Origin of the sequence: Micromonospora sp. LOL_015 (assembly GCF_048060275.1) — a bacterium.
Lineage (GTDB): Bacteria > Actinomycetota > Actinomycetes > Mycobacteriales > Micromonosporaceae > Micromonospora_E.
The window spans coordinates 1-57,671 of the sequence record NZ_JBHMIO010000013.1; the positions used below are offsets into that span (position 1 = coordinate 1).

Annotated in this window: 40 protein-coding genes, 2 pseudogenes and 1 riboswitch (1 of these 43 running past the window's edge); of the genes and pseudogenes, 18 read left to right on the forward strand and 24 right to left on the reverse strand. The window is 72.0% G+C overall.

Going from position 1 to position 57,671, the window contains the following annotated elements; genetic code table 11:
• Together ACFHWU_RS13335 and glgB are read left to right on the forward strand one after the other, a co-directional pair.
• On the forward strand, positions 1 to 838 hold an 838-nt coding region (locus ACFHWU_RS13335; protein WP_416555207.1), incomplete at its 5' end, for a glycosyltransferase family 4 protein.
• Positions 835 to 2,781 (forward strand): 1,4-alpha-glucan branching protein GlgB, encoded by a 1,947-nt coding sequence (gene glgB, locus ACFHWU_RS13340; RefSeq protein WP_416555205.1) that lies wholly within the window; start codon positions 835 to 837, stop codon positions 2,779 to 2,781. The genes ACFHWU_RS13335 and glgB, both read left to right, overlap by 4 nt.
• Positions 2,782 to 2,839: 58 nt before the next feature.
• On the opposite strand, the gene ACFHWU_RS13345 is transcribed toward glgB, so the two are convergent.
• The 5 genes from ACFHWU_RS13345 to ACFHWU_RS13365 form a co-directional block, all read right to left on the reverse strand.
• Positions 2,840 to 4,123: a citrate synthase gene (locus ACFHWU_RS13345; protein ID WP_416555203.1), complete on the reverse strand. Its 1,284-nt coding sequence runs from the start codon at positions 4,121 to 4,123 to the stop codon at positions 2,840 to 2,842.
• A gap of 163 nt (positions 4,124 to 4,286) precedes the next feature.
• Positions 4,287 to 6,449 (reverse strand): sulfatase-like hydrolase/transferase, encoded by a 2,163-nt coding sequence (locus tag ACFHWU_RS13350; protein WP_416590679.1) that lies wholly within the window; start codon positions 6,447 to 6,449, stop codon positions 4,287 to 4,289.
• Positions 6,442 to 7,884 carry a methyltransferase gene (locus tag ACFHWU_RS13355; RefSeq protein ID WP_416555199.1) on the reverse strand — a complete coding sequence of 481 codons (1,443 nt, stop codon included), beginning with the start codon at positions 7,882 to 7,884 and terminating at the stop codon, positions 6,442 to 6,444. The genes ACFHWU_RS13350 and ACFHWU_RS13355 overlap by 8 nt, the downstream gene beginning before the upstream one ends.
• A gap of 14 nt (positions 7,885 to 7,898) precedes the next feature.
• Positions 7,899 to 8,057, reverse strand: a complete 159-nt coding sequence (locus ACFHWU_RS13360; RefSeq protein WP_158632100.1) for a hypothetical protein — start codon at positions 8,055 to 8,057, stop codon at positions 7,899 to 7,901.
• A 357-nt stretch (positions 8,058 to 8,414) separates the two neighbouring features.
• Positions 8,415 to 10,724, reverse strand: coding sequence for a HelD family protein (locus tag ACFHWU_RS13365; RefSeq protein ID WP_416555222.1), 2,310 nt, complete (start codon positions 10,722 to 10,724; stop codon positions 8,415 to 8,417).
• A 405-nt stretch (positions 10,725 to 11,129) separates the two neighbouring features.
• On the opposite strand from ACFHWU_RS13365, the pseudogene ACFHWU_RS13370 reads away from it, so the two are divergent.
• Positions 11,130 to 11,528 (forward strand): annotated as a pseudogene (locus ACFHWU_RS13370) (OsmC family protein); the annotation flags it as partial.
• Positions 11,529 to 11,638: 110 nt separating this feature from the next.
• Here the strand turns inward: ACFHWU_RS13370 and ACFHWU_RS13375 are convergent.
• The 4 genes from ACFHWU_RS13375 to ACFHWU_RS13390 form a co-directional block, all read right to left on the reverse strand.
• Entirely contained in the window at positions 11,639 to 14,059 is a 2,421-nt protein-coding gene (locus tag ACFHWU_RS13375; RefSeq protein WP_416590680.1) for a putative bifunctional diguanylate cyclase/phosphodiesterase, read from the reverse strand.
• Positions 14,060 to 14,471: 412 nt separating this feature from the next.
• Positions 14,472 to 15,509 carry a cobalamin B12-binding domain-containing protein gene (locus tag ACFHWU_RS13380; RefSeq protein WP_416555195.1) on the reverse strand — a complete coding sequence of 346 codons (1,038 nt, stop codon included), beginning with the start codon at positions 15,507 to 15,509 and terminating at the stop codon, positions 14,472 to 14,474.
• The gene (locus ACFHWU_RS13385; protein ID WP_416555193.1) at positions 15,509 to 17,296 is read right to left on the reverse strand and encodes a PP2C family protein-serine/threonine phosphatase; all 1,788 of its coding nucleotides are present in this window, start codon (positions 17,294 to 17,296) and stop codon (positions 15,509 to 15,511) included. The genes ACFHWU_RS13380 and ACFHWU_RS13385 overlap by 1 nt, the downstream gene beginning before the upstream one ends.
• 185 nt (positions 17,297 to 17,481) lie before the next feature.
• Complete coding sequence (locus ACFHWU_RS13390; protein ID WP_416555220.1) at positions 17,482 to 18,576, reverse strand: glycosyltransferase family 4 protein; 1,095 nt, start codon at positions 18,574 to 18,576, stop codon at positions 17,482 to 17,484.
• A gap of 398 nt (positions 18,577 to 18,974) precedes the next feature.
• On the opposite strand from ACFHWU_RS13390, the gene ACFHWU_RS13395 reads away from it, so the two are divergent.
• From ACFHWU_RS13395 to ACFHWU_RS13405, 3 genes are read left to right on the forward strand one after another with little or no spacing between them, the layout of a single operon-like run.
• Positions 18,975 to 21,710, forward strand: coding sequence for a LuxR C-terminal-related transcriptional regulator (locus tag ACFHWU_RS13395; RefSeq protein WP_416590681.1), 2,736 nt, complete (start codon positions 18,975 to 18,977; stop codon positions 21,708 to 21,710).
• A gap of 42 nt (positions 21,711 to 21,752) precedes the next feature.
• Positions 21,753 to 22,433: a BON domain-containing protein gene (locus ACFHWU_RS13400; RefSeq protein WP_282230629.1), complete on the forward strand. Its 681-nt coding sequence runs from the start codon at positions 21,753 to 21,755 to the stop codon at positions 22,431 to 22,433.
• Between the two features lie 29 nt (positions 22,434 to 22,462).
• Complete coding sequence (locus ACFHWU_RS13405; protein ID WP_416555189.1) at positions 22,463 to 23,746, forward strand: mechanosensitive ion channel family protein; 1,284 nt, start codon at positions 22,463 to 22,465, stop codon at positions 23,744 to 23,746.
• Positions 23,747 to 23,790: 44 nt separating this feature from the next.
• On the opposite strand, the gene dnaK is transcribed toward ACFHWU_RS13405, so the two are convergent.
• Entirely contained in the window at positions 23,791 to 25,575 is a 1,785-nt protein-coding gene (gene dnaK / locus ACFHWU_RS13410) for a molecular chaperone DnaK (RefSeq protein ID WP_416590682.1), read from the reverse strand.
• A gap of 196 nt (positions 25,576 to 25,771) precedes the next feature.
• Between dnaK and ACFHWU_RS13415 the strand changes: the two genes are divergently transcribed.
• Complete coding sequence (locus ACFHWU_RS13415; protein WP_416555185.1) at positions 25,772 to 25,960, forward strand: DUF2795 domain-containing protein; 189 nt, start codon at positions 25,772 to 25,774, stop codon at positions 25,958 to 25,960.
• A gap of 34 nt (positions 25,961 to 25,994) precedes the next feature.
• Complete coding sequence (locus ACFHWU_RS13420) at positions 25,995 to 26,744, forward strand: methyltransferase domain-containing protein (RefSeq protein WP_416555183.1); 750 nt, start codon at positions 25,995 to 25,997, stop codon at positions 26,742 to 26,744.
• A gap of 411 nt (positions 26,745 to 27,155) precedes the next feature.
• On the opposite strand, the gene ACFHWU_RS13425 is transcribed toward ACFHWU_RS13420, so the two are convergent.
• Both ACFHWU_RS13425 and ACFHWU_RS13430 read right to left on the reverse strand, forming a co-directional pair.
• On the reverse strand, positions 27,156 to 28,640 hold the full coding sequence (locus ACFHWU_RS13425; RefSeq protein WP_416590683.1) for a hypothetical protein: 1,485 nt from the start codon (positions 28,638 to 28,640) through the stop codon (positions 27,156 to 27,158).
• A 27-nt stretch (positions 28,641 to 28,667) separates the two neighbouring features.
• Positions 28,668 to 30,527: a S8 family peptidase gene (locus ACFHWU_RS13430; protein ID WP_416555179.1), complete on the reverse strand. Its 1,860-nt coding sequence runs from the start codon at positions 30,525 to 30,527 to the stop codon at positions 28,668 to 28,670.
• A gap of 239 nt (positions 30,528 to 30,766) precedes the next feature.
• Here ACFHWU_RS13430 and ACFHWU_RS13435 point away from each other — a divergent pair, with 239 nt between their 5' ends.
• Positions 30,767 to 35,353 carry an HAD-IC family P-type ATPase gene (locus tag ACFHWU_RS13435; protein WP_416590684.1) on the forward strand — a complete coding sequence of 1,529 codons (4,587 nt, stop codon included), beginning with the start codon at positions 30,767 to 30,769 and terminating at the stop codon, positions 35,351 to 35,353.
• Here the strand turns inward: ACFHWU_RS13435 and ACFHWU_RS13440 are convergent.
• The 4 genes from ACFHWU_RS13440 to ACFHWU_RS13455 form a co-directional block, all read right to left on the reverse strand.
• Positions 35,337 to 35,909: a hypothetical protein gene (locus tag ACFHWU_RS13440; RefSeq protein ID WP_416555175.1), complete on the reverse strand. Its 573-nt coding sequence runs from the start codon at positions 35,907 to 35,909 to the stop codon at positions 35,337 to 35,339. The two genes, ACFHWU_RS13435 and ACFHWU_RS13440, sit on opposite strands and share 17 nt — an antisense overlap.
• An 81-nt stretch (positions 35,910 to 35,990) precedes the next feature.
• Positions 35,991 to 37,469, reverse strand: a complete 1,479-nt coding sequence (locus tag ACFHWU_RS13445) for an NADH-ubiquinone oxidoreductase-F iron-sulfur binding region domain-containing protein (protein WP_416555173.1) — start codon at positions 37,467 to 37,469, stop codon at positions 35,991 to 35,993.
• A complete protein-coding gene (locus tag ACFHWU_RS13450; RefSeq protein WP_416568295.1) occupies positions 37,466 to 39,052 on the reverse strand; it encodes a hypothetical protein in 1,587 nt (528 codons plus the stop codon). The genes ACFHWU_RS13445 and ACFHWU_RS13450 overlap by 4 nt, the downstream gene beginning before the upstream one ends.
• A gap of 390 nt (positions 39,053 to 39,442) precedes the next feature.
• On the reverse strand, positions 39,443 to 39,733 hold the full coding sequence (locus ACFHWU_RS13455; RefSeq protein WP_416555169.1) for a hypothetical protein: 291 nt from the start codon (positions 39,731 to 39,733) through the stop codon (positions 39,443 to 39,445).
• 766 nt (positions 39,734 to 40,499) lie between these two features.
• On the opposite strand from ACFHWU_RS13455, the gene ACFHWU_RS13460 reads away from it, so the two are divergent.
• The 4 genes from ACFHWU_RS13460 to ACFHWU_RS13475 all read left to right on the forward strand — a co-directional run bounded on the left by ACFHWU_RS13460 (position 40,500) and on the right by ACFHWU_RS13475 (position 43,747).
• Positions 40,500 to 40,907: a pyridoxamine 5'-phosphate oxidase family protein gene (locus ACFHWU_RS13460; RefSeq protein ID WP_282230618.1), complete on the forward strand. Its 408-nt coding sequence runs from the start codon at positions 40,500 to 40,502 to the stop codon at positions 40,905 to 40,907.
• A gap of 76 nt (positions 40,908 to 40,983) precedes the next feature.
• On the forward strand, positions 40,984 to 42,213 hold the full coding sequence (gene cbiE / locus ACFHWU_RS13465) for a precorrin-6y C5,15-methyltransferase (decarboxylating) subunit CbiE (RefSeq protein ID WP_416555167.1): 1,230 nt from the start codon (positions 40,984 to 40,986) through the stop codon (positions 42,211 to 42,213).
• Positions 42,210 to 42,953, forward strand: coding sequence for a precorrin-4 C(11)-methyltransferase (gene cobM, locus ACFHWU_RS13470; RefSeq protein WP_416555165.1), 744 nt, complete (start codon positions 42,210 to 42,212; stop codon positions 42,951 to 42,953). The genes cbiE and cobM overlap by 4 nt, the downstream gene beginning before the upstream one ends.
• The gene (locus ACFHWU_RS13475) at positions 42,950 to 43,747 is read left to right on the forward strand and encodes a cobalt-precorrin-6A reductase (RefSeq protein ID WP_416555163.1); all 798 of its coding nucleotides are present in this window, start codon (positions 42,950 to 42,952) and stop codon (positions 43,745 to 43,747) included. The genes cobM and ACFHWU_RS13475 overlap by 4 nt, the downstream gene beginning before the upstream one ends.
• Here ACFHWU_RS13475 and ACFHWU_RS13480 read toward each other — a convergent pair.
• The 3 genes from ACFHWU_RS13480 to ACFHWU_RS13490 are packed head-to-tail and all read right to left on the reverse strand — an operon-like array spanning position 43,735 to position 47,161.
• On the reverse strand, positions 43,735 to 45,258 hold the full coding sequence (locus tag ACFHWU_RS13480) for a precorrin-2 C(20)-methyltransferase (protein WP_416590685.1): 1,524 nt from the start codon (positions 45,256 to 45,258) through the stop codon (positions 43,735 to 43,737). The two genes, ACFHWU_RS13475 and ACFHWU_RS13480, sit on opposite strands and share 13 nt — an antisense overlap.
• The gene (locus ACFHWU_RS13485; protein WP_278168935.1) at positions 45,255 to 45,893 is read right to left on the reverse strand and encodes a precorrin-8X methylmutase; all 639 of its coding nucleotides are present in this window, start codon (positions 45,891 to 45,893) and stop codon (positions 45,255 to 45,257) included. The genes ACFHWU_RS13480 and ACFHWU_RS13485 overlap by 4 nt, the downstream gene beginning before the upstream one ends.
• Entirely contained in the window at positions 45,890 to 47,161 is a 1,272-nt protein-coding gene (locus ACFHWU_RS13490) for a precorrin-3B synthase (protein WP_416555157.1), read from the reverse strand. The genes ACFHWU_RS13485 and ACFHWU_RS13490 overlap by 4 nt, the downstream gene beginning before the upstream one ends.
• Positions 47,162 to 47,277: 116 nt before the next feature.
• Positions 47,278 to 47,403, forward strand: a riboswitch (cobalamin riboswitch).
• Positions 47,404 to 47,459: 56 nt separating this feature from the next.
• On the opposite strand from ACFHWU_RS13490, the gene cobN reads away from it, so the two are divergent.
• From cobN to ACFHWU_RS13510, 4 genes are all read left to right on the forward strand, one after another.
• On the forward strand, positions 47,460 to 51,080 hold the full coding sequence (cobN, locus tag ACFHWU_RS13495) for a cobaltochelatase subunit CobN (RefSeq protein ID WP_416555155.1): 3,621 nt from the start codon (positions 47,460 to 47,462) through the stop codon (positions 51,078 to 51,080).
• Between the two features lie 60 nt (positions 51,081 to 51,140).
• Complete coding sequence (locus tag ACFHWU_RS13500; RefSeq protein ID WP_416590686.1) at positions 51,141 to 52,112, forward strand: pirin family protein; 972 nt, start codon at positions 51,141 to 51,143, stop codon at positions 52,110 to 52,112.
• Between the two features lie 136 nt (positions 52,113 to 52,248).
• Positions 52,249 to 52,992 (forward strand): lytic polysaccharide monooxygenase, encoded by a 744-nt coding sequence (locus ACFHWU_RS13505; protein WP_416555151.1) that lies wholly within the window; start codon positions 52,249 to 52,251, stop codon positions 52,990 to 52,992.
• Positions 52,993 to 53,014: 22 nt separating this feature from the next.
• Positions 53,015 to 53,338 carry a hypothetical protein gene (locus ACFHWU_RS13510; protein WP_416555149.1) on the forward strand — a complete coding sequence of 108 codons (324 nt, stop codon included), beginning with the start codon at positions 53,015 to 53,017 and terminating at the stop codon, positions 53,336 to 53,338.
• On the opposite strand, the gene ACFHWU_RS13515 is transcribed toward ACFHWU_RS13510, so the two are convergent.
• Together ACFHWU_RS13515 and ACFHWU_RS13520 are read right to left on the reverse strand one after the other, a co-directional pair.
• Positions 53,331 to 53,942 (reverse strand): hypothetical protein, encoded by a 612-nt coding sequence (locus tag ACFHWU_RS13515; protein ID WP_416590687.1) that lies wholly within the window; start codon positions 53,940 to 53,942, stop codon positions 53,331 to 53,333. The genes ACFHWU_RS13510 and ACFHWU_RS13515 overlap by 8 nt on opposite strands.
• A gap of 196 nt (positions 53,943 to 54,138) precedes the next feature.
• Positions 54,139 to 54,357 (reverse strand): DUF2277 family protein, encoded by a 219-nt coding sequence (locus ACFHWU_RS13520; protein WP_416555145.1) that lies wholly within the window; start codon positions 54,355 to 54,357, stop codon positions 54,139 to 54,141.
• Between the two features lie 139 nt (positions 54,358 to 54,496).
• Here ACFHWU_RS13520 and ACFHWU_RS13525 point away from each other — a divergent pair.
• Positions 54,497 to 54,973: pseudogene (locus ACFHWU_RS13525) on the forward strand (TetR/AcrR family transcriptional regulator); the annotation flags it as partial.
• Here ACFHWU_RS13525 and ACFHWU_RS13530 read toward each other — a convergent pair.
• The 3 genes in view from ACFHWU_RS13530 to ACFHWU_RS13540 are tightly spaced (each overlapping or abutting the next) and all read right to left on the reverse strand, a layout consistent with a single transcriptional unit that may run on beyond the window.
• Positions 54,932 to 56,440 (reverse strand): cobyrinate a,c-diamide synthase, encoded by a 1,509-nt coding sequence (locus ACFHWU_RS13530; protein ID WP_416590688.1) that lies wholly within the window; start codon positions 56,438 to 56,440, stop codon positions 54,932 to 54,934. The pseudogene ACFHWU_RS13525 and the gene ACFHWU_RS13530 overlap by 42 nt on opposite strands.
• Positions 56,434 to 57,036, reverse strand: a complete 603-nt coding sequence (gene cobO, locus ACFHWU_RS13535) for a cob(I)yrinic acid a,c-diamide adenosyltransferase (protein WP_416555141.1) — start codon at positions 57,034 to 57,036, stop codon at positions 56,434 to 56,436. The genes ACFHWU_RS13530 and cobO overlap by 7 nt, the downstream gene beginning before the upstream one ends.
• Positions 57,036 to 57,671, reverse strand: the end of a protein-coding gene (locus tag ACFHWU_RS13540) for a VWA domain-containing protein (RefSeq protein ID WP_416555139.1). Its footprint extends 1,332 nt past the window's final position; 636 of the gene's 1,968 nt are visible here — the last part of the coding sequence; the start codon falls outside the window, past its right edge; its stop codon occupies positions 57,036 to 57,038. The genes cobO and ACFHWU_RS13540 overlap by 1 nt, the downstream gene beginning before the upstream one ends.

Here is a 57,671-nt window from a genome sequence, read left to right on the forward strand (position 1 = left end):
CATCGAACACTGGCTCGGCCACGAGTCGTGCCGGGTGATCACCTGCTCCGGCTACATGCGCGACGAGGTGCTGAGCCTGTTCGGGGTGCGCCCGGACCGGGTCGACGTGGTGGCCAACGGGGTGGACGCCCGCCGCTGGCAGGTGCCGACGGACGCGGTCACCGCCGCCCGGGCACGGTTCGCCAGCGACGGGCCGCTGGTGTCGTTCGTCGGCCGGCTGGTCTACGAGAAGGGCGTCCAGCACCTGATCGCCGCGCTGCCCCGGCTACGCCGCCAGCACCCGAACGTCCGGCTGGTGATCGCTGGCGACGGTCCGTACCGCGCCGAGCTGGAGGCCGACATCGACCGGCTCGGGCTACGCGACGCGGTCACGCTGCCCGGCTTCCTCGGCGGCACCGACCTGCCGGCATTGATGGCGGCGTCGGACTGCTTCGCGGTGCCCAGCGTCTACGAGCCGTTCGGCATGGTGGCGTTGGAGGCGGCGGCGGCCGGCGCGCCGGTGGCCGTGTCGGCCACCGGCGGACTCGCCGAGATCGTCGAACCCGGCGTGACCGGAATGACCTTCCGACCCAAGGATCCGGACGGACTGGCCGACGCGGTCGGTACCCTGCTGGCCGACACGACGCTGGCCCGGCGGGTGGCCCGGCAGGCCCGCCGGATGGTCCACGACCAGTACGGCTGGGCGGCGATCGCGCACCGCACCGCAGCGACCTACTCCGCCGCGATCGTCCAGTCCTCGGCGTTCGCCACCGAACGGGCGTCCGCCCGAATGGCGCACGGGAAGGCCACTATCGTCATCCCGGACGGGAACCTCCTCGCCGGCGCGGGGAGCAGATGACCGCTATCCGGGAGGCTGCCCTGACCGAGACGATCGGCGACATCGACCTGCACCTGTTCGCCGAAGGACGCCACGAACAACTGTGGCGGATGCTCGGTGCCCACCCGCTGCCCGGCGGTTGCCGGTTCGCGGTGTGGGCACCGAACGCCCGCCGGGTCCGGGTGATCGGCGACGGCCCCGGCTGGGGCCCGTACGAAGGCCAGGAGTTGGACCGGCTCGGATCCGGTGGTGTGTGGGCCGGCTTCGTGCCGGGCGTCGTCGCCGGGCAGCGGTACAAGTACCGTGTCCAGGGGGCCGACGGCTCCTGGGCGGACCGGGCCGACCCGATGGCGCAGGCCACCGAGGTGCCGCCCCGGACGGCCTCGGTGGTGTACCAGTCCGGGTATGTCTGGCAGGACGCGGACTGGTTGCGCAACCGGCGCGGTGACCAGCACGCCCGGCCGATGTCCGTCTACGAGGTGCACCTCGGCTCGTGGCGACCCGGGCTCAGCTACCGGGAGCTGGCCGACCAACTGGTCTCCTACGTGTCGGATCTGGGCTTCACCCACGTGGAGTTCATGCCGGTGATGGAGCATCCGTTCGGCGGCTCCTGGGGGTACCAGGTGACCGGCTACTACGCGCCGACCGCCCGGTTCGGCACTCCGGACGACTTCCGGCATCTGGTCGACCGACTACACGGCGCCAAGATCGGGGTGCTGCTGGACTGGGTCCCGGCGCACTTCCCCCGCGACGCCTGGGCCCTGGCCCGGTTCGACGGCACCGCGCTGTACGAACACCCGGATCCGCGCCGTGGCGAGCACCCCGACTGGGGCAGCCTGATCTTCGACTACGGCCGACGGGAGGTACGCAACTTCCTCGTCGCCAACGCCCTGTACTGGCTGGAGGAGTTCCACATCGACGGGCTACGGGTCGACGCGGTCGCCTCGATGCTCTACCTGGACTACTCGCGAGGGCCCGGTCAGTGGCTGCCCAACGACTCCGGCGGCAACGCCCACACCGAGGCGATCGAGTTGCTCAAGGAACTCAACGCGACCGCGTACCGGCTCAATCCGGGCGTCGTGATGATCGCTGAGGAGTCCACCTCCTGGCCGGGGGTCACCAAACCCACCGACTGGGGCGGGCTCGGCTTCGGGCTCAAGTGGAACATGGGCTGGATGCACGACACGCTGAGCTACCTGGCCCGCGACCCGGTGCACCGCAGCCACCACCACGACGAGATGACCTGGCCGACGGCGTACGCGCACACTGAGCAGTTCCTGCTGCCGATCAGCCACGACGAGGTGGTGCACGGCAAGGGCTCGCTGACCGCCAAGCTGCCCGGCGACCGGTGGCAGCGGCTGGCCGGACTGCGCGGGCTGCTGGCCTACATGTGGGCGTTCCCCGGCAAGCAGCTGCTGTTCATGGGCAGTGAACTCGCCGACGAGCAGGAATGGAGCGAACAGCGCGGGCTCGACTGGTCGCTGGCCGCCGACCCGGCGGTCGGCGGGGTACGCAACCTGCTCCGGGACCTGAACGCGGTCTACCGGCAGTGCCCGGCGTTGTGGGAGCTGGACGTGACACCGGACGGGTTCGGGTGGATCGACCACACCGACCGGGCGGCCAACGTCGTCTCGTTCCTCCGGCACGCCCGCGACGGTAGCGTCCTGGCCTGCGTGGTCAACTTTTCCGGGGCGCCCCGGCACGGATACCGGATCGGACTGCCGCAGCCCGGCCGCTGGCAGGAGACGATCAACACCGACGCCGAGTGGTACGGCGGGTCGAACGTCGGTAACCTCGGGGCCGTCACGGCGGACGGTGCGCCACTGCACGGTCAGCCGGCGTCCGCCGTCGTGCAGGTCGGGCCCTTCGCCGCGGTCTGGCTGCGCCCGGACCCGGTGAGGCGGACCGGCCACGCTGGTGGCCGACCGGAGCCCGACCACCCGTCCGACCCGCGCACCGACTGACCCGTCAGCCCACTTCGGCGGGGTCGCCTGCGGCCGCAGGCGACCCCGCCGAAGTGGTTCAGCGCTGGTCGACCGGGACGAACTGACGCTCCTGCGGACCGACGTAGAGCTGCCGGGGCCGGCCGATCTTGTTGGTCGGGTCGGCGATCATCTCCCGCCACTGCGCGATCCAACCGGGCAGTCGGCCCAGGGCGAACAGCACGGTGAACATTTTCGGCGGGAAGCCCATCGCCTTGTAGATCAGCCCGGTGTAGAAGTCCACGTTCGGGTAGAGCTTGCGGGAGACGAAGAAGTCGTCGGCGAGCGCGATCTCCTCCAGCTGCATTGCGATGTCCAGCAACGGGTCGGGCTTGTCCAGCCGGCCCAACACGTCCTGCGCCGCCTGCTTGACGATGGCCGCCCGCGGGTCGTAGTTCTTGTAGACCCGATGGCCGAAGCCCATCAGCTTGACCCCGGCCTCCTTGTTCTTCACCCGCCGGACGAAGTTCTGGACGTCGCCGCCGGAAGCGTGAATCTCCTGCAGCATCTCCAGCACCGCCTGGTTGGCACCGCCGTGCAGCGGCCCGAACAACGCGTTGACCCCGGCCGAGACCGAGGCGAACAGGTTGGCGTTGCTGGAGCCGACCAGCCGCACCGTCGACGTGGAGCAGTTCTGCTCGTGATCGGCGTGCAGCACGAACAGCATGTCCAGCACCTGCGCGACGACCGGGTCGGCCTGGTACTCGGTGGCCGGCACACCGAACGTCATCCGCAGGAAGTTCTCCACGTAGCCGAGCGCGTTGTCCGGGTAGAGCAGCGGCTGGCCGATCGACTTCTTGTACGCGTACGAGGCGATGGTCGGCACCTTGGCCATCAGCCGCACGGTGGAGATTTCGACGTGGTCGGTGTCGAACGGATCCAGGCTGTCCTGGTAGAAGGTCGACAGCGCGCTCACTGCGGAGGAGAGCACCGCCATCGGGTGCGCGTCCCGGGGAAAGCCGTCGAAGAACCGGCGCATCTCCTCGTGCAGCAGCGTGTGCAGCCGAATCCGCTCACTGAAAGCAGCCAATTCGTCACTGGTCGGCAGTTCGCCGTAGATGAGCAGGTAGCTGACCTCAAGGAAGGACGCCTTGCCGGCCAGTTGGTCGATGGGGTAGCCCCGATAGCGCAGGATCCCGGCATCGCCGTCGATGTAGGTGATCGCCGACGCGCAGGAGGCGGTGTTGACGTAGCCCGGGTCGAACGTGACGTGACCGGTCTCCTTCAGCAGCGCCCCGACCTCGATCCCGGGCGGACCTTCGATAGCCGGCTGCACCGGCATCGACAGTTGGCCACCGGGATGGTCCAGCTTCACATCCGTCATATGGTCCCTCACTTCGCCGGCAGATCTTCGTCGAGTGCCTCATTTCTTACCGTAATCCTGCGGTGGTGCGCTGCCGCAGCGAGCAGGTGAGGGTGAGGGATGCGTCACCCGATCCGGTGGCCGGTCGCCAACCAAACACCCCAGAAACGGATGAAAGCACTAGTCAGTCGGTACGCCGCCGCAGCTCGGTACCGTCACCGACCACCTCGAAGATTTCCACCCGGTTGTCACCGGGGCGCCACAACGACTCGTCGGTGATCAGTGCGGCGAATCGCCGCCCCTCGGCGTCCGGGGCCATCGCTGGCACCACGGTGGCGATCCGCCCGTTCACCGCCACCGCGAGCGGAGCACCGGTCGTCACCCGGTCGGGCAGTTCGCCGTACGCCAGCGCGGGCAGGTTACCGCTTGCCGGGTCGACGTCGGTGTAGCTGTCGGCGTTGCTGATGGTGGCGCGATCACCGTCGTCAGTGACCGGCAGCTCGGCGACCGCGCGACCGACCAGCTCCGGCACCAGCGGCGCGGGTAACGGCGGACCGGCCTGGCCGGTGGTCAGGGCGGTGAACGTCGCCGGGCCCGGCACCGTCACCGGCTGACCCGGAACGTCCCGGAACTGCTTGTCCGCCCGTTCCCGGGGTGGGCAGCTGCCACATCGGCCGTCGACCTCGAACGGCAGGTCAATGCCCGCGTGCGCCGCGATGGTCGGCAGCAGGTCGACATGCTCCCAGTTACGGTCGTCGACCCGACCGGCCTGCTGGCCCGGCTCCTTGACGAAGGTCGGCACCCACAGCACCTCGGCCGGCGCGGCCCGCACCGCACCCATGCCCCGCCCCTGCTCCCCGAGGGTGAAGCTCACCCCGTGGTCGGCGGTGACGACGAGCAGCGCGTCGTCGTAGCGGCCGCTGGACCGCAGCGCCGCCAGGGTCTGTCCGATCAGTCCGTCGGTGTAGCCGAGCTGGGCCAGGTGCCGCTGGCGGGCCAGCTCCACCCAGCCGGCACCTTCGTTAGGAAAGTCCTCGGGAGCCTCGTAGCGGACACCGGACGGCAGGTAGCTCCACGGCGCGTGCGGCATCAGCAGGTGGAGAAAATGCAGCGTTGGCCCCTCGTCCGGGGTTGCCAGCCCGTCGATGAACGTGGTGAACCGGGCTGGCTGGTTGTCGTCGAGTGCGTCGAAGCGGAACCTGGGGTCGGTCGGGGCGTCGCCACCGGCGAGGCCGGCGTCACGACGGGTCGGCTCGCGGAAACCCGCCGCCGGGTCGTCGTGACTTTCCACCGGCGACAGGATCTGGCCGAGCAGGGCGGCCGTTTCCTGGAACAGCACCGGCAGGGCCGCCGTGGCGGACTCCGTCTCGCAGCGACTCGGCGTGCAGAGCTCGGTGATGCTCTCCTGCGCCCGGATCTGGTAGGTGCCGCCGAGCGCGCTGAACAGGTTGTCCGGGTGCTGGGAGTAGTGGGGTGCCACCTCGCGTTCGGGATACCGGCCGGACAGCATCGCCGGCAACGCGTACGGGGTCCAGCCGCTGACCGCGGTGGCGTTGCGGTACCAGGTCGAGCCGGCGGCCAGCTCGGCGAAGTTGGGGTAGCGTTCGGCGTCGATCCGCCCGTCCGGGCCGAGCAGCGACAACAGCGGCAGCTCGTCGAGGATCAGCACCACCACCGGTGGATGCTCGCCGTCGCCGGTAGCCGTGCCGGGCCCGGCGCTGGTCCGCTCGCTGCCGAGCACCACCGCCGAGGCCGGCGAGGTGAACACGAACAGCATCACGAAGACCGCCGGTCCGACGGCGGCCAGCCGCAACAGCTGCCCCAGCCCACCCCAGCGCCGGTAGGCCCACGTGGCAGCGGCACCGGCCAGCAGCGCGGCGGCCAGCAGCGACACACCTCGGATCGGCAGCAGATGCTTGCCGACCTGTACCGCCAGGGCGACCAGCAGCAGCCCGACCGTCACCAGGTGGGCGGTTCGGCGGGCCGGCGGACCGGCCAGTCCGATCAATGCGCCGGGCAGCCAGCAGACCAGGGGCGGTACGACCACGTAGAACGCCACCAGCAGCAGGATCTCGGCCGTCCCGGCACCGTGGAAGAGGAAGAAGTCCGGGCTGCGCCCGACGACGTCCAGCAACGGCTGCGCAACGACCAGGCCGCACAGTGCAACGATCTCCAGCAGCCGACGCAGCTCCGTCGCCCCGCCGGTACGCCGGGCCGGGTCGGCTGCGGGCGGACCCGGGGCGGCCGACAGCCGATGGGAATCGGCGGACGAAGGACCGTGATCGGCGGACGGCGGACCGGCCGGGGCCGGTACCGCCGCAGCGGTACCGGGTTCCGCGTCAGCCACGCGGGACCCCGGCATACAACGTCCGGGTGCCGGACGGGAGTTCCTCCCGCCGGGTGATCTCGTACCGTTCGGCGAGCAGCCGCTCGAACTCCGCCCGGTGGTAGTCGGGGAAGAGCCCGGCGGGCTTGTTGGCGAGCAGTTGCCGGGCCATCGGATCGTCCGGGTGGACGAACTCGATGATCATCTGGCCGGTGCCGCCGCCGGCCGGGAGCAGGCCGGTCAGCCAGTCCAGAACCCGTGGCAGCGGCACGTTGCGACCGATCGCCAAGTGGTGGATGACCGCCAGAGCCAGCACCGTGTCCGCCTGGGCCCGGGCGGTGAACGACGTACGCTCGTCACCGGCCCAGCCACCGCCGGGCGACGGGTCGGCGAGGTCCATCAGGATCGGCAGGATCCGCCGTTGCCCGTCAGCGCGCAGCCGCCGGTACAGGTGGTCGACGACCGCCGGGTCGCTCTCCACGGCCACCACCTGCTCGGCGTGGGCGGCGGCGATCCGGGAGTACGTGCCGTCGTTGGCACCAAGGTCGAACACTGTCCCCGGGCGGTGTGCGGCGAGTTCGGCGTCGACGAAGGCGGTCTTCGCCGTCCGGTCAGCATCGGAGTACGTACAGGTCTGCTGGTAGTCGACCCAGTGGCTGCCCGGCGGAGCCCAGTCCAGGCGGTCCACCAGCTTGGCGACGGCCCGAACCGTGGCCCGGACGAGTTCGGTGGAGAAGCCGGCGTCGCGGATCTCCGCCCGTACCGATCCGGTACTGGCCGAGGCATGCCGGGACTGCATCGCGTCGTGCAGGTGGATGTGCTTGAAGACACCGGCCCGCCACCGCCGGGCACCGCGGAACAGCCGCCGCATCTGACCCGATTCGATGCCGTCGATGCGCGCCCGCAGCAACGGCTGGAAGTCCAGGCCCAGATGCGCCTGCAGCATCAACGGATAGAGCATGGTCTGGCAGAACTGCCGGTAGCCGGCCCATGGTTCACCGGCAGCGGCCGGCTGGAACGAGCCCACGTCGATGAAGACCGGGTCGACCCCACGCCACTGCAGGTTGTACGCCGAGCCGTCGGTCATGGTGACCCCGTCGGCGAGCGCCGCCTCCAGCACCTCCAGGTGCAGGCGGGCGGCGTCGCGCAGTTGGGCGAAGGACCACTCGTAGGGGTAGGACACGAACGGCACCCGCTCGTGTCGCAGCACCGTCGTCCACCGGTCGGCGACCACAGCGGGCAGGTCCCCCGGCTCGACGGTCTCGGTGGCGACGACCTTACCGGCGGCCATCAGCGGCGCCAGGAAGGCGCTGTCCCGAACCGCCGTCCAGTCGCTCGCGGCCTGGGGTCCCAGGCCGCGGAGCACCGCGCCGTCGGCGTAGAAAATCTGGTTGTCCGGGTCCCGGAACGAGCCGGGCTCGTCACGGGGGGTCGAGGTGGTCGGTTGGGAGATCATCGGTGCCGGGCCGCTCAGTCCTTCTTGGTGGGCTGCTTACGGAACCGGCTGACCAGCCGGCGCCAGTAGAGCTTGGTCGCGACGACCATGCCAGCGGCGCCAGCCACCACCGCTTGGACGATCAGGCTGCCAGATCCGGCATCCAGGTAGGCCAGGTTCTCCACGCCGGCCACCTCCCAACTGTGTCGAGTTCGTGCGGTACGTCCGTCAACTGCGGCCCGGGAGGGCCGACGCCACCGAGGGTTGTCCGGCCCGCCATCTTACGGACAGCTGCCGTACACCACCCTACGCGGCTGGCCCTCTGGACACTGCCAGCCCCACCGGCACCGCCGTATCCCGACGATCGGAAACGGACCCGAGCTTGCACGGTTTTAGCAGCGTTTGTCACCTTTTCCGCCAGCGGTGCACCCGGTTCGTCCACAGCTGGTGGACGAGCCGGGTGCACCGACCGGTCAAATAACGGTTCGGCAACGGCACGAGGGCTCCCCCGCTGCGCCGCACGGAGCCGGACCGCCACTCCACCCGACCTGCTAGCCGACCCGCCGACCAGCGTCGTCGGAGCCGGCCGAGCCGAGAATCGACGGGAGGTCCCCGGGGTACAGCACCGCCAGCCGCGCGGTGGCCCGGGTCAGCGCCACGTACAGATCGTTCCGGCCCCGTGGCGAGTCCGCGAGGATCGCGGCGGGGTCCACCACCACGACCGAGTCGAACTCCAACCCCTTGACCTGCGCGACCGTCAGCACCACCACCGGCGACTCGAGATCGGGCTGCTCGCCTGACGCGACCCGGTCGACCGCCGACCGTACCGGCGCCACCAACCCGTCGTACCGGTCAACCGGAACGATCACCCCGAGCCGGCCGTCGCCGACCGCGGACAGTTCCGCCCGGATCAGCTCGACCAGCCGGTCGACGAGCTGGTCGGCCCGGGGTACCCGCTCCCACCGAACCGGCACGCCCGACTCACGGACCGCCCGGGGTACCGAGGCGGCGGGATCGATGGCGCCGAGCACCTGACCAGCCACCGCCAGGATCTCGGCCGGAGTGCGGTAGCTCACCGTCAGCTCGGCCAGCCTCCAGCGGTCCGCCACATACGGCCGCAGCAGTTGCGCCCAGGAGGCCGCGCCGGCCAACGCCCCGGTCTGTGCCACATCCCCGACGATCGTCATCGACCGGTTCGGGCAGCGGCGCATCAGCAGGCGCCACGCCATCGCGGACAGTTCCTGGGCCTCGTCGACGACGATGTGACCGAAGGTCCAGGTACGGTCCGCCGCCGCCCGTTCGGCAGCCGTCCGATGGTCACCGGCCACCTGCCGGGTCGCCAGCGCCTCGGCGTCGAGCAGGTCGGTCGCGCCGAGAATCTCCGGCTCCGCCTCGTCCTCCACGTCGATGGACTCCGACCCGCGCAGCACGTCCAAGGCTCCCTCGGCGTACTCGAGCCGCTGGCGACGCTGAGCCTCGGCGAGTGCCTGCTGCGCGCTGTCGTCGACACCGAGCAACTCGGCCGCCTCGTCGAGCAACGGTACGTCCGCCGAGGACCAGCCACCGCCCGGGGCACGGCGCAGCGCATCGCGTTCGGCGGGATCGAGGTCAGGGGCGGCGGCCGTAAGCCGCTCGGGCGAGGCGAAGAGTTCGGTGAGCAGCCGCTGCGGCGTCAGCACCGGCCAGAACCGGTCCAGGACCGACCGCAGCGCCGCATCGGCGCGCAGCTCCCGTCGGATCTCCGCGAGGTCGGCCTCGGCCAGCACCTGTGGGTCACCGGGAGCGTCGTCCCCACCGAGCGGATCGTCCGCGTACGGATCAATGCCGATTTCGTCGGCGATCTGATCGGCCAACGCGTGCACGATCTCAGTGTCGAACAATGGGCGGGCCAGGTTGTGCAGCCGTCCCGACCGGCGGGTACGTTCGCGGGCCTCGGCGCAGATCTGCGCGGTGATCCGCAGCTGGTGGCCGTCCACCTCGACCAGCACCGGCTCGTCCGGCACCTCCTGCCGGTCCCGGATCGCGGCTGCCACCACCTCGGCCATCGCCACCCGGCCCTTGATCTCCGCGACCCGGTCCGGTTCGGTCCGGGTCGCGCGCACCCCGGGATACAGCTCACCGGGGGTGCGCAGCAGCACCCCGGTCTCAGCCAATGACGGCAGCACCTGAGCGATGTACCGCAGGAAGGTCGCGTTCGGCCCGACCACCAGCACGCCGCGGCTGGACAGCTCCCGGCGGTGGGTATAGAGAAGGTAGGCGGCACGGTGCAACGCGACGGCGGTCTTACCGGTGCCCGGGCCGCCCTGGACCACCAGCGCCCCGTCCACCGGTGCCCGGATGATCTCATCCTGTTCAGCCTGGATGGTCTGGACGATGTCCTTCATCCGTCCGGTACGACCGGCGGTGATCGCGGCGAACAGCGCCGCCTCACCGGTCAGCGTGCTCGTCCGATGGTCCCGGGCGAGTTCCAGATCGAGCAGCTCGTCGTCGATCGCGATGACGGTCCGCAGCCGGCTACGGATGTGCCGGCGACGGCGGACGCCGTCCGGCGCCGCAGCGGTCGCCAGGTAGAAGGGACGGGCGGCCGGGGCCCGCCAGTCGATCAGCAGCGGCTCGTAGTCGCCCTGTTCGTCGAAGAGTCCGATCCGGCCGATGTAGCGGTGTCCCTCGTCGGTCAGATCGAGCCGACCGAAGCACAGTCCGTTCTCCACCGCGCTGTACTGCGCTATCCGTTCGGTGTGTAGCGCCACCGTGGCCTCGCGCTCGGAGCGCGCCTGCGGCGTGCCACCGGTCTGCCGCAGCGCGGCCACGAGCCGCTGCTGCGCCATCCCCCGCAGGGCGTCCAGTTGTTCGTGCAGCATGGTGACGTACTGCTGCTCCGCGGCGAGGTCGGCGGCCCGGTCCAGGCCCTCGGGCCGGTCGGTGTCCGTGACGGTCTGGTCCACACCGTTGATGTTGTCACGCCCAGCTGCCTGCACCGCACTTGACAAGTGTGCCCCCTTGCTGTTGACTGTCAGAGTCAGACGCCGCAAAGGCGTCTTCTTTCTTGTGGTGATCCGTCGACGAAAACCTCGGTGACGAGAACATCTCCGTTGACGAAACGTCAACGATAGCCGCTGGTGGTCGCCACCACCTTCCTCGCTTGCCCGGCCCCGCCTCGCCACCGGTCCGATCTCGGTGTCGCCGACCGACCAGCCAGGTCACCCCGCGTTTCGCCGGGTCGCCCACGGGTACGCAGCCGCCGGGCAGGACGCGGAGGAGGCGTGATGGGTGCTTCGGAACCCTGGGTCCACCAGGCTTCGGCAACCGCCGAAGCGGGTCGGGTCCGTACCGACGACGGTGAGTTCTCCAGCCGGCTCGCCTCCCCGTTGGCTCCGCACGGCGGCGGTCTCACCCCGGAGCAGTTGCTGGCCGCGGCGTTCGCGTCCTGCCTGCACCACGCGGCGGTCGAGGCGGCCTCCGAGATCACCGACGAGTCGCACACCGTCGAGGTGCACGCCGAAACCAGGCTACGACGCGACCCCGACGGCCGGTACCGCGCCGACGTGCGGGCCAGTGTCGCCTCCTGCGGGCTGACCGTCGAGCAGCTCTCCGCGTTGGCCCGTCGGGCCGACCTGCTCTGGCCGTTCTCCGGACAGGACAATGCACGGCACACCGTCGACGTCGTCGCCGCCAGAGCGGACGACGACCGCACCGCGACGGAGCACCGCCATCCGGTCGGTAGCGACGGTGCCCCGGTCCGGATGCCGCCGCGATGACCCGGTCTGGCCCGCTGTCACCCTGATCCGGCCCGACGCAGCCGCGGCATCCGGACGATGTTCGCCCCCGGATGCAAGCTCGGGGCGAACGCGCCGACGACCCCGTCGCGGCCGCGACGCAGCATCGAGACCAACTCGTCAACGTCGGCGGCGGCCGGACCGAACAAACTGCCCTGACCGGCGGCGCAGCCCAGCTCCCACAGCGTTCGTCGCTGCCCGGTGGTGGACACGCCGCTGGCGACCACGGTGTGTGCGAGGTCGCGCCCCAGGCCGACCAGCGACCGCAGCGCCGCCGGCGAGTTCTCCGGCACCGCGAGCAGCCGATGGTCGACCTTCACCAGGTGCACCGGAATGCGTAGCAGCGCGGACAGCGGCGCGTCGGAGGTGCCGAATCCGGCGAACGCGATCCGCACCCCGTCGTCGTGCAGCTGGTGCAGGGCGCTCAGCGCCATGTCCGGGCAGCTGATCCCGGTCGTCTCGGTGAGTTCGACGATCAACTGGTCGGCTGGCACGCGGTGCATGTCCAGCCGGTTTCGCACGTCGGCGGGGAATCCGGGATCCAGCAGGCTCCGCGCGGAAATGCCGATGGACACGGGAAGCACGAAGCCGGCGTCCCGCAGCAGCCGGGTGGCGGCGAGCGTCCGGTCAAACATCCCCCGGGTGAACTCGGCGAGCCAGCCGGAGCGCTCGACCAGCGCAAGCATCCCGGCCGCCGGCTGGTCACCGAGGTCGGTGTTGCCCCATCGCACCACCGCCTCGGCGGCGACCGCCGATCCGCTGCCGAGATCGACGATCGGGTCGAAGCCGACCGCGTAGCGGTGACTGGCTAGCGCCGCGGGAAGCTCACCGCGCAGGGCCAGCCGGTCCGGGTCAGCGGTGTCCCGGCTACGGTCGTACCTGGCCAGCCCGCGGCCGCTCTCCTTGGCCTGGTACATCGCCACGTCCGCCCGCCGCAGCAGCTCCTCGGTGCTGGCGTTGCCGTTCGCCGTGGCCAGTCCGGCACTGGCCCGCAGGCTAATCCGGATCCCGTCGAGGTCCATCGGGTCACGCAGCACCTGCAGGATCCGCGCCGCCTGGTGCTCGGCGCGGGCCGGTGCCGCGTGTCCGGTGAGCACAATGGCGAACTCGTCGCCACCCAGTCGGGCGACGAGGTCACCGGCGGCGGCCCGGTCCAGTCGCCGGGCGACCTCCACCAGAACCTGGTCACCGGCGGAGTGCCCGAGCGTGTCGTTGACCTCTTTGAAGTGATCGAGATCGATCAAAACCAGGGCGGTACGCGGCAGGCTGCGCCGGTCGGCCAACGCTGCGGTGAGGCGTTCCCGCAGGTATCGACGGTTTGCCAGCCCGGTCAGCGGATCGTGGGTGGCGTCGTGCTCGTGCCGGGATGCAAGGTCGATCACCTGCGCGTAGGCGGTGGCGTTGCGGATCGCGGTGGTCAGCGCCGCACCGAAGGTACGCAACGTGTAACGCTCGCGGTCGGACAGACCCGCGCCGGCGAGGGCGAGCCGCAGCGCACCGGCGGCCTGCTCGGCGTCACCGGTGGCGCCGAGCGGTACCGTCACTAGGTCGCCGTCGACACCGGGCCCTGCCTGATCCACCGGACCGTCGTACCGTAGGCCGTGCTCATCGCCCTGCACCAGGCGTCGCTGCGGGCCGTGCTGGAACTCAATCTCGACGATTCGGGCCGAGAAGAGCCGCGCGGCTCCGGACGACGCGGTGCGCAGTACCGCATCGAGGTCCACGTTGTTGAGGGCGTCGGTGGTCTCGGCCAGCTGCCGCCAGGCCGACCGTTCCTCGGCCAAATGCAGGCGCCGTCGAAAGTTGGAGTGCAGCAGCAGGACCGCCAACGGGGTGGCCACCAGAAGGCGTGCGTCGACTGCCACCACGACCACCGTGGCCAGGGCGAGCAGCAACGTGGCGACCTTCACACCGGCCCGCATCCGAGCACCCCGGCGCACGACCCGCTGCCAGGACGTCCGATCCGCCAGCGCGACCACCGGCACCGGCAACGTCTCGTCGACCGCCGCGTAGGCCAGCGCCGCCACGCAGAGCGACACGACGGTGACGGTCCAGGACCGGGTCAGGTGGCTGGTGCCGCCCAGCACCGGCGCGAGACCGGCCCACGTCGCTGCCGCCGCCGCAGCCAGCGCGCCGATCGATTCCTTGGCCGTGGCAAACGCCACCTTGACCGGCGCCGACCGGGCGACGGAACGCCCGACGGCCACGCCTACGGCCGTGCACACGACGACCCAGTGCACCGGCAGCACCGCGACCGACACCAGCACCGCAGCACTGGTCGGCGAGATGCCCTGCGGGGTTCTGATCCGGATCGGCACGGTGCAGCCGCTCGCCACGGCGACGAGGCTGGTGAGCACCAGGGGGTAGTGGAGGGCGGGGAGGCTGAGCGGTGCGCCGATCCCGGACACCGCCCATGCCATCGCCACCAGGCCACAGCAGACAATGAGCCCGACGAGCGGCGTCAGTCGCCGATTCACCCCGTCGCCACGCACCGTCGTCGTCGCCTCACTTCTCGTCTGGACAGTTTCATCCACATGAGCCTCGCGTTAGCGTCTCATAACTCACCGTCCATCGAACAGGTCCGGGATCACAGCCAATCGTTGTCACGCATGTCGCCACCTCCTCAATCCCTGGGATACACCCGAAGGATAGGGAAGATAAGTTGCGCTTGGTATAGCTAAATGTCTTTTGCGCCAGTACGCGATTATTATTGCGTTAATTACTTTGCGCCCGTTTTTGGGAACAGTCGGTGAACATGCTCGCGACTAGTGCCACACAAGGGACAGATCGATCAACCGCCAGCCATCGAATCCGTCGGCCCCGCCCGTGAAATCACCTTCGATCACAGGAGTCAAGGGCTCGCCGGCCGTCGAGCAGAAACCGACAGGCCCGAGAAGAGTCACTCAATGTGCTTGCAAATGCACTCAGAGTACGTTGCATGCCCGTCATCGGGACGCCGCGGGACCCGAGTACCTCCGTCGTCCAGTCGACGGCCTCGACGAACAACGTGGAGTCGTCCACGTAGACCGCAGCGGAAAGGAAGTCCACCAGGTGACCGAGATCGGCGACCGTCGCGTCCCACTGCCTGGTGGTGTAGCCGGCCGTCGACGGTTCCCGGTGCCGCAGATCATCCAGCGCGACGTCGATAATCTCCGCACGCCGGCTTACCAGCGCGGCGTACTCCTCGCCGCCGAGCCGGCTGGTCGCCCCGACCGTCCGGACCAGGTCACCGTCGGTGTCGGCGAGCAGGTCCGCCGCGGCCCGAGCGTCCGGAGCCCACGCCACCCCCATTGCCCGGGCCCACCGGCCGTCGGGTCCGAAGCCCCGGCCGCCGACCAGGACCGGCACGTCGGCCCGCTGGCAGGCCTGAATGGTGCGATGCGCCTGCGGCAGACGCATCGGCAATGCGCAGGCCAGTGCCACCGCCACCGGGTCGTGCCGGTGCAAATAGGTCATCAGGTGCACGGCCGGCACACTTGCGCCCAGAAAGGTGACCTGCCAGCCACGCAGCCGCAGGACCTCGGCGACCAGTCGGGGAGGCAGCGCGTGCCACTCCCCGTCCAGGCAAGCCACGATCACCCTGCCACGGTGTGGCCGGGGTGCGGCCCGGGTAGTGACCGCAGCGACCATCAACTCACTGATGTGCGTCGCCGCGTGTTCCTGGGCCACCGACCACTCGTTGCGCTGCCACCATCGGCCGACCTGGACCTGGGCCGGCGCGATCAGATCCAGCAGTACCGACTCGGCCGGGACCCCGGCCTCCAGTAACTCGTCAGCCAACGCCAGCGCCGCGACCTCGTCTGCGGCCGCCAGGCAGGCCAGCAGGGCCGGGTACGCGCCACCTACCTCGACCGCTGACGGGGCGACCACTACCGTCGGTTCTCCGGCCCTGGGCCGGGCCCGGCGGGCAGACGCCGGTCCCGCTGCCGCTGGCCGGCCGGCTCAGCACGAATCGCGAGCACGGCGATGTCGTCGTGCTCGCGGCCGGCCAGCCAGTCCCCCGCCAACTGCTCCACCCGTTCGGCGAGTGCCGGCGCCGGCATCTGATGACACCCCTGCAGCGCCTGGGTGAGCCGGTCCAGACCGTACTGCTCGATGCCGTACCGCCCGCCACGGGCCTCGGTGACCCCGTCGCTGTAGAGCAGGCACGTCTCACCGGGCGCGAGGTCGACGGTCAACTGACCGATCCGCGGTTGCGGGACCACGCCGATCAGCATGCCGCTGAGCGGCACCGTCTGCACCGTCGCGTCGCCGCGCAGCAGCAACGGCGGAAGGTGACCACCACCGGCCAGGGTGAGCGTCAGACCACCCTCGCGGCCCGGACGGGCCGACCCGAGCACCATCGTCGCGAACCGGCCCTGCCCCTGGGCCTGAGTCGTCTCCAGGACCGACTCGTTGAGCAGCCGGAGCAGTCGTCTCGGATCGGTCTCGACACTACGCAGCGCCTGCAGCGCCTGGCGTACCTGACCGGTGAACACCGCCGCTTCAACGCCCTTACCGGAGACATCACCGAAAAAGAACAGTACCTCGCGGTCGGGCAGGTCGAATGCGCCGTAGAAGTCGCCGCCGATACGCAGCGACGACGGGGCCGGCCGGTACGCGGTGCCCCACTGCACACCCGGCACCGGTCGGGGCACCGCCGGCAACAGGCTAGCCTGCAGGGTCTCCGCGATTTCCGCCTGGTGGCGGTACAGCACCGCGGCGTCGAGCGCCGAGCCGGCGCGGGCGGCAAACCCCCGCAACAGGTGTAGATCGGCGTCGTCGTACCCGACCGGACCGGGTCGGGCGACCAGCAGCACACCAGTCGGATGCGTGCTGCCTGGCAGAGCGGCGACCCGTACGGCGAAGTCCCGGCCTGGCGGCGGGAACAGCCAACCCAGGTCGACGAGTTGCTCGGCAAGCCAGTCCAGGGACGTCGCCTCGACGCCACGCAACGCCTCGGTGAACGCCGGCGGCAACTCGTCCACCGCGATCGTGCCACCGTCGACCGGTGGCTTCCCACCGGCGCCCGGGTCGCTGGCCCGCCACCAGTGGGCGCGACCACGGCGGGGTGCGACCACCAGCACCGCGAACTGTCCCAACGTCGGCACCGCGAGCCGCACGGCGGCCCGAGCCGCCCGGTCCTCATGCAGTGGGTTGCCGAGTTGCTGGCTGGCGTTGGCCAGGAACATCCAACGGGCCCGCTCGGCGAGCAGGGCGTCGGCGCGCGCGGTGGGCTCGGTCGTATCGTCGACGTACCAGGCAATCCGGTCGTGCGTCAGGGGAACCCGGCGCAACCGCAGCCGATGCCCATGGTGGGTCAGCTCCGCGGCAGCGAAGCTGTTGAAGGTAACGAGGTCCAGCCCGGCGATGCCGCTGGCGGCGGCCACCTGCCCGAGAACCAGTTCCGGCAGCAGCCGTCGGGCGGTGGCGTCCAGCTGCCGGACCACCCCGGCACCGTCGCAGATCAGCAGCCCTTCGCGGAAGTTGTCGACGGTAGTCTGCCCGGCCGGTCCGTTGGGAGCTGCGGTGGGCGGTGTGGTCGGCTCCCCGTGCCGCGGTCGGGGATCAGCCGTGGCACCGAACGGGACAGCTCCGGAAGCCGCCGTCGCCGTCGGCTCGGGTGTGCAGACCCGCCCGTCGCCCGGTTCCCAGTCCGCAACTTCGGCGGTGCTCACCAGCCAGGCCTCACTCCCTTGTCCCAGTCGACGGGCCCGGACAGGCGCACCGGGACCGTTGCTCGTGCTCCACCCTACGCGGCTGGTCACGAACTGCCACCTGGGCGGTCGCGCAGTCGCAGGCAGTGGACCGCCCGCCGTCGGGGTTGGTGCGGGCAGCTACCCAGCCGCCCGCACCCGCCAGATCAGCAGTCGACCGCCAGCGGCAGCAGGTCGTGCTCCAGTCGCTGCGCCGGCTCCGGTTCGCCGTCAGTCGGCACCGCGAGCGACATCGCGTACTTCCACCGGTGGTAGATCCGCTCGTACCGGGACGCCATCAGGTCCGGCGAGAACGACAACCGTACGTGCTCAGCGCACACCTGCGGGTCCAGTTGCCCAACCCGCTCGATGGCCTCCGGCAGCTCGGCCGGGTCGGTGCAGACCATCCCCGTCTCGCCGTGGCGCACCACCTCCGGCACCGCACCGCGGTTCAGGGCGACGACCGGGGTGCCGCAGGCCATCGCCTCCAGCATCACCATCCCGAACGGTTCCTCCCAGCGGATCGGCATGAGCAGACACCGGGCCTCGGCGAGCAGTTGCCAGCACCGCTGCCGGTCGGGGTTGACCAGCAGCTCGACGTCGGGGCCGAGCATCGGCTGGACGACGTCCTCGAGATAGCGTCGCTCGGACGGCTCGGTCGCCTTGCCGGCAAGAACAAGCGGCACACCGGCTGTACGGCAGGCCTCGATCGCCAGGTCCGGGCCTTTGTCCGCCGCGAACCGCCCGAGCCACAACACCGGGCCGTCGGCCGGCACCGGTTTGGGCCGAACGTCGGCGGCCAGCCCGTTATGCACGGTCGCCGCCCACGGCAGGCCGCTGCCCACTCGGCGCTGCGCGTACGAGATCGCCACCAACGCGACGGCCCGGTCGATACCGCGCAGATACTCGCCCAGCTCGCCGTCCGGCGAGTTGTGCACGGTGACCACCGTCGGTACCCGCCGACGGGCGGCGGCGAGCGGACCGACGGTGGTGTGGTCGTGCACCACGTCGAAGGTGTCGTCCTCGATGAGCCGGTCCACCCGGGCCAGGTGCACGAGTTCCGGCAGTGAGTGACCGAGCCGGTCGGCCTGCAACTCGCGGACGGTACTGACGAAGTTCGCGGCGGTCCCGGTCCGACTGCCGGCTCCGAACAGCGTCACCTCGTTGCCCCGGGCGACCAACGCGTCGACCAGAGCGGCGCAGACCTGTTCGACGCCGCCATAGCCGGGCGGAGGTAGCTCGTAGTAGGGCGGCACGATCATGGCAATCCGCAGCGGCTTGTGCTGCTCGGTGTGCGTGGACGGAACGTCGTTCACGGCGCACCCCCTGCGCTGAGCCGACACTACGGCCGGATGTGCACCGGGTACCCGGTAGGGAGGGACAAAAACTGATATGTCAGCGCGGAGCGGGCCTGCCGGCCGGAGTCCGCCAACGGGGAAAGTCCCCATCGACAAAATCGGACAACCGAGCACCTTTCTCCCCCGGTCCGTGGCCCGATGCCGGTGCCGACCCGGATGAGCCAAGGTCACTCGACCGGGATGGTCCGCTGCGACGATGGCGCGTTAGAACCGGACAGGTTGGGGAACGCCACCCGCGAAACACAGTCAGGGCCGGCGGGGCGCACAGGCAAGCTCCGCCGGCACAGCGACGGGAGTGGCGGATGCGCACAGCCGGACAGGAAACCGTAGCGGGACAGCATCGCGCGCTCCGGCTGACCGCTCCGACGAACCTCGATTCGGCGCCACTGCTCGGGTCGAAGACCGCCCCGCCGGATCCACCGGCTGGTCTGCTGGATCGGCCACGACTGACCGCCCGGTTGGAGGTCGGTACGCGTGGCCCGTTGACGCTGCTGGTCGCACCGGCCGGGTGGGGCAAGACCGCGCTGCTGGCCGGCTGGTTCGTCGGTCGACGGGCCAGGGGCAGTGCGATCTGGCTGACCCTGGAGTCCACCGACCGCGGCGACCGGTTCTGGTCGTACCTACACGCGGCGCTCGCCGCCGAGACGGCCCGCCGGGACCCGGACCGGCCCGCACCGCCCGCTCCCGGCCGTGCCGATCCCGAACTCTTCCTGCCCCGGTTCGCGTCGGTGATCTCCGCTCAGCCGGAGCCGGTCCTACTGGTGCTGGACGACGCGCACACCGTCACGGATCCCGAGGTGGTCCGGGGAATCGAATTCCTGCTGCGGCACTGCCGTGGGCGACTGCGTCTGGTGGTGGCCGGCCGCACCGAACCTGCGCTCGCGCTGCACCGGTACCGGTTGACCGGTGAGCTGACCGAGATCCGAGCCGCCGAGCTTGCGCTGACCTTGACCGAGAGTGCCCGTCTAGTCGACGCGCAGGGTCTCGGCCCGGCCACCGAGCAGATCCGCGAACTGCACCACCGGGCCGAGGGGTGGCCGGCCGGGGTCCGGTTGGCCAGTCTGGTGTTGCAGGCCGGCGAAGGCCCCACGACGGTACGGGAGTACGTCGGCGCCGATCCCGATCCGGCCGCCGACTACCTGTCCGCCGAGGTGCTCGCCGGGCAGGCCGCGCTGACGCATCAGACGCTGGTCCGTACCTCGGTGCTGGACCGGGTCTGCGGGTCCCTGGCCGACGAACTGACCGGGCGTGACGACGGCGAGGAGCAGCTGGCCGCAGCCGCCCGCGACGCCGCCGGCTTCATCGTCGCCGCAGGCGGCGACCCGACCTGGTACCGCTGTCACCGGATGCTCAGCGACGTGCTGTACGCCGAGTTGAGCAGCCGGTTCCCTGACGAAATCCCGCGGCTGCACGAGCGGGCGTACCGGTGGCATCGCGCTCACGGCCGGCCGCTGGCGGCGGTCCGGCACGGGCTGGCCTGCGGTGACCTGTCCGGTGCCGGCCGACTGGTGGACGAGCACTGGCCAGAACTACTGCTCTGCGGTCACGAGGACGCCCGGCACACCCCGTTGCCCACCGGCCTGGACCCCGGCCATTCGGGCCTGGCGTTGGCTGCCGCCGTCGACCGGTTGGAGACCGCTGGCCGGCCGGCGGCCGGACCGCCGCCCGACATCTGCCCACAGGAACCGACCAGCATCGCCGCCCGGATCGTGGTCGCGATCGACGGGAGCCGGTACGACGAGGCGCTGAGCCACGCCGACGAGTTGCTGGCCACCACCGGTCTGGCCGCGACGACCGCAGGTGCACCGGCCGGGGACACGCAGACCCGGGGTGAGCGGGCAGACACGGTGGCGAAGGCGATGCTCGGAACGGTCCGGTTCGGTCGCGGCGACCTGGCAGGCGCCGAGGCGGTGCTGACCGGTCTGGTCACCGCCCCGGCGACCGACGGGTACGGCTGCCCGACCCGGTACGCCGCCGGTCAACTGGCGCTGCTGCATGCCCGGCGGGGTGAGCTGACGGCCGCCTACCACGCCGCCCAGCAGACCCTGGTCACCACGGCCTGCCCGGGACGTCGGTGTGCCGGCCACGCCGCAGCCGCCCATCTTGCGCTCGCCCTGGTCGCCCTGTACCGCGACGAACTGCCGGACGCGACCCGGCAGCTGGATCTGGCCGCAGCGCTGATCGTGCCCGGGACACCGGGAACGGTCACCGGGCTGCTCCCGGTGGTCCAGGCCGCGCTTCGACAGGCGGAGGGGGACTTCGCCGCGGTCGCTGATCTGCTGACGACGGCGCCGATGGACCGGGAGCCGCCCGACGGCCAGCACAGCCGGCTGCGCTGGCTGGCCCTAGCCGAGGCCCGGATGGCCTGTGGTGACCTCGACGGCGCCCGGGAACTGCTGCTGGCCGGGAGCCACGACGAGCGAGCACCGGCGGTGGCGATCGCACTGGCCCGGCTACATCTGCTCACCGACGAACCGGCCGATGCGCTGGCAGTGCTGCCCCAGTGGTCGGCGCCGGACGGCGGATCACCGGCGGACCCGCTGGTGACGCGGCCGGAACGCCAGCCGGTGACCCTGCTGGAACGGTTGACCGCCGGGCTGGTCGCGGCCGTCGCCACCCATCGGATGGGTGACCAACGTCGAGCCCGCGAGCTGCTCGAACAGGTGCTCGACCTGGCCGCGCCGGACAATCACCGGCTGGTGTTCAACCACGCCGGCTCCCCCGCGCGGGATCTGCTGGTCGAGCACCTCGACTCACCGACCCGGCACCGGAACCTTGTCAACGATCTCGTCGACGGTGCCGGTCGGCGACACGCCGATCGGCACCGTCCGGCACCGGCGCTGGCCGAACCGCTCACCGACCGGGAACTGACCGTACTGCGGTACCTGCAGGGGACGCTGTCCAACGGTGAGATCGCCGCCGAGCTGTTCCTGTCGGTGAACACGGTCAAGACCCACGTCCGCAACATCTACCAAAAGCTCGGTGCCCCCCGCCGCCGGGAGGCCGTACGCCGGGCACGTGAACTACGTCTGCTCTGAGTCCACCGGCAGCCCGGCACGACGACATTCGTTGGAGGAAAATTGACCGCCGCGACGGTGCGTACGGACGAGGAGATCCAGCGTGACGTCCTCGAGGAACTCAAATGGGACGCCCGGGTCCAGCCCAACGAGATCGGCGTGACCGTACTGGAGGGCGTGGTGACACTGCTGGGCTGGGTCGACAACTACGGCAAGAAGTGGGCGGCGGAGCGCACCACTCACCGGGTGCGTGGGGTGACCGCGGTCGCGAACGACATCGAGGTACGACTGCCCAGCTCAGCGGAGCGGACCGACGCCGATGTCGCTGGCGCCGCCACCCGGGCGCTGGAGTGGGACGCGTTCGTTCCGATCGAACGGCTCGAGGTTACCGTCGCTCACGGGTGGGTCACGCTCAAGGGCGAGGTCGAATGGGAGTTCCAGCGCCGAGCGGCGGAGCGTGCGGTACGCCGGCTCTCCGGGGTACGCGGGGTGACGAATCTGATCGCCGTCCGTCCCCGGATCAACCCTTCCGCACCGCAACTGCGACGCAGCATCGAGGACGCGCTGGTGCGCAGCGCCGCCACCGACGCCCGGCAGGTCACCGTCGACACCGACGGTGGCCGGGTCATCGTCAAGGGGGTGGTCCGCTCCTGGCTGGAGCGTGAGGAGGCGGAGCGGATTGCCTGGTCGGCGCCGGGAGTCACCGCCGTGGAGAACCGGATCACCGTGGAACCCGGTAGCTGACCGGGGCGGCGGACGGAGGTCACCGGGCCGTGTGGGACGAGCAGTTGGGTCGGGCAGTGGCGACGGTGGTCGTCGCGGTTGGTGGCTCGCTGGCCCTGGCGTGGCTATCCGGCAGAGTGGTCCGGCACGCGGCGCGCGGCCGGGTCGCACCGTTCCTCAACACCCTGCACCGGGAATGTTACCGGCCATGGAGCGCCGCGCTGCTGGTCACCGGATTGCTGCTCGCGGTGCCGTTCAGCGGGATCACCGGCGAGGTCCGTGACGAAGCACTGCACATCCTGCTGCTCGCGCTGATCTACGCCGGCGCCTGGCTGGTAATCCGGATCCTGTTCGTCTTCGAGGACACCGCGTTCCGCCGGCTGCCGGTGGACATGGCGGACAACCGACGGCGGCGACGCGCCCGTACCCAGATCGGTCTGCTCCGCCGGCTCACCGCAGTGATCATCAGTATCGTCGCGCTGGCGGCGACGCTGATGACGTTCTCCCAGCTCCGGGCGTTGGGCGCATCTCTGCTCGCCTCGGCCGGCGTGGCCGGGGTGGTGGCCGGCCTGGCGGCCCAGTCGGTGCTCGGCCACGTGTTCGCCGGGCTGCAGCTCGCCTTCAGCGACGAACTGCGCCTCGACGACGTCGTGGTGGTCGACGAGGAGTGGGGCCGGGTTGAGGAGATCCGGCTCACCTATGTCGTGGTACGGGTCTGGGACCACCGCCGGCTGATCCTGCCGACATCCTACTTCACCACCACCCCGTTTCAGAACTGGACCCGCAACGAGGCGCAGGTGCTGGGCAGCGTGATCCTGCACCTGGACTTCACCGCCGACATCGACGTGCTGCGGGCGGAGGCGCACCGCATCGTTGACGCCTCCGCTCTGTGGGACCGTCGGGAGTGGGTGATGCAGGTGGTTGACGCGACCGAGACGACCATCTGCATACGGCTGCTCGCCTCGGCCGCCGACGCGCCCAGCTCGTGGGACCTGCGGTGCGAGCTACGCGAGGGCCTCTTCACGTTCCTCCGCCGGCACCATCCCGACTGGCTGCCCAGGGCCCGCAGTGAGCTGGCTACTCCGGTCGAAGAGGAGGAAGTACTGCCGCCGGCCCGGCACGCAGCCACCGGCCCGTCGACCGGCCGGGCGGGCACGACCCGATTGGGACGACCCGGTGCCGGCCGGCCGGACCCGGGAAGCAGCCGTGGCACCGGACCGCGCGGCCGGGCGGCCCGCGCCGCCGGCACCCAACAATTTGGCAGTGCTGCGGCGAACCGCCGACAACGGACGATCGACTCGGCGGCGGCTGATGCACTGCGCCCCGGTGACTGAACGCACGGCTCGACAACGGAACACGCGGCCGGCCGGTTGATCAGTTAGTCACGTTCGGTGCGACCAACGGAATCAGTAATCGCCGGAACGAGTACGACGGCGACCTGTCGCAGCTCCGCCGCGAGCGTCCGCAGCCGCTCCACCGGGGCGTGCTCACGCAACGCGCCCCCGGCGTCGTCGAGAAGCATCCGGGCCCGGGTGCGCTCGTGGGCGGGCACTCCGGTGGCCGGTCCGGTCAGTTCCTGCTCGACCAACTCGATCAGTGACTCCAGATCCCCGGCGGGGTCGGTGGCGGCGGCCACCGGCCCGGCGTCGCCCGCCGGCGACCGTGGCTCGACGATCTCGGTCACCACGATCGATTGACGGCTACCGCCGTCGGCGTCGCGCGCTGAGATCGTCACCAGTCCGTCGGCGTCCGTGTCGATGGTGACCTCGATCCGGGGAACCCCACGCGGCGCCGGCCGGATTCCGGACAACCGGAACCGCCCGAGAATCCGGTTGTCCGCCGCCCGTCGGCGCTGGCCCTGCCGGACGACGACGTCGACACTGGTCTGGCCGTCCTCCGCGGTGGAGAAGACCTGGGTCCGGCGGACCGGGATGGCGGTGTTGCGCTCGATGATCGTCGCCATCGTCCCGTCATGTGCCTGCAGTCCGAGGGCGAGCGGCGTGACGTCACGCAACCGGGCAGGTCCGCCCGTGCCGATGAGCAGCCCGGCCTGCACTGCGGCGCCGAGTGCCACCACCTCGTCGGCGTTGATCAGCAGCTGCGGCTCCTGACCGGCGGTCAGCCGACGCAGCAGGTCGCGCACTGCGGGGATCCGGGTCGCGCCACCGACCATCAGCACCTGATCAAGGTCCGCCGGGGCGACCCGCGCGTCCCGCATCGCCTGCTCCACCGGATTGCGGCAGCGTTCCACCAGGTCACCGGTAAGTTCGTCGAACGACGGCCGGTCAATCAGGGTCCGCAGGTGTTTGGGACCCGCGGCATCGGACGCGACGAACGGCAGGTTGACCTCCGCCTCGGTGACCGCTGACAGTTCCTCCTTGGCCCGCCGAGCCGCTTCGACCACCCGCCGCCGGGTCTGTGGATCCGCTGCCAGGTCGATGCCGTGGTCCCGGTGGAACTCGGCGATCAGGTGCTCCACCAGACGGTGATCGAAGTCGTCACCGCCCAGGTGGGTGTCGCCGGCTGCGGCGCGGACCTCGACCGTGCCGTCACCGGCGGTCAGCACGCTGACATCGAAGGTCCCGCCACCGAGATCGACCACCAGGATCGTCTGCCGCTGGCGCAGGTGCTGCCCGTAGGCCAGCGCGGCAGCTGTCGGTTCGTTGAGCAGCCGCAGGATCTCCAGGCCGGCGAGTCGGCCTGCCTCGCGGGTCGCGGTGCGCTGGGCGTCGTCGAAATGCGCTGGTACGGTGACCACCGCCCGGTCGATCCGTTCACCGAGCGTTCTGGCAGCCTCGTCGGCAAGGGTGCGCAGCACCAGCGCGCTGATCTCTTCCGGAGCGTACCGGCGGCCCTTGACGTCGAACCGGGCCAGGCCGCCGTCACCGACCACGTCGAAGACCACCTCGGCGGCCTCTCGGCCGACCTCGTCGTAGCGCCGCCCGGCGAAACGTTTGGCGGAGTGGACGGTACCGTACGGGTTGAGCACCGCCTGCCGGCAGGCGGCGTCACCGACCAGCAGGGCTCCGGCCTCGGTGAACGCCACCACCGACGGCGTGGTCCGCGACCCGGTCGCGTTCGGTACGACCGTGGGCCGGCCCCCCGAGACCGCAGCGATGACCGAGTTGGTGGTGCCCAGGTCGATTCCCACTGCGCGCGGCATGACCGTCCCCCCTCGTACCGGCGTCCGGCGCGGGCCGGTTGAGCTGTTGGTGATCGTGGCAGCCACCCGGATGACGCCGCGTCACCCGGGTGGAGTGAGCTCGGACCGGTGACAGCCGGTCGCGCGACCGGGCTCCGGTCACCTGATGTCCGGCGGGCAGGCGTGGACCGGCCCGGGGCCGGGTACCGCTGCCACCATGACCGACGCACCGCGGCTCCCCGACTACGTCGACGGCCTGGACTTCCCGCTCTCCCGCGAGGACCTGCTCCGGCGGGCCCAGGAACTCGGCGCGGACACCGCGTTGCTGCAGGCGCTACGGGCGCTGCCCGCCGAGCGGTTCGTCAACGCCGAGCAGTTGCTGGCCGAGCTCGGCCGACCTGGTTGAACCTCCGACGCACGACGGGCGGTGCGGACGTAGCGTGTTTCGTCCGGTCGACGCCGGGTACCGGCGTCGGGTGTTCTACGCGGAGTTCTCCAGCGCCCGGCACCGGTTGCACGACGGCTACCTGACCGCCACCGCCCTCGATCTGCTGGCCGCCGATCCCCGGCTGCGTGACCTCGACGTCGAGGTCCGGTTCGACGGTGGCGTCGCGCATCTGACCGGCGACGTCGCCGACGAGGCGGCGCTGCGTCGGGTCCGCGAGGCGATCGGACGGTTGGCGGGGGTACACGGGGTCTGGGACCGCGTCCGGGTCGCCGGCACCGAGCCGGTGATCCTGGACATTGGCTGCGGCGACGGCCCGCAGTACCCCGGCAACATCGGCCTGGACCAGCGACCGGGCAAGGCGGTGGCGATCGTCGCCGATCTACGTGACGGCCTGCCGGTGCGCGACAACGCGGCGGATCAGATCTTCGCGGTGCACGTGCTGGAGCACCTGACCGACTACCTGCGCCTGATCGACGAGTGCCACCGGGTACTGCGTCCCGGCGGTGTGCTACATGTGCTCTCGCCGTGGTGGCGACACGTCAACGCGGTCGCGGATCCGACCCACCTGCGGTTCTTCGACCTGCAGACGATCAAGGGCATCTGCCAGCAGCCGGGGACTGCTGGACGCTGGTATCCCCAGCACGCCTCCTGCGACGGGGCCACGGTATTCGCCGATCTGGTCGCCACCCGCGCGGATGAACCCGACCCGGCACCCGGTCATCTCGCCCGGTTCTTCGACTAGGCGCCGACGGGGCACGGTCGACCCCGGCTGGAACAGGCTGTGCCCGCTCCAGCCGGGAAGGTCGACGCGTCGAAATGGAAGGGCCGCCGCGTCGGACGGACCGGTGGGAGACGCCGTCGGCGGCCGGGTCGGACCGTGGCGAGCAGCGTTGCGAGCGCGACGACCCCGGACCGGCGCAGGTGTGGTGCGGACATGCGGTGGGCCTTTCGTCGGTGGGTGCGTCTGAATCGATGCGATACCCACCCAGCATGTAACACATACGAGACAAAATCAGCACCGGAAAGCGTCCATCGACTACCCGGAGTCAGTCCTGCAGCTGATGAACACCCGGCTGGATAGCTATGCAGAGGCAGAATCACAACTGACACTGGACGTGGTTGCCGATGACCCGCGTACGTGACGCTCATTCACTCAGCCCGGTGGCGGCACCAGCCCGCCGGCCGCCAGGACCAGCCAGGTGAGTTCGGGATGGACGATGTCACTGTGCGCGCCGGACGGTGGCCCACCGCGACGCACGACGGCGGTGGCGTCCACGTTGTGGACCCGCCGGTGCTCAAGTCGGTTGCCCCCGTGGCCTGCCGCCGCCAGCGGCAACGACCGGGCACCGACACCGGTGGCGCCGTGGAAGCCGAGTGCCCCCCACCGCTCGGTGAGCGCCGGGGCCGCGGCGGCGTCATCCCCGGCGGCCAGCGAGGCAAGCGGATAGAACACGCCCAGGGCCAAGTCGTTGGTCGAGAAGCAGACCGAAACCGGCCCGTCGATCCGGGCCGGCAGGCCGGCCAGGGCACCGGACCGGACCGGGTCGAACGGCAGCGCTGGGGCGAAGGCGAACCGGGAGAACGCCCCTTGCAGCAGGGTCAACGACCGCACCGGGCGAACCGCGCCGCCGACCGCCGGCTGTGCCGCGTCGGCGGCGAAGCTGACCAGCCGGGCCCCGAAGCTGTGCCCGACCAGGTGGATCCGCACGGACGGTGCCACCGTGGCGAGCCGGGTCAGCAGCGGCCCCAGGCCGACCCGCCCGACCCGACCGGCCCGGCCCTTCATCTGCCAGTAGGTCAGTTGCCGCAACGCCTCCTTGGCCCCGTACCAGATTCCGCGCAGCGGGTCCGCCAGCCCGGCCGCGCCGCCGACCGCCGCCGCGTCCAGCGGGGTGTGGCAGCGCCGCAACTCGTCGAGGAAGCGGGCATACAACATGACCGGGTCAACGTCGAGCATCGCGGGCAGCGCCGGTGCGGGCCCGGCCGGAGTCGGATCGTCCACAGGTCCCTCGGCCTCCGTCAGCTCCGGGCGGGTCGGTGCTGAGTCGCCCTCGTCGCCGCAACCGTCGGCGGTCATCATCGCGAACTGGCGGAGCTCGTTGGCGAAGGCCCACACCCGGGGCCGGGTGGGCGAGGTGCGGAGCAGGTGCGCCATCCGGTCCAGGGCCGGAGCGCCAGCGGGGAAGGTGGCCCGCAGCACGTTCAGCGTCTCGTCGTCCAGACCCGCCAATCGGGGACGGCCCGTGCCGCGACGCCGGCCGACCGGACCTGCCCCGGCAGCTGCGCCGCCGAGCCCGGCCGGACCGGGACCGGGCGATGCCGCGCCGGCCGGCTCGAAGTCCGGTGCCGGCTCGTCGGGCCACCGGCGTGCCGGCCAGTGCACGCCGACCAGCCCGAGACTCTCCGCCCATGGTCCCGCCCGCCGCACCTGGCCGGCGAGCACATTGAAGAAGGCGGCGTAAAGCGCGTCAGCGACATCCCGATCGTTGTTCCAGCCGTGCGCGAACACCACCAGATCGGTGACGCCACGGGCACGGGCACCGGACAGCAGCCCGGTCACCGACACCGGGTCCGGATCCCCTGCGGCGTCGAAGCGCAGCTCCCACCACGGGAGACCGCCGATCCGTCGGTCCGTCATCGGGCCCCTTTCCGCCGCCACCGGTGGTCACACCGACTGCAGTGCCCGCATCAGGTCCACCAGCCCGTGGCCCTGGAAGTGCCGGTCGCGGCCGAGCGGCACGGCAGTGTCGAGCAGGATCTGCTTGACCCGCTCCGGCTGGCCGATGAACTCCCGACGCACCGACAGGAACGCAGCGACCGCACCGGAGACATGTGGCGCCGCCACGCTCGTACCGGACTCCTCCAGGTAGACCGCCGTGTGCGGGTCCGGGCCGCCGTCCTCGGTCGTGGTCAGCCGGGCGCCCGCCGCGCAGGAGACGATCCGTTCGCCGGGAGCGACCAGGTCCGGCTTACGGCGGCCGTCGCCGGTCGGCCCCTTCGAGGAGAAGTAGGACACCCCGTAGGTGTGCGGCATGTCGCGGTGTGTCGACCCGACCGTGATCGCGCGTTCGGCGTTGCCCGGATCGTTGATCGTCGCACCCAGCGCGAACCGCGACGGTACGCCGAACGGCGCGCCCACCGCGCCGTACCCCGAGTTCCCTGCGGCGGTCACCACGACCACCCCGGACCGAACCAGTTTGTCCACCTCCCGGCAGAGCGGGGACTGGCCGCATGCGAACCACTCCGGATCGAACTCGTACCCGACGCTGAGGTTGACCCCGTGGATGCGCATCACCCGGTCGCTGCGCGCGTTGACCTCGCGTACGTAGGCCAGCGCGGCGATCACCCGGGACACCCGTTCGGTGAGATCACCCCCACCGTGCAGCACCTTCAGGCTGACCAACCTGGTCAGCGGCGCGACACCGACCATCGAGGCCGGGTCGACCACCGGACGGGACACCGGGACCGGAACGGCCGGATCGTCGATGTCGTAGCGGTGCTCGATCACTCGTACCGTGCGCTGCGGATGCCGGCGCACCCAGTCGTCCACGCCGCCGGCGATGATCCCCGCGACGTGGGTACCGTGGCCGCTGTCGTCGGTCAGCGCGTCGCCCACCCGGGGTCGCGCCCCGGGCGGGAAGTTGCGGTGCAGGTCGCGGACCTCGGGTGCGCTGAGCGTCGCGTAGCTGGCAAAGTGCGGGTGCCGGGCGTCGATGCCCGAGTCAACGACCGCCCAGACGATCCGTTCGCCGGTGGCGTTGAAGGTCCGCCGGGCCGCGTCCGCCTTGATGGTGGCCGCCGAGACGTCGATTTGCGGTCGGACGGGAAAGTCCGGCCAGATTCTGTGCACGCTGCGCTGATGCGGATCGCCGACCACGGTGTCCGCCGCTACCAGCCGCTTCATCTGGTTGACGCTGAGTTCCCCGACGACGTACTCGCCGGCCAGTGGCCGGGGGTGCCGACCCGCGGTGACCCGGAACCAGAGTCCGGCCAACTGCTCGGTGGCGCGCTGCGGCCCACCGGCGAAGTGCAGGTTGACCGCGACCAGCACCGGCACCGGCTCGTCCGGACCGAGTGGGAAGCCGAGGCGCTGCCGCCCGGTGACCGCCCGCAACGGATCGGTGATCACCCCGGGCGCGGCGAGCGGCGCTGGACGGTCCGGACCGGGCGCACCGTTGGTGTCGTTGCCGCCGGTGGCGGCCGACCCGTCGGAGGCCGGCACGGACGACGGCCCGGACGACGGCCCGTGGCCGGCCAGCAGCGTAGCCCGCGCCCGACCGGCGTCGGTCAACGACCAGGTCCGGCCACCGGTGACCAGATTGGCGACGCGCAGCCGGTCCAACGCCTGCCGGACCCGGCGGTGCCACTGCGGTTCGCCGTCGTGGTCGGCACGCTCGGCGTCGCCGAGCCGGTCACCGTACCGGAAGGCCACCTCGCGCAGCACCGTGACGAGACCGGGGGCGGCCCGGGGGCGGCCGGCGAGCGCGATCAGCGTACGGCTGTCCCAGTCATCCGGCTGCGTCACGGCGGTCCCCTCCCACCAGCACCGCTGACGGCCGATCGACGACCACAGCAGCACCTCAAGCATAGAGCGACGGCATAGCTACTCAAAGTGACAGATCGGCCCCCTTCCGGACCGGCCACCAGCCCCGAAAACAGGAAACCCACTCAGCTACGCATCGCCCGGCCCTACGGTGAGAAGACGAGAGCCAGCGCTGACCGTCATCCCCCCCGGGGCGGACCGACGCCAGGGAGGTGACGCCCGTGCTGGAGCGTCCGGCAGCCACCATCAGCTCGGTACGGCACCGCCGGATGGCCCACGCCCGGCATGCCTGGGCCTACGACGGCCACGCCCATCTCGAGGTCAGCACGGACGACCATGGTCGGGTGATCGCCGACGTGCAGCGGCTGGAACAGGCCCTGCACGAGGTCGACGGAGTGCACTGGGCGGCCTGGAACGGCGCGCTGGGCCGGATGGTGGTCCGGTTCGACCCCGAGGTGATCGGCAACTCCCGGCTCGTCGCCGCGCTGGCCGACGCGGAGCGGTGCGTCGCCCCGCAAGTGACCGGCACCACGCATGTTGATGCCGGCCTCGGCAACGCCGTGTCACTGGCCGGTGATCTGATCGGCGCCGGCGTCGGAACCGTCGGCAAGGTACTCCGGCTGCCCGCACTACCCAACGAACTCGCCGCGCTGCCCGCCGCCTTCGAGCACGTGCCGCAGCTGCGTGCCTGGTTGCGCCGTACCCTCGGCCCGGTCGGCGCCGACCTGGGCCAGGCGCTGTTCAGCACCGCCGTGGCAGCGGCCTCGCAACGCCCGCTGACCAGCCTCACCGATGCCGTACTGCGGGTCGCGCTGATCGCCGAGGATTCCGCCTACCACAAGGTCTGGGCCGCCCGGGCCCACGAACTGCATCCCGACCCGGACAGCAGTCGCGCACCGGCGCTGCCGGCGCCGGCCCGCCCTCGACCGCTGCCGGACGGCCCGATCGAGCGGTACGCCCAACGGATGAGCACGCTGACCCTGGTCACCGCCGGAATGCTCACCATGCTGCCGGGCGGCCGGCAGCGGGCCGCCCGGGTCACCGCCGTCGCGTCCCCGCGCAGCGCCCGGACCGGCCGCGACGCCTACTGCGGTGAGCTCGGCCGGATCCTCGCCCGGCGGGGTGTGGTGGTGCGGGAAGCCGCCGCGCTGCGCCGGCTGGACCGGGTCGACACCGTGATCGTCGATGCCTCGATGCTGCTCACCGGCCGCACCCTGGTCACCGCGGTGGTTCCGATCAGGGGTAACGAGGAGCAGGCCCGCCGGATCGCTGCCCGGCTGCTCGATCCCGTCACCGACCCGGGGGACGGCTGTGACCAGCCCCGACCGACCACCGGCGGAGCGGGCGGCGGCGAGGCCACCGACGGCTGGGCGTTGACCGCCGCGCACCGGCTCACCCATGTGTTGCCAGCCGACCTGCTGGACCGGCTCGGCAGCAGCGACCCGCCGGACGGCGACCGGGCCGGGACTCCCGGCGGCAACCTGCTGGTGCTGACGCGGCACGGGGAGCCGAGGGCCCTGGTACGCGCCGAGGCCGAGCTGGATCCGCTGGCGGAGACGCTCACCACGGCAGCCCGCCAGGTCGGCCAGTTGCTCATCGCGGGCCGCAGCCGGGCCGGCCGCAGTCCGGCGACCGGCCCGACCGGCAGCCTGCTCGCCAGCCGCTGCCAGGCGGCGGGGACGGTGGCCGGGGGATCGAAACTGGCCGCCTCGGTAAGGACGTTGCAGCAGGCCGGCCACGGCGTCGCCCTGATCGCCGCCCGCAACGACGTCGCCCTGGCCGCCGCAGACTGCGGAATCGGGGTGGTCCAGGCCGCCGCCCGCCGACCGCCGTGGGGCGCCCACCTGATCTGCGCGCCCGGGTTGGAGACCGCCTGGCTGGTGCTGGAGGCGACGGCGCTGGCCCGTTCAGTGAGCACCGACAGCGCCCGGCGGGCCATGCTCGGCTCCGTCGCCGCCGCCGCGCTCGGCGTGCTCGACGGTAGCCCCCGTGGCGGCTCGCGGTCGCTACTGATCGACAACGTGGCTGGGCTGGTCAACCTGGCGATCGGGCACCGGGCGGCCCGCGGGCTGCGCGGGCGGGCGGCACCCGCGCCGCGCAGCCGGGCACCCTGGCACGCCATGCCGGTCGATGAGGTGCTCACCCGGCTCGGCTCCTCGACCGAAGGTCTCAGCGGCGTGCAGGCCCGGCAGCGGCAGGCCGAACAGTCAGGTGGCCAACCCGACGACGGGCCAGGACGAGGCCTGTGGCGGGCCACCGCAGCCGAGCTGGACACGCCACTGACCGGTCCGTTGGCCGCCGGCGCCGGGGTGTCGGCGATGACCGGATCGACCGTGGACGCCGTCATGGTCCTCTCGGTGATCATGGCCAACGCGCTGCTCGCCGGGGCCCAGGAGATGGCGGCCGGGCGGGCGCTGCGCCGGCTGCTCAGCGCCGGGGCCCTGCGGGTGCGGTTGCAGCGCGACGGCGAACAGCATGTCCGCCCGGCGGAGGACCTGGTAGCCGGTGACCTCATCTGTCTGGAAGCGGGCGACTCGGTGCCCGCCGACTGCCGACTGGTCACCGCCAACGGTCTGGAGATGGACGAGTCGAGCCTCACCGGTGAATCGGTCCCCGTGGCGAAGACCGTCGACGGCACCGGAGCCGACGTGGTCGCCGACCGGACCAGCATGGTATACGCGGGCAGCACCGTGGCCGCCGGCACGGCAACCGCCGTCGTGGTGGCGACCGGCCGGTCGACCGAGGCGGGCAGCTCCATCGACCAGGTGCAGGGCGAGTCTCCACGCGGCGGGGTGCAGGCCCGGCTGCGGCAGATCACCTCGGCGTCGGTACCGACCGCGCTCGCCGCCGCTGCGGCGACCCTCGGCAGCGGGCTGCTGCGGGGCCGGCTGGCCGAATCGGTCGGGTCCTCGGTGGCCCTCGCCGTCGCCGCCATCCCCGAAGGACTGCCGTTCGTCGCCACCGCCGCCCAGCTCAGTGCGAGCCGGCGGTTGTCCCGGCACAACGTGCTGATCCGGGATCCCCGGGCGATGGAGGCGCTCGGCCGGGTCGACGTGATCTGCTTCGACAAGACCGGCACCCTCACTCAGGGATCGATCCGGCTGCAGAGTGTCTGCGACGGCCGCCGGACCGAGCCGGGCGACGCGCTGGGCTCCGACCTGCGCCGGATTCTGGCCGCGGCGCTGCGGGCCACCCCGGTCCCGGACGGCGGTCAGAAACTGCCCCACCCGACCGACCAGGCGGTGGTCGACGGTGCCCACTCGGCCGGGGTGGGCATCCGGGAAGGCGCCGAAGGCTGGGAACCCCTCGCAGAGCTGCCGTTCGAGCCGGGCCGGGGCTTCCACGCGGTGCTCGGCACCTGCCCGGGTGGTGCCGTCATCAGCGTCAAGGGCGCCCCGGAGACGGTGCTGCCGCGGTGCGCGACCTGGCGCCGCGCCGACGGAGTGGTGCCGCTGGACGACGCCGGCCGCCGCGAGATCGACCTGGCCATTGACGGGCTGGCCCGCGGCGGTTTGCGGGTACTCGCCGTCGCCGGTCGGGTCGCGTCCGGTCGCCGGGACCTCGACGACGACCGGATCGACCGGTTGGAGCTGCACGGGTTGCTCGGCCTGGCCGACCCGCCACGCGACACCGCCGCCGACGCCATCCGGCGGTTGCACCGTGCCGGGATCACCGTGGTGATGCTGACCGGTGACCACCCGAGCACCGCCGAGTCGATCGGCTCGCAACTCGGCCTGCTCGACGGCAGCGCGGTGGTCACCGGGGCGGACCTCGACGCCGCCGGACTGGACCAGTTGCCCGGGCTGGTGTCCCGGACAGCGGTCTTCGCCCGGGTCAGTCCGGCCCACAAGGTCGCCGTGGTCCGGGCGCTGCGCCAGGCCGGCCGGGTCGTCGCGGTGACCGGCGACGGTGCCAACGACGCACCGGCGATCCAACTCGCCGACGTCGGAATCGCCCTCGGCGATCACGGCACCAGCGCCGCCCGCCAGGCGGCGGACATGATCGTGGTCGACGGCCGGATCGAGAGCATCGCCGAGGGCGTGGCCGAGGGGCGGGCGATGTGGGTGTCGGTGCGCGAGGCCCTCGCCCTGCTGCTCGGCGGCAACCTCGGGGAGATCCTTTTCTCGGTCGGCAGCTCGCTCATCTCCGGCCGGCAGGCACTCAACCCCCGGCAGATCCTGTTCGTCAATCTGATGACCGACCTGCTGCCGGCGATCGCCGTGGCGTCGCGCCCACCACGGAGGATCAGCGCCGACGAACTCGCCCGCGAGGGACCGGAATCGTCGCTCGGCGCCAGCCTCAACCGACAGGTCGCCCGGCGAGCGGCGGCGACCGCGCTGGCCACCACCGGAGGTTGGCTGACCGCCCGGTACACCGGCACCCCCGCCCGCGCCGGCAGCGTGGCGCTCGCCGCGTTGGTGGCCGCCCAGTTGGCGCAGACCGCGGTGGCCGCGAAGGGTGATCCGACCGTGCTGGCGGCGGCCGGGGTGTCGCTCGGGGCACTGTTCGGGGTGGTGCAGACGCCGGTGGTCAGTCAGTTCTTCGGCTGCCGTCCGCTGGGACCGGTCGGCTGGTCGATCGTCGGCGGTTCGGCGGTCGCCGCAGCCGGGCTCGGGCTGCTGCCGCTGGAACGGATCGAACGGCTCCGCCGGACCCGAATGGGCCGGTTGACAACGGATGTCGCCCACCGGGGGGCCGGCCACCGGGTACGCCGGGCCGTCCGCCCGGTGCGCCGGTTGCGGCCGACCGGAACCGACGCACCGGCCCGGTCTGACACCCGGATTCGTCGACCTACGCCGCCGCGCTGATCTGGCGTTCGAAGCGCTGCCGCAGCCCGTCCGCCCGTTGCGGGTCGGCGAAACCCTTGAACGCCTGGTCGACGAACTCCGCCGGGATCATCGCCTCGACCTGGGTCCGAAAGTCCTGGTCGAGCTGGGTGACGGTCAGCTCAGGCGGATCGGTGAGCCGGGCCACGATCGGCCCGGCGTTCATCCGGGACAGCAGATACGGCGTGCCCGGCGTACCTGTCGCGCACAGGTAGTAGCCGTAGGCCGTGCCCACCTCGTCGGATCGGGCGGTAGCCGGGTCCAGCCGCCAGACCTCGGCGGTGCACAGCATCCGTTCGTCCGGGTTGACCTCGTGACCGTGCGCGGCATGTTCGTCCGCAGTGGACTGCTCGATGGTGGTCGCGATCCGTAGCGCGGCGTCGTCGCGCAGTTGTGCCTCGGTCAACACCGGCGCCGCCGCCGCGGTCGAGTAGTGGAAGCCTCCCGCGAGCAGCATCAGCACCAGCAGTTCCGGCACCAGCGACCACGCCGCGACGCGTCGCCGCGACACCCGAGGCGAATCGACATCTTTCAACACCACAGCAGTGTCTCAGCAGCCGGCCGGGAAGGGAAGCCACCGGCTGCGCCGGTGGCGGCGCGGCGCTGCCGGTGGCTGCGGTCAGTGGCCGCCCTTGCCCTCGCCGAGCCGCAACGCCAGCGCCGGACACATGTTGACCGCCTTGCGGGCACCCGGTTCCAACCACACCGGCACCGGGGACGGTGGGAAGGCCGGATAGCCGTTCGCGTCGAGCCGGATGAACTCCGGAACCACGTGTGCGCACAGGCCGTGCCCGTCGCACCGGGTCCAGTCCACACTCAGCCGCTTGGTGCCGCCGGACGGCGCGTCAGCCGGCAGCGGGAGTACACCCTTGACCGGCTTGCCGCAGCCGTCGCCCTGGGCATGCGCGGCCAGATCCTCGGTGAACACCTCCAGGGCCGAGATGGCGAACCGGGACGTGCCGTCCGGATGGCTGCAGGCGCCTCGGCCCTTCACCACACTCGCCGCCGCCCGGACCATGTCGACCGCCGCGCTGCCGATGACCAGGGAATCGACGGTGCGGGCCAGGTCCGGCAGGCCGAGCCGGCAGGGCCCGCACTGCCCGGCCGACTCACCGGCGAGATAGTGCACCACCCGGGCGACCTCGCCCATCGGACAGGTGCTGTCGCCGAGCGGGATGGTGATGCCGGCGCCGATCGTGCCACCGACCTTGGTGAAACCTTGCCGGGACACGTCGACCACGGACACCGCCTCGGGGGTGATCCACTTGCCGTGGAACCCACCGATCAGCAGCCCCGGGCCGACCGGTGCCTCGCACAGTTCCAGGATGTCCCGCAGCGGGGTCCCGGTGGGGCACTCCACCACGGCCGGACGGGCGGCGGACCCCCCGATGGTCAGCAGCACCGTCCCCGGTTCGTCGGCCAGACCGACCGCGCCGTACTCGTAGGGGCCGAGCCGGGCGGCGATGGCGATCTGGGAGTACGTCTCCGCGTTGGACAGCAGCGTCGGCAGACCGGACACCCCGGAGTCGCTGGCCCGGACCTTGACGCCGGGCGGGATGTGCGGCAAACCGTTGATGCCCCGGACCAGCGCCCCGCCCTCGCCGGAAATGAATCGGTGCGGGACGGTGACGATGCTGGCCGGCGCCGGCATTCGGCGTTCGGCCAGCGCCGCCGACAGCGACGCGCCGCCGACGCCGTCGTCCGCGACACCGATGACGATCTCGTCGGCCTCCAGCGCGTACGCGGCCAGCGCAGCGCCGTCCAGGATCAGATGCGGGGCCCGGGTGAGCAGCACCTTGTCCTTCCAGCTCGCCGGCTCCCCCTCGGTGGCGTTGACCACGACGACAACCGGCTTGTCCTGCTTGTCGGCTGACTCGAGCACCGCCTTGACCTTGCGGTGGAACGGGAAACCGGCACCGCCCCGTCCCCGCAGGTCGATCGCTTCGGCCAGCCGCATCAGGTCGTCGACCGACAGTGGTCCGACCCCGCCGTGCACCTGTTCGTGCGCCCGCAGATCGAGCCGACCGAACTCCTCGAACCCGGCGGTCAACCGGGGCGGGCCGACGGTGGCGACCGGCGGGACCGATGCCGTGCTCAATTCGCCTCTCCTCGAAGCTGCGTCCAGTACTCGTCGTCGGAGTCCTCCGCGTCCCGACGTCGCCGGGACCGCCGGCTGCCCGCGGACTCTGCCGCAGCCGCCCGTTGGGCCCGCCGGGAGGCCAGATCGACCAGCGTCGGGGTGTCGTCGGCCGGCAGGTAGTCATCCATTTCCCGGTCCACCGGAGCCGGATCGGGCTCGGCCCGGTAGCGCGCCGCCCGACCGCGGGTCGGCTCGGCGGAGACTGGGCGGTCGTCGAACCGGCCACGTGGACCGGCTCCGGAAACCGGCCGGTCGTCGGCGAACCGGCTGCGGGCACCGGCTCCGGAAACCGGCCGGTCGTCGGCGTAGCGGCCCCGGGAGCCAATGGTCTCCGCCACCGAACGCCGGGGCTCGTAGCCACCGTCGTCGGCGGCCTGGCGCCGCCGACCGCCGTCCGGCTCGGCGTAGCGCCGCTGGTCCGGCTCCTCCGCGTAGCGCCGGCGGGTGCCGGCGTTGTCCTCAGCGTAGCGGCCCCGGCCGGTCTCCTCCTCGGCGTAGCGGCCCCGGCCGGGGTCGGGGTCGGACCGGCGGTACTCCCGGGAGTCCTCGGCCGCGGCCGGACGCGACCGCGGTGCGGGTCGTCCCACCTCGGGTACCCGGTACCGGTCGGCGGACCGGGGGGAGGCGCCGCGCCCGGCACCGGCCGGCGCCCACGAATCGATCATGTCCGCGCCACGGTCACCGAACGACGCGAAGCGGGCGGTCGCCGGTTCCGAGCTGATTCCGTCGTCCCGGCCGCCCCGACGGCGTGACGATCCGGACCCGGAGCGAGAATCGTCGGCCATCTTGCCGACCGGCTTCATCGAGGTGCCGGTGGCCTGCGACACGAACGGCTTCTTCTTGCCCACGCCGGTGGCGAACCGGACCAGCAGGGCGATGACCACCAGCACCAGGCAGATCACGTAGCTGAGCGTCACCCAGGTCGCCGGGGGTCGGCCGGTGCCGAGTCCGTGCGTGATCCCGATCGGCCAGGCGACATAGGCGCCGCTGTGCAGCGCCCGCCACAGCCACGGCGGGCCCACACCGACCCACCGGGCCCGCGCCAGGCCGGTCCACATGATGGCGAACATGAGGTACGCCGCGAGGGTGCCCATGCCCACATAGATCGCCTGACCGCCGCCCAGGAACGGGATGAACGCCCCGACGGCAGAGACCGCACCCGTGGTGATCTGCGTGATGACGTGCAGCACCAGGAAGGTGATCGCCATGATCCCGGTGGTGCGGTGCGCCGACTGCAGAAGCACCCGGTGCCGGGGCAACAGCACGATCCGGTCGGTCGCCAGCAGCCCGACCATCACCGTGATGCTGAGCGCCACCAGGGCGAAGACGCCACCGAAGAAATCCAGAAAGAAGAACGCGTAGACGTACGCGACCCGGCCTGGCGACGTGAGCATCGCCAGTGCCCAGAAGGCCGCCAGCACCGACGCCGAGAGAATCAGGACCGAAAGTCGGGACGGCTGTCGGCCGCCAGAGAGTTCGGTCCTGGGCCCGGCGGGTCGCTGGTTCTGGTTCGTCCGCGCCATCTGCTCCTCGATCTCCACTCGGTGCCATCCGCACACCCGCACCGGCCGGACTCATCCGCCCGGTCCACCCGCGAGTGCCCTGCCCTTGGCTTGGCGCCGGAGAAACCGTACCGCTTCCCGGTCGTTTCGCCCGCTCCGGTGCCGTCCCTCTGCATCTACGTAGTTGGGGCGTCGACGGATGAACGGCGCCGGGATTTGATTGTCAGGTCACTGGTCTGCCGGAATCATCCCACTACCTACCACTCAATCCACGTGCAAGAACGCACCCGAAGCCACACAAAGTCATCGCGCGGTCACAGCAGATTCTAAGCCGAAATTAAGATGCCCCTCCGGCAACCGCGAGGAGGGCGGCGCCGGAGGGGCTGGTTCCCGGGTGAGCGGCGGGAACCTGTCTTGTGTCGGCCGGGGTCAGTCCTCCCGCAGTTCGCAGGTGGCGAGCTGCTCGAGGCCAGCCGGACGATCCCCCTGCCGACCGATCGAGATCGCGATCCGCTCGATCGCCGCCGTCCGTTTGCTCGCCAACGGACCAAGAATCGCGTTGTCCACGAAGTTCCGACCACCCTGACCCTGGCTGCTCACCAACCGCGCGTTGGCCTGCGCAAGCTGCGTCTCCAACGCCCGCAGATCCCGGTCCACCTCGGCCCGCGCCGCCGCCGGCACCGCCGGCAACCGGTCCACCACGCTGGGACAGACGATCACTCCCACATCGTCTGCGACAGAGGTGTCGGCCGCCGCGAGACCGATGCCGGCCCCCATGATCACAGCCGCCAGGCCGACCGTGCCGGCCACCTTCCACCGCCGGGAGTTTAACGGCGAGGGACCGACCGGGTGGTCGACCCTCCGCCGGGGAGAACGCGAGTACATGGGACTGACAACCCAACCCTTCTGGGGACAGTTGCCGGTAGCCGCGCCGCTCGATCGACGGCGTCCCGGTGGGCCGTGCGGCCCGTGTCCGGCGGCGCCCCGAGCGCGAGGCCGCCAGACACTGTCGGAGGATGTTCGGTGAGGCGTCGACGGTTTCCGCCGCTGTCTCGACCATGCATACGGCGGTCCGACGGGGACGGTTCAACCCCGGTCGACAGAGCATCCGATCGACGGGCGCCGGGGCAACGGACCGGGTCAATGGACCCCGAGGCGACCGGACCGCGACCGGGGCGGACCACCGGGTCCGTCACCGACGGCCGGTTTCGAAGGTGGGGCGACGCAGCCGACTCTTGCGGGAGACCGACGTTAAGGCGCGCCGCCCCGCCCACACACACTACTCGCGCACCCTGCGAAAAGGATTACTGGACGCGCTGTAGCGGACTAGCAATTGCTTGGCTCGTCGGTCGGTACGGCACCCCGTTGCTGAGTCGCGACTCAGTGCAGCCGATCCGGCACCGACCGCACCGACACCGGACCTGCCAGCACCGGCGCGGGCGCGTCGGGACCGCCGCCAGGCGTCCACGGTGCCAGAATACGACGGGTGACGACATCTGCTGCCGGGCCGGAGATCAGCGACGCGCTGCGCGACTTCTGGCGCGAACGGCACCTGTGCACGCTGACCACGCTGCGCCCGGACGCAAGCCCGCATGTGGTTCCGGTCGGAGTGACCTTCGACCCGGACAGCGGCGTCGCCCGGGTGATCACCTCCGCCCGGTCCCGCAAGGCCGCACACGTGCGGGCCGCCGGCGTGACCGGGGCTCGGGTGGCCGTCTGCCAGGTCGACGGCAAGCGATGGTCGACGCTGGAAGGCCTGGCCCGGCTCCACGACGATCCGCCGACGGTCCGTGACGCGGAACAGCGCTACGCCCTGCGGTACCGGGTACCACGCCCCAACCCGGACCGGGTGGTGCTGGTCATCACGGTCACCCGCCGGCTCGGCAACGTCTGATCCGGGCGACGTCACACGGATCACCACCGACGGGGTGGCCATGTCGAGCAACGCGGCGAACCGATACCGTCGGACGATGCCCCCCAGATCCGGACCGGCTGTGGTCACCGTCGTCGGTATCGGCGCCGACGGATGGGACGGGTTGTCCGGCGCCGCCCGGTCCGCGCTGCGCGCGGCGACCGCGCTGCTGGGCAGCCGCCGGCAGATCGAGCTGATCCCACCGCCCGAACGGCCGGCGGCCACCGGCACCTGGCCCACCCCGTTGCTCGCCCACCTGCCCCGGCTGCTCGACGAGCACCGCGGGCAGCACCTCGCGGTGCTGGCCAGTGGCGACCCGATGCACTACGGCATCGGCGGCACCCTGGTCCGGCTACTCGGCCCCGACCGGGTACGGGCGGTGCCCCACCCGTCGGTGGTCTCGTTGGCCTGCGCCCGGCTCGGCTGGCCGGTCGAGGAGGTCGACGTGGTCAGCGCCGTCGGCCGCCCGGTACAGCTGCTGCACCCCCTGATCCGCCCCGGGAGTCGGCTGCTGGTACTCAGCGCCGGCACGGCCACCCCGGGTGAGGTGGCCGGCCTGCTCAGTGCCCGGGGCTACGGACCCAGCCCGCTGACCGTACTGGAACAACTCGGCGGCGCCCGGGAACAGCTGCGGACGGCCACCGCCCAGGACTGGGGCGGCTTCGATGTCGACCCGCTCAACGTCGTCGCGGTGGACTGCCGGGCCGAGCCGGGCACCCCGCCGCTGCCCCGGGTGCCAGGGCTGCCCGACGACGTCTACCAGCACGACGGCCAGCTGACCAAACGGGAAATTCGGGCGGTCACGCTGGCCCGGCTGGGTCCTCTGCCCGGGCAGCTGCTCTGGGACATCGGGGCCGGATCGGGCAGCATCGCCATCGAGTGGTCCCGTGTCCATCCGCAGTGCCGGGCCGTCGCCGTGGAGCACGACCCACGGCGGGCTGAGCGGATCGCGGCGAACGCGGCGACACTCGGCGTACCGGGTATCACGGTGGTCGCCGCGGCCGCCCCGCAGGCACTGGTCGGTCTCGACCCTCCGGACGCGGTCTTCGTCGGCGGCGGGGTCACCACCACCGGGCTGCTGGACGCCGCCTGGTCGGCACTGCGGCCCGGCGGCCGCCTGGTGGTCAACGCGGTGACCGTCGAATCCGAGGCGCTGCTCGCCGGTTGGCACTCCCGCATCGGCGGCGACCTGACCCGGATCGCCGTCAACCGGGCCGCCCCGGTCGGTGGGTTCACCGGGTGGCGACCGATGATGCCGGTGACCCAGTGGGCGGTGGAACGCCAGTGACCGTACGATTCGTCGGCGCCGGCCCCGGTGCCGCCGACCTGATCACCGTCCGGGGCCGCGAGGTCGTCGCGACCAGCCCGGTCTGCCTGTACGCCGGCAGTCTGGTCCCGACCGAGCTGCTCGCCCACTGCCCACCCGGGGCCCGGCTGGTCGACACCGCCCGGCTGACCCTGGACGAGATCGTCGCCGAGATGCTGGCCGCGCACGCCGCCGGGCTCGACGTCGCCCGGCTGCACTCCGGCGACCCCTCGCTGTTCAGCGCCGTCGCCGAACAGATCCGTCGGTTGGACGCCGCCGGGGTGCCGTACCAGATCGTGCCCGGCGTGCCCGCCTTCGCCGCGGCCGCCGCCGCGCTCGGCCGGGAACTGACCGTACCGGAGGTCGGCCAGACGGTGATCCTGACCCGGGTGTCCGCCAGCTCCACCGCCATGCCGCCCGGCGAGGACCTGGCCACCCTCGGCGCCAGCCGGGCCACCCTGGTGCTGCACCTGGCCGTGCAGCGCATCGACGAGGTGGTGGCCGACCTGCTGCCGCACTACGGCGCGGACTGTCCGGTGGCGGTGGTGGCGCGGGCCAGCCGGCCCGACGAGGTGGCGCTGCGGGGCACGCTGGCTGACATCGCCGGCCAGGTGCACACCGCCGGCGTACGGCGTACCGCAGTGATCGTCGTCGGCGCGGTGCTCGGCGCGGCGGGTTTCCCCGACAGCCATCTGTACAGCGCCGACCGGTGCCGGCGATGACCGGTGACCGCACCGGCTCCAGCCCGGACGGCGGACCCCGGGTGCTCATTCTCGGCGGCACCGCCCAGGCCCGTCAGCTCGCCGCCGCGCTGTCGACCGATCCGCCGGCGCGGGTGGTGACCTCGCTGGCCGGCCGGGTGGCCCGGCCTCGGCTGCCGCACGGCGAGACCCGTATCGGTGGCTTCGGTGGACCGGATGGGCTGGCCCGCTGGCTACGGGACGAACGCATCGGCGCGGTGGTGGACGCTACCCACCCGTTCGCGAACCGGATCTCCACCTCGGCGGTCACCGCTTGTGCCCGGACCGGCACACCGCTGCTGGTGCTGCGCCGGCCGGGCTGGACGGCCGGGCCGGGCGACGTCTGGCACCGGGTGCCGGACCTGACCGCTGCCGCCGCCACGCTGCCCGCACTGGGTAGCCGGGCGATGCTGACCACCGGCCGGCAGAGCCTGGCCGCGTTCGCGCCGCTGAGCGGCGTCTTCTTCCTGATCCGGACGGTGGACCCGCCGCAGCCGCCGCTGCCCGCCGACCGGGTACTGCTGCTCGATCGTGGGCCGTACACCGTGGACGGCGAACGAACGCTGATGCGCACGCACGCCATCGACGTGCTGGTCACCAAGGACAGCGGCGGCGACGAGACGTACGCCAAGCTCGTCGCCGCCCGCGAGCTCGGGCTGCCGGTGCTGATGGTCGACCGGGCCGCCGCGCCACCCGCACCGACGGTCAGCGACGTCAACGCCGCCGTGACCTGGCTGGCCAGGCTCAGCACGGCGGCAGGTGCTCAGCCCGGGTAGTGCCGTGGGGTGAAGACCACCGGCGCCGCGTCCCGGTTGTGGTTGACCTGAGTCGCTGACGAACCGATGATCAGCAGGGTCCGCATGTCCACCGTGGCCGGGTCCAGATCGGCCAGCGCCACCACGTCGACGCGTTCGCCGGGGCCACCGATGTCGCGACCCACCACCACCGGGGTCTGCGCCGACCGGTGCTCCAGCAGCAGATCCCGGGCCCGGGCCAGCTGCCAGGTTCGGCTGCGCGACGCGGGGTTGTAGATCGCGATCACCAGGTCGGCGCGGGCGGCGGCGAGCAGCCTCCGCTCGATCACCGGCCAGGGTTTGAGCCGGTCCGACAACGACAGCACGCAGTAGTCGTGCCCGAGCGGTGCCCCCACCCGGCTGGCCACCGCCTGGGCGGCGGTCACGCCGGGCAGCACCCGGACCGCCACGTCCTTCCAGCGGGGCTCGGCGGCGACCTCCAGCACCGCGGCGGCCATCGCGAACACCCCGGGGTCGCCGGAGGAGACCACCGCGACCCGGGCTCCGTCGGCCGCCAGCCGAAGCGCGTGCGCGGCCCGCTGCGCCTCGACCTGGTTGTCCGACGGGTGCCGGCGTTGCCGGGGGTTGGCCGGCACCCGGTCCAGGTACGGTCCGTACCCGACCAGGTCGTCGGCGGCCGCGAGAGCGGTCTGGGCCTGTGGGGTGATCCAGTCCCGACCGGCCGGTCCGAGGCCGACCACCACCACCTCTCCCCGGCCGGACCGGGCGGTGTCGGCGGCGCTCGCCGCGACGGTGCCACCGCGACGGCTGGCCAGCAACGCCAGAGAGAAGTACGGCACCGTCGCCGGGTCGACGTCGGCCAGCGGCTCGACGCGTTCCCCCCCGGTGCTGGCCCGTTCGACGTACCACGCGTCGTCGAGCCGGCCGGCGGCGGTCAGCGCGTCGCGTACCGCCGGGAAGGTCCGGCCCAGCTTGAGCACAGCGGCGGCGTCGGTCTCGGCCAGCCGTCTAGTCAGTTCCGCCCCGGACAGGGTGCCGGGCAGGACGGTGAGCACCTCGTCGGCCTCGACCAACGGCCGGCCGAGTGCGGCGGCGGCACCGCTCATCGAGGTGACGCCGGGCACCACCTCGGTCGGGTACCGGTCGGCCAGCCGCTTGTGCAGGTGCATGTAGGAGCCGTAGAACAGCGGGTCGCCCTCGGCGAGCACGACCACGGTCCGACCGGCGTCGAGATGGGCGGCGAGCCGCCGCGCGCAGTCGGCGTAGAACTCGTCCATCGCCGCCCGGTAGCCGCCGGGGTGGGTGCTGCGCTCGGTGGTCACCGGGTAGACCAACGCCTCCTCGATCTGTCCCGCGCGCAGGTACGGCTCGGCGATGGACCGGGCGACGCTGCGACCGTGCCGGGCACTATGGTGCACGACCACGTCGGCCGCAGCAATCAGCCGGGCAGCCTTCACGGTAACCAGTTCCGGGTCACCCGGGCCGAGCCCGACGCCGTAGAGCTGACCCGGTCCGCCGCGACGCGCGTTCAACGCCCCACCTGTCCCTCGTCGTCGTTGGCGATCGCGTTGAGTGCGGCGGCGGCCATCGCGCTGCCACCGCGTCGTCCCCGGACCACCAGGTGTTCCAGTCCACCATGGTCGATCAAGGCCTGCTTGGACTCGGCGGCGCCGATGAATCCGACCGGTACGCCGAGCACCGCCGACGGCCGGCCGGCACCGGCGTCGACCAGCTCCAACAGCCGGAACAGCGCGGTCGGTGCGTTGCCGACGGCGACCACCGCGCCGTCAAGGCGGTCGACCCACAGCTCGACGGCCGCTGCGCTGCGAGTGGTGCCCAGCCGGTCGGCCAGCTCGGGCACCCGGGGGTCGGACAGGGCGCACAGCACCGGGTTGTCGGCCGGCAGCCGGCGCCGGGTGATGCCGGCGGCGACCATGGTGGCGTCGCAGAGGATCGGCGCGCCGGCCCGCAACGCGCCCTGGGCGGCAGCCACTACCTGCGGCGAGAAGACCAGGTCGTCAACCAGGTCGACCATCCCGCAGGAGTGGATCATCCGCACCGCGACCCGGGCCTGCTCGGCGGTGAGTCGGCTCAGGTCGGCCTCGGCGCGGATGGTGGCGAACGACTGCCGGTAGATCTCTGCCGCGTCGCGGACATGGTCCATCATGGCTCCTCACGTGCGATCTGGACGGCTGCGCCAAGGGCAGCCCCGGGCGGGAGGCGGATGCTGGTCCGGTCGGGGGCGTCGATCCGGTACCCGTCACCGGTGGCGGTCACCCGGACCATCGGCCCGGTCGGACTGCCGCAGCCACGCTCACAGCCGATCCAGTGCACCGGCAGGCGGTGACGGCGCCCCGGTGCTGGCAGCCGCCCGGTGTGCGTCGCTGTCGCGTCGGCGCGCACGTCGGCCCGGGACCGGGCACAGCCCGGCAGCCCGGCGCAGGCGGTCACTCCGAGCCACGGCGAGTCGGGGTCGGTGACCAGCCCGGCGCGGGCGAGCCGGTCCGCCCAACCGGCGGGGTCAGTGACCCGGGGCAGTACCACCCCCCGCCACGGCGTGATCCTCAACTGCGGCGAGGCGGCCGTGAGCAGGTCGACCTGGTCGACTGTCAAGCGTCCCAACGGGACCGCCACGACGAGAGCGAAGTCGCCGTCGGGACGGTGTCGCACCCCGACCGGCGCAACGGGACCGCCGGCCGGCGTCAGTGGTTGCCACCGCCGCGCGGTACGCCGTACCCCGGGTGCGGTGCCGGCCCGGATCACGACTCGGTCCAGCGCTGCCGGAGTCAGGTCATCGAGGCGCCACGCGCTGCCCGCCGCTGCGTCCGGATCGTCGAGGAAAGCACGGGCGGCGGCGACCGCGACCCGTACCGCGTCGGCGGGCCGGGCCCGCAGCCCGTGGTCGCCACCGGCGAGCAGCACGGTCACCTCGTCGTCCGGGCCGGGCAGCAGACCGACGTCGGCTCGGGCCGCTACGGTGTCGCCTCGGCCGTCGTCGATAGCGAAGAGGAACCGCCCGGAGAGCCGGGCCAGGTCCGGCTCCGCGCAGATCGCCGTATCGAGGGCGCGGACCTGCGCCCCGACGTCCCAGGCCGCCGGGGTGTCGATGTCGGCGAGGGCGGAGCCGAGGATATTGCGGACCCGTTCGTGCGCGGTCGACGGCAGCAGCCCGGCCGCACGCAGCCGGGCGGCGAGCGGTCCGGTGGCGGCGGCCGCGACCGCGCGCACCTGGACGTTCGCCCGGCTGGTCAGTTCGAGATGTCCATCACCGTGGTCACGGGCGACGGCGGCCAGCAGCCGCAACTGGACGGCGGTGAGCAGCCCTCCGGGGCAGCGGATCCGGGCCAGCAGGCCGTCGGCTGCCGGGTGCAGTTGCAGGGCGCCGGGGCAGGCATCGGGTGCGCCCCGGGCGGGCGGCGATGGCAAGGCGGGCACCCGGCGGATACTACGGGTCGTCCCCGGACGGCGGCCGCCGCACGGCGAATACATCACACCTTGACGAAACGTCCGCCGGTCGTGAAAGTGTTCGTAGCCAGACGCGGCGACAAGCGGAGGAAGTCCGGTGTGAATCCGGTGCGGTCCCGCCACTGTCACCGGGGAGCAGACCCCACCGACGGCCACGGTCCCTCACGGGCCGGAAGGCCGGGGCGAGCGTTGATCCGGGAGCCAGGAGACTCCGGTCGCCGCGACCGACGACCCGGGGCGCGGACCCCGAGGGAGGACCGGGCGTCCGATGATGCTACTTTTGTCCACTTCAGATACTGATCTGCTGAGTGGACGGGCCAGCGGTGCCGACTGGCGCCTGGCAAACCCGGCCCGACTGTCGGTCGACGACCTTCCGCCGCTGCTGGCCGGCGTCGACCTCGTGGTGGTCCGGCTACTCGGCGGCCGCCGGGCCTGGCCGGACGGGCTGGACGCGCTGCTGGCCGGACCCCGTCCGGTGGTGGTGCTCAGCGGCGAGCAGGCCCCGGACGCCGCCCTGATGGAGCTGTCCACCGTACCCGCCGGGGTGGCCGCCGAGGCGCACGCCTACCTGGCCCACGGCGGCCCACCGAACCTCGCCGAACTGCACCGCTTCCTGTCCGACACGGTGCTGCTCACCGGGCACGGTTTCGCCGCGCCGCGGCCGGCACCGGAGTGGGGTGTGCTGGAGCGCGCGGCGACGCCGGCCGGACCGGGCCGGCCGACCGTCGCGGTGCTCTACTACCGGGCCCACCACCTGGCCGGCAACACCGGCTTCGTGCACGCGCTGTGCGACGCGGTCGACGCCGCCGGCGGTCGGGCGCTGCCGGTCTACTGCTCGTCGCTGCGCTCGGCCGACCCGCAGCTGCTGGCCACCCTGGGTCAGGCCGATGCCCTGGTGGTGACCGTGCTGGCCGCCGGCGGGACCCGACCGGCGACCGTCGGCGCCGGAGGCGACGACGACGCCTGGGACGTCGGGGCTCTCGCCGAGCTGGACGTGCCGATCCTGCAGGGACTCTGCCTGACCAGCTCCCGGCAGACCTGGGCGGCCACCGACGACGGACTATCCCCTTTGGACGCAGCGACCCAGGTTGCCATCCCGGAGTTCGACGGCCGGCTGATCACCGTGCCGTTCTCGTTCAAGGAGATCGACGCCGACGGCCTGTCGGTGTACGTGGCCGACCCCGAGCGGGCCGCCCGGGTCGCCGGGATCGCGGTCCGCCACGCCATGCTGCGGCGCGTCGCTCCGGCCGACAAACGGATCGCGGTGCTGCTGTCGGCGTACCCGACGAAGCACGCCCGAATCGGCAACGCGGTCGGGCTGGACACCCCGGCGAGTGTCCTGGCGCTGCTGCGGACGCTGCGCGACGCTGGCTACGACGTCGGGCCGCCCGACGGCCCCGACGCGGTCCCCGGCCTGGCCGACGGCGACGGCGACGCGCTGATGCACGCGCTGATCGCCGCCGGCGGGCAGGACCCGGACTGGCTGACCGAGGAGCAGCTGGCCGGCAACCCGGTGCGGATTCCGGCCCGCGACTACCGCCGCTGGTACGCGAAGTTCCCGGCCGAGCTGCGCGAACAGGTCGAACGGCACTGGGGTCCGCCGCCGGGTGAGCTGTACGTGGAAACCTCCCGCGACCCCGACGGCGAGATCGTGCTCGCGGCACTGAACGCTGGCAACATCGTGCTGCTGGTGCAGCCGCCACGCGGCTTCGGAGCCAACCCGGTGGCCATCTATCACGACCCGGACCTGCCGCCGAGTCACCACTACCTGGCTGCTTACCGGTGGCTGGAGCACAGCTTCGGCGCGCACGCCGTGGTGCACGTCGGCAAGCACGGCAACCTGGAGTGGCTGCCGGGCAAGACGGTCGGGCTCAGCGCCGACTGCGGGCCGGACGCCGCCCTCGGTGACCTGCCGCTGATCTACCCGTTCCTGGTCAACGACCCCGGCGAGGGCACCCAGGCCAAACGACGGGCGCACGCCACCCTGATCGACCATCTGGTGCCGCCGATGGCCCGGGCGGAGAGCTACGGCGACATCGCCCGGTTGGAGCAGCTGCTCGACGAACACGCGAACATCGCCGCCCTGGACCCGGCGAAGCTGCCGGCGATCCGGGCGCAGATCTGGACCCTGATCCAGGCCGCCCGGCTCGACCACGACCTCGGTCTGGACGACCGGCCGCACGACGCCGAGTTCGACGACTTCCTGCTGCACGTCGACGGGTGGCTCTGCGAGGTCAAGGACGTGCAGATCCGCGACGGGCTGCACGTGCTCGGCGCGGCACCGGTCGGCGCGGCCCGGGTCGATCTCGTGCTGGCGATGCTGCGGGCCCGGCAGATGTGGGCCGGGCAGGTCGCGGCGCTACCCGGCCTGCGGGAGGCGCTGGGCCTGGACGAGTCCGGCACCGACCGCGACGGCACCGACGCCGCCGAAGCGACCGCCCGGGAGCTGGTCGCGGCGATGGAGGGGCACGGTTGGCGGTCGGACGCCGCCGTCGAGGTCGCCACGCGTGTGCTCGGCGACGATGACGAGCGGACCGCGCTGGTCACCCGGATCCTGGAGTTCGCGGCGACCGAGGTGGTCCCCCGGCTGGCCCGCACCGCCGACGAGCTGGCCCACGTCGCGCACGCACTGGCCGGCGGGTACGTGCCGGCCGGGCCGAGCGGGTCGCCGTTGCGCGGATTGATCAACGTGCTACCGACCGGACGCAACTTCTACTCGGTGGACCCGAAGGCGGTGCCGAGCCGGCTGGCCTGGGAAACCGGGCAGGCGATGGCAGAGTCGCTGCTGGCCCGCTACCGGGCCGACACCGGCGACTGGCCCCGCTCGGTGGGACTGTCGGTATGGGGCACGTCGGCGATGCGGACCGCCGGCGACGACATCGCCGAAGTGCTGGCGCTGCTCGGCGTACGGCCCGTGTGGGACGAGGCGTCGCGACGGGTGACCGGCGTCACGGTAGTCCCGGCCGAGGAGCTGGGCCGGCCCCGCATCGACGTGACGGTGCGGATCTCAGGCTTCTTCCGTGATGCGTTCCCGCATGTGGTGGCCATGTTGGACGACGCGGTCCGACTGGTCGCGGCCCTCGACGAGCCGGACGAGCTGAACTTCGTCGCCGCGCACGCCCGCGCCGACCTGGCCACCCACGGCGACACCCGGCGGGCCACCATGCGGATCTTCGGCTCCAAGCCGGGGACCTACGGTGCCGGGCTGCTGCAGCTGATCGACAGCCGCAACTGGCGCGACGACGCCGACCTGGCCGAGGTGTACGCGGTGTGGGGCGGCTACGCCTACGGCCGGGACCTCGACGGCGCGCCGGCGCGCGACCAGATGGAGTCGGCGTACCGACGAATCGCGGTCGCGGCGAAGAACATCGACACCCGCGAGCACGACATCGCCGACTCCGACGACTACTTCCAGTACCACGGCGGCATGATCGCCACTGTACGGGCGTTGACCGGGTCGGCCCCGGCGGCCTACGTCGGCGACAGCACCCGGCCGGAGGCGGTGCGCACCCGCGCCCTGCACGAGGAGACCGCCCGGATCTTCCGGGCCCGGGTGGTGAACCCGCGCTGGCTGGCGGCGATGCGCCGGCACGGTTACAAGGGGGCGTTCGAGCTGGCCGCCACGGTCGACTACCTGTTCGGCTACGACGCCACCGCCGGGGTGGTGGCCGACTGGATGTACGACAAGCTGGCCGAGACGTACGTGCTCGACGAGGTCAACCAGAGGTTCCTTACCGAGTCGAACCCGTGGGCGTTGCACGGGATCACCGAGCGGCTACTGGAGGCGGCCGACCGCAAACTGTGGGAGTATCCCGACCCGGCGGTGCTGGACGGGCTGCGGGAGGTGTTCCTGCGAACCGAGGGCGACCTGGAGGACCGCGCCGGTTGACCTGGACGGTGCGGTGCGGTCGGCCGGGCGCGCCGGCGGTGCCGCGCGTAAGGTCGAGGCATGAGTGCGGCGGCGTCGGGGAGCATCCGATACGACGGGACGACGGTCGCCGACGCGCAGCCGGAGAGCGTGCTGCTACCCGGCCACGACGTGCCGCTGGGCCGCTACACGACGGTTCGGCGGCTGCTACCGCAGCGACCCAGGCGCATGGTCGGTGCCTGGTGTTTCGTCGACCGCTTCGGGCCCGACGACGTGGCCGGGCGGTCCGGCATGCAGATTCCGCCGCACCCACACACCGGGCTGCAGACGGTGACCTGGCTGGTCGACGGTGAGATTCTGCACCGGGACAGCCTGGGTAGCGTGCAGTCGATCGTGCCGGGACACCTCAACCTGATGACCGCCGGGCACGGCATCGCCCACTCGGAGCAGTCACCGCCGGTCCATCCGCCGGTGATGGACGGCCTGCAACTGTGGGTGGCGTTGCCCGAGTCGGCCAGGCACGGCGAGCCTCGGTTCGCGCATCATGCCGCGTTGCCACAGGTGGGTGCCGGTGACGCGCGGATTACCGTGGTGGTCGGCGAGTACGCCGGCGTCCGGTCCCCCGCCGAGATGGCGAGCCCGATCGTCGGAGCCCAGGTCGACATCGACGCCGATGCGACCGTCGCGCTGACGCTGCGCGACGATTTCGAGTATGCCCTCCTGACGATGTCCGGCACGGCCCGGGTCGACGGGGTGGAGCTGGCCCCGGGCGGGCTGCTCTACCTGTTCGAGGGCCGGTCGGCCACGACGGTGACCACCGACGGCCCGGCCCGGCTGTTCCTGCTCGGCGGGGAGCCGTTCGACGATCCGCTCGTGATGTGGTGGAACTTCGTCGCCCGCAGCCATGAGGAGCTGGTTGCCGCCCGCGATGACTGGGCGGCCGGTAGGCGGTTCGGCACGGTGACCGGCTGCGGCGACGCCCCGCTGCCGGCGCCGGAAATGCCGATCACCCGGGTCAAGGCCCGCGACCGGCACGGCCGTACGGTCGGCTGACCGTCGCACGACCGGTCGACTTCGTCGACGTATCGAAATTCTTCGTTCGCAATCTTTACTGTTAACTGTCCTTACGCTAACTTCATCGGCAAAGGCCGGCCGCCCCACCGCCACCCACGACGTGCGGAGCGCCCCCATGCGACGACGAGTTCTCCTGCCTCTGCTCGCCACCGGCACCATGCTCGGCACCCTGCTGGTCGCCGCCCCGGCCAACGCGCACGGTTACATCTCCTATCCGCCCAGTCGACAGGCGATGTGCGCGCAGGGCCGAGTCGCCAACTGTGGCCCGATCGTGTGGGAGCCGCAGAGCGTCGAAGGCCCCAAAGGACAGCGCACCTGTCACGGCGGGGTGAGCCGCTTCGCCATCCTCAACGACGACAGCGCCAACTGGCCGGCCACCGCGGTCGGCGGCGGGTCGGTCACCTTCACCTGGACACTGACCGCCCGACACGCCACCAGCACCTGGGAGTACTACGTCGGCGACGACCGGATCGCCGTGTTCGACGACGGTGGCCGACAGCCCGCCGCCACCGTGTCGCACACCGTGGATCTCGGCAGCCACACCGGCCGGCAGAAAGTGCTGGCGATCTGGAACGTCGCGGACACCACGAACGCCTTCTACTCCTGCGTGGACATCCAGATCGGTGGAGATCCGGGCCCGTCGCCGACCCCGGCGCCACCACCGCCGACCACCCCACCACCGACGTCCACGCCCACCGTGTCGCCCGAACAGCCCGGCGGCACCTGGGCCGCCGGCACCACGTACCAGGTCGGTGCCGTCGTCAGCTACGCCGGCGTCAGCTACCGGTGCCGGCAGGCACACACCGCGCTCGCCGGCTGGGAACCGCCGAACGTACCGGCGCTGTGGCAACGGCTCTGACCGACCGGTGCATCATGTACGGATGTCGCCACCATGGGACACCGCCGGCCAGGTGGCGGTACCGAAACTGGTGCCGCCGGTCGGTGCCGCGCTGTTCGTCATCGGCGCGGCGCGGGTGCCGGCCGCCGGCAGCGACGTGTTAAGCGTGGCTGGTCGGCCGGACGCTACGGCGCCGACTACCAGTTCACCAGCCCGCAGCCGGTCAGCGACCCGGCCTGGTTCATCGTCACCGTGCCGACGGCCGGCAGCTACCGGGTCGAGGATCAACGTGGTGGTGGCCGAGTGGGTTATCCGGCGTCGCGCCGCCGGCCAGGACCGACGACCCGACGCGGTACGGGTCAGCTGATCCGCTCGACCACGACCCGCCGGATGACGAACTTGCCCGGCTCCCGGACCTGTTCGAACGCGGCGTCGTTAAGCAGAACGCAGCTGCCCGACGGGCTGGTCACCGTGACGGTGACGCTCCGGTCGTTGTCGAGGTTGGTCACCTTGAGCACGGTGCCGACAGGGAAGGTGCCGCTGGAGGCGGCCGGGCCGGCGTCCTCGTTGAACAGGGTCACCGTCGATCCCGCGCAGACGACGTCGCCGGGTGTCCCGGTGTCCGGCGCGGCGGCGTCGCCCGTACCATCGGGCTGCTCCGGCGCGGGCGTCGCGGCCGGCGCGCCGGCGCCGACGTCGGCCGTGCAGCCGGCGGCGGCCCGCCGCTGCTCGATCAGGTCGACCACTGCCTGCCGGTTGGCGATCCGGTCGTTGGACAGGGCGTCCGGGTTGGCCCGCTGCTCGGCGATGAAGGTCAGGTTGTTCCGCAGCGCGGTGTCCAGGACGTCGCAGTTCTCCCCCGCCTTGCCGAGCCCGGTGCCGACCGCCAGTCCGCCGCCGAGCAGGGCTGCTGCCGCCGCCCCGACGAAGACCTTACGCGCCCGCCCACTCCTGGCATCCCACCCGTACATCCACCGCTCCTCTCGGTAGCCGCTGCCCGAAACGCAGCTACCGGGCCATACGTGGGTGGATGGTCGACGGATCTGTCCGGAACCTCAAGTTTCCATTAAGGATCTTCACAGAATTCACGGACAGTCACATCGCGAGGCTGTCCGACGACACGGCGCCGCCGGCTCCGTCGCACACTTCTTCCGGCGGCGCCGTGGCCTACCGGGCCGCTGGGGCACGGACCACCAGACGATCCAGCAGTTCGCGGCTGGCGGCGGCGACGGCCGCCACGGCGGCGTCGAACGCCTCCGCGTTGTGGGCGGCTGGTTGCCGGAAACCAGAGATCTTCCGGACATACTGCAGCGCGGCGGCCTCAATGTCGGCGTCGGTCACCTCGGCGGTGTACGGCTCACGGAGCGTCTTGATGCTTCGGCACATGCGCTCCATACTGCCGCAGCCCACGATGGCAGGCGGCCCCGAGGCGGCCGGACGACCCAGGCCAGCTTGACGAACCAAGCTAACGCAATTAGCTTAAGCGTTATGCCATGTAGCCAGCCTACGCGGTCCGGCCGCCGACATGCCTAGAGCAGGGCTCACCCGGGGCGGCCTGGTCGACGCCGCGATCGCCCTCATCGACGAGCAGGGACTCGACGCGCTGTCGCTCAACGCGGTGGCCGGCCGGGTCGGGGTCGCCACACCGTCGCTCTACAAGCACGTCACCGGCGGCCTCACCGAACTGCGGACGCTCATCGCTGCCCGGCTCATCGGTGAGTTCGCCGACGAACTCACCCGGCACACCCTCGGTCTCAGTCGGGACGCCGCCGTCGCCGCCCTGATGCACGCCAGCCGGGACTACGTCCGCCGACATCCCGCCCGGTGGGCGGCGATGCCCGCCGACCCGATCCGCGACCCGGTGACCGTCGCCGAAGGAACCCGGCTGCTGGAGGTGACCCTGGCCGTGCTGCGCGGCTACGGACTGCAGCGGTCGGCGGCGGTACACGCCACCCGCTGCCTACGGGCGATGATGCACGGCTTCGTCTGCCTGGAAATCGACGGCGGCTTCGGCCTGCCCGAGGACGTGACGGAGAGCTACGAACGGCTGATTGCCATGTTCACCGCCAGCTTGCCGCGGGACTGACACCGTCCGCCGCGCGGCCGTCACCAGCCGGGTGGCGATCTGCGGCCGCGCCGCCCAGTGCAGGTGCAGGTACGACGCGTGCACGCCACCGGCGACGAAACCCTCCGGCGCCGCGCCACGCCACCCCCAGGCCATTGCCGCGCCGGCCCGCGGCGTCACCTCGGTACGGTGGAACTCGTGGCCGGTCAGCCGGGCCCCCTCCGGCGCCAACACGCTGTCGGTCAACGCCACCGCATCGCGGTAGCCGAGCGTCAACCGGGAAGTCATCCGCGCGTCCGCCGGCAGCACCCCGCACATCGGCGCCTCGTCGAGGGTGCGGCACAGCCACAGCAGGCCGGCGCACTCGGCGACGATCGGCGCACCGGCGGCCGCCAACGCCGCCACCTGCCGCCGCAACCCGGCGTTCGCGGCCAGCTCGGCGGCGTACACCTCGGGAAAGCCGCCGCCGACGACCAACGCCGCAGTCGCCGCGGGCAGCCGCTGGTCACGGACCGGATCGACGGTACGCACCTCGGCACCGGCGGCCGTCAGCAGCTCGACGGTCTCCGGATAGCCGAAGCTGAACGCCGGTCCACCGGCGACGGCGACCACTGGCCGGTCACCGCTCGCCGCTGCTGGCGCGTCCTCGCCGGAGCCGGCGTCCGCGTGCCCGACAGCGCCCGCCGACGTCCAGGGTTCGACCGCCAGCAGGGGTGCGGCGCCCGCCACCGCCGCCACCGCGGCCAGGTCCACCGACGCGGCGACCAACTCCGCCAGCGCACCGACCGCCGCACGCGCCTCGACGGCGCGTTCCACCGCCGGCACCAGACCCAGATGCCGCGACGGGGTGTCGACCGACGGATGCCGCCGCAGCACCCCGAGCACCGGCGTGCCGACCTCCTCGCAGGCGTCCCGCAGCACCTGCGCGTGCCGGTCGGAGCCGACCCGGTTGAGGATCACCCCGGCAATGTGGACCTGACCGAACGACCGGAACCCGTGCACCAGTGCGGCGATCGACCGGCTCTGCCCGGCCGCGTCGACGACCAGCAGCACCGGGGCGGCCAGCAGCGCCGCGACCTGGGCGGTGGAGCCGACGTCGGCGCCGCCGACCCGGCCGTCGTAGAGCCCCATGACGCCCTCGATGACCGCGAGGTCGGCACCGGCGGCGCCGTGGGCGAACAGTGGCGCGACGCGCTCCTCACCGACCAGCACCGGGTCCAGGTTGCGGCCGGGCCGGCCGGCGGCGAGCGTGTGGTAGCCGGGGTCGATGTAGTCCGGGCCGACTTTGAAGCCGGCGACCCGGACACCCTGGGCCGCGTAGGCGGCGAGCAGGCCGGTGGCCACCGTGGTCTTGCCGTGCCCGGATCCGGGTGCGGCGATCACCACCCGGGGAACGGCTACCACTCGATGCCCTGCTGGCCCTTGCGTCCAGCGTCCATCGGATGCTTGACCTTGGTCATCTCGGTCACCAGGTCGGCGAGGTCGATCAGCTCCGGCGCCGCGTCCCGGCCGGTGACCACCACGTGCTGGCCGCCCGGCCGGTCCCGCAGCACCGACACCACCTCGGCGACGTCGATCCAGCCCCACTTCAACGGGTAGGTGAACTCGTCCAGCACGTAGAACCGGTACGCCTCGGCGGCCAGATCACGGCGGATCTGCGCCCAGCCCTCGGCTGCCTCGGCGGCGTGGTCGCGCTCGGTGCCGGGGCGCTGGATCCAGGACCAGCCCTCCCCCATCTTGTGCCAGGTCACCGGCGCTCCCCGGCCCGACGCACCGAGGGTACGCAGGGCCGCTTCCTCGCCCACCTTCCACTTCGGGGACTTGACGAACTGGTAGACGACCACCGGCCAGCCGGCCGCCCAGGCCCGCAACGCCATACCGAAGGCCGCTGTCGACTTGCCCTTACCGGGCCCGGTATGGACGGCGAGCACCGGCTGACGCCGCCGGGCCCGGGTGGTCAGCCCGTCGTCGGGGACGTGTTCCGGTTTACCCTGTGGCATCAGGCAGCCCTCCCGCTGGCGAGGCCGACCCGAGGTTGCGGCACCACCGCCGACAGCGCCTCCAGCGGCAGCCATTCGGCGTCGAAACCGGTGGCGAGCCGCCGGGCCAGGCCCAGTCGCACCGGACCAGACTCGCAGTCGAGCACCACCATCGCGGTGCCGGCGAGCAACGGCGCCAGGTCTATCGGATTCGGTCCGCTGGTCGACCGCCCGTCGGTGACCAACAGGATCAGTGGCCGACGGCGTGGCTCGCGGCGGCGCTCGGCGGCGACGGTGGCGGCGGCGGCCCGCAGCCCGGCGGCGATTGGGGTACGGCCACCGGTGCGCAACTGCGCCAGCTTGGCGACGGCCACCTCGTGGCTGCTGGTCGGTGGCAGCACCACGTCGGCGGCGGCACCCCGGAAGGTGATCATCCCGATCCGGTCCCGCCGGTGATAGGCGTCGCGCAGCAGCGACAGCACGGCGGTCTTGACCACGGTCATTCGCTGCCGGGCTGCCATCGACCCGGAGGCGTCGACCACGAACAGAATCAGGTTCGCCTCCTGGCCGACGTAGCGGGCCTGGCGCAGGTCGGCGGGGGTGATCTGGCGGGCACCCCGGGATGCGGCGGCGCGCACCGTGGCTGGTAGATGCAC

What these genes read in the sequence shown, in the direction of transcription:
- ACFHWU_RS13425 (WP_416590683.1), bottom strand. Translation starts at nt 28,640, where the DNA reads ATGACGGACCGACGGATCGGCGGTCTCCCGTGGTGGGAGCTGCGCTTC.
- cobO (WP_416555141.1), bottom strand. Translation starts at nt 57,036, where the DNA reads ATGCCACAGGGTAAACCGGAACACGTCCCCGACGACGGGCTGACCACC.
- ACFHWU_RS13500 (WP_416590686.1), top strand. Translation starts at nt 51,141, where the DNA reads ATGAGTGCGGCGGCGTCGGGGAGCATCCGATACGACGGGACGACGGTC.
- ACFHWU_RS13415 (WP_416555185.1), top strand. Translation starts at nt 25,772, where the DNA reads ATGACCGACGCACCGCGGCTCCCCGACTACGTCGACGGCCTGGACTTC.
- ACFHWU_RS13485 (WP_278168935.1), bottom strand. Translation starts at nt 45,893, where the DNA reads ATGATGGACCATGTCCGCGACGCGGCAGAGATCTACCGGCAGTCGTTC.
- cbiE (WP_416555167.1), top strand. Translation starts at nt 40,984, where the DNA reads ATGCCCCCCAGATCCGGACCGGCTGTGGTCACCGTCGTCGGTATCGGC.
- ACFHWU_RS13355 (WP_416555199.1), bottom strand. Translation starts at nt 7,884, where the DNA reads ATGATCTCCCAACCGACCACCTCGACCCCCCGTGACGAGCCCGGCTCG.
- ACFHWU_RS13475 (WP_416555163.1), top strand. Translation starts at nt 42,950, where the DNA reads ATGACCGGTGACCGCACCGGCTCCAGCCCGGACGGCGGACCCCGGGTG.
- ACFHWU_RS13375 (WP_416590680.1), bottom strand. Translation starts at nt 14,059, where the DNA reads ATGGCATGGGCGGTGTCCGGGATCGGCGCACCGCTCAGCCTCCCCGCC.
- cobN (WP_416555155.1), top strand. Translation starts at nt 47,460, where the DNA reads ATGATGCTACTTTTGTCCACTTCAGATACTGATCTGCTGAGTGGACGG.
- ACFHWU_RS13395 (WP_416590681.1), top strand. Translation starts at nt 18,975, where the DNA reads ATGCGCACAGCCGGACAGGAAACCGTAGCGGGACAGCATCGCGCGCTC.
- glgB (WP_416555205.1), top strand. Translation starts at nt 835, where the DNA reads ATGACCGCTATCCGGGAGGCTGCCCTGACCGAGACGATCGGCGACATC.
- ACFHWU_RS13390 (WP_416555220.1), bottom strand. Translation starts at nt 18,576, where the DNA reads ATGATCGTGCCGCCCTACTACGAGCTACCTCCGCCCGGCTATGGCGGC.
- ACFHWU_RS13520 (WP_416555145.1), bottom strand. Translation starts at nt 54,357, where the DNA reads ATGTGCCGAAGCATCAAGACGCTCCGTGAGCCGTACACCGCCGAGGTG.
- ACFHWU_RS13365 (WP_416555222.1), bottom strand. Translation starts at nt 10,724, where the DNA reads ATGCTGCACGAACAACTGGACGCCCTGCGGGGGATGGCGCAGCAGCGG.
- ACFHWU_RS13345 (WP_416555203.1), bottom strand. Translation starts at nt 4,123, where the DNA reads ATGACGGATGTGAAGCTGGACCATCCCGGTGGCCAACTGTCGATGCCG.
- dnaK (WP_416590682.1), bottom strand. Translation starts at nt 25,575, where the DNA reads ATGCCGCGCGCAGTGGGAATCGACCTGGGCACCACCAACTCGGTCATC.
- ACFHWU_RS13510 (WP_416555149.1), top strand. Translation starts at nt 53,015, where the DNA reads ATGTCGCCACCATGGGACACCGCCGGCCAGGTGGCGGTACCGAAACTG.
- ACFHWU_RS13515 (WP_416590687.1), bottom strand. Translation starts at nt 53,942, where the DNA reads ATGTACGGGTGGGATGCCAGGAGTGGGCGGGCGCGTAAGGTCTTCGTC.
- ACFHWU_RS13505 (WP_416555151.1), top strand. Translation starts at nt 52,249, where the DNA reads ATGCGACGACGAGTTCTCCTGCCTCTGCTCGCCACCGGCACCATGCTC.